The following is a 57,671-nucleotide window of genomic DNA, read 5'->3' on the forward strand; positions in this document are numbered from 1 at the left end:
AAAGGCCAAAAATACTACCTTTGTACACTATTAATTAAGTAAACCATATTTAGAGTAAAAACATTACCATGAAGAGATTTTGGAGTATTCCACTTATGCTCATGCTATTCGCATGCCAAACTCCCAAAGAGAGTAGAGAGGAATTATCGCTTGCCGGTTGCTGGGAATTACGATTGGATTCAACAGATGTCACCGAGCAAGTTCAATTACCGGGTACCACGGACACCAACCAAAAAGGATACCCTAACAATGATAAGGAGGAGACAACTCATTTGTCTAGGCCCTTCCGCTATCAAGGTAAGGCTTGGTATCAGAAAGAGATCACGATTCCAGAGAATTGGGAAGGCAAGAGCATTTGGTTAATCTTGGAGCGAACAAAACCGACCCAAATATGGGTAGATAGCATATATGTCGGTTCATCCGACCATATTTCCACCCCTCAAGAATACGATCTGTCCGCATATCTCCGGGCTGGGAAGCATCACTTGACTATTCTAGTCGATAACGGTTTGAGCGTTCCGCCCCAATTATTGGACAATTCACACGCTTATACGGAATCCACGCAGACAAACTGGAACGGTATTATCGGAGACCTGAAATTGGAAGCCCGTCCACAATTCCATATCCGCCGGATACAAGTATATCCACATGCGGATCAAAAAACGGTGGACGTAAAAATAAAGCTTTCAAATCCATTCGAGCAAATGATCGTAGCCGCCGTTCAAATAGAGATGGAGGCTTTCAACACAGGCTTAGAGCACCATATCAAATTCAATAAGAATATCGTAGTTCAACAAGACGAGATCGTATTCCAAATACCGATGGGTGATGACGCCTTGGAATGGAGCGAGTTCTCCCCTACCCTGTATCGCTTGACCGCGAACATCCAAGGAGAGAATATCCAAGATAGCCAAAGTACTACTTTCGGATTAAGAGATTTCAAAGCAGAAGGAACACAATTCAACATCAACGGATTGACCACCTTCCTTCGTGGAAAACACGATGCTTGCGTATTTCCGCTTACAGGCCATGTACCGATGGATACCGCAGCATGGAGACGCTATTTCCGCATCGCCAAGGAATACGGTATCAATCATTGCCGTTTCCATTCATGGTGTCCTCCTAAAGCTTGTTTCGAGGCGGCCGATATCGAAGGTTTTTACCTCCAACCGGAACTACCTTTCTGGGGAAAGATGGAAAAGGGCGATACCACTTTGATCCATTTCCTCACCAAAGAAGGATTACAAATACAGGAGGCTTACGGGAATCACGCCTCTTTCGTCATGATGGCGATCGGCAACGAGCTTTCCGGGGATCAAGAAGCGATGGTAGACATGATCGCCCGTTTCCGTAGTGAGGACGGACGGCATTTATACGCATCTGGATCGAATGACTATCTAGGCTTCAACGGCCCTGCGGCGGGTGACGATTACTTCACGACCTGTCGAGTCCCCGGCGCTAACGTATTCAGCAACCATACCCGGGGTTCCTTCTCTTTCGCAGATGCGGAGGATGGCGGTTATATCAACCATACCTATCCAAACTCGGTCATGAATTTCGAATCCGCTATCGAACAATGTTCATTGCCTATCATCGGACATGAGACCGGGCAATTCCAATGTTATCCGAATTATGAGGAAATCAAGAAATATACCGGGGCACTAAAACCTTGGAATCTGGAGATATTCCGCAAACGACTGGGCGAGTCCGGTATGGCCGGACAAGCGGATGATTTCTTCAAGGCTTCCGGTAAATGGATGGCGCAACTTTACCGGGCCGAGATGGAAATGGCGTTCCGTACTCCGGGAATGGCCGGCTTCCAATTATTGGATTTACAGGATTATCCGGGACAGGGCACGGCGTTAGTCGGTATCTTGGACGCTTTTATGGATAATAAGGGCTTGATAACCGCCAAGGAATGGAAAGAGTCTTGCGATGATGTCGTATTACTGGCTCTCCTACCTAAATTCTGTTACTCTGGGAATGAGGCGCTCAAAGGCTCCATCAAGGTAGCGAACTATACACCTACCACTTTAAAAGGGAAACATCTAACTTGGACCTTGACGAATAGTCAAGATCAAGTAATCGCCCAAAACAACATACCGCTGCAAATCAATCAAGGTACGTTGGCCGAGGTAGGCCCATTAAATATCGCTTTACCTGCCATTCAAGAGGCTGAGACCTATACTTTACGGCTGGCGATCGAGGGCACGGATTATCACAATCATTATCCGTTATGGATTTATCCGGAACATAATAACGTGCAAATCCCTACGGATATCAATGTTATTAAGAAATGGGATAAACAGGCCGAGAACTTATTGGCGAACGGGGCGAAAGTATTGTGGTTCCCGGATGCCAAGACTTACAAGAACGTGACGGTAGAAGGATTATTCCAGACAGATTACTGGAATTACCGGATGTTTAAGTCCATCTGCGAATGGGTAAAGAAACCGGTCTCTCCGGGTACCCTCGGATTATTAATGAATCCCTCTCATCCGGTTTTCGCTCATTTCCCGACGGATTTCCATACAAACTGGCAATGGTTCACGATGATAAAGAATAGCCATCCGTTGATACTAGACCAGCTTCCGAATAATTACAGGCCGATCGTACAAGTGATCGATAACGTGGAGCGTAACCATAAATTAGGGATGATCCAAGAATTCAATGTCGGCCCGGGCAAGTTATTAATCTGTATGACAGACTTGGAAACCCAACAAGAATACCCGGAGGCCCGTCAATTATACCATAGCTTATTAAGTTATATGGATTCCTCCGAGTTCTCGCCTCAGATGACATTAACGCCCGCTCAATTGATCGAGTTATTCACGCATCAAGTCGGAGATTCGAAGATTAAGGAATTAGGGAATATCTCGTATGACGAGTAAGCGAGATGACAAATATACGATCTAATCCTGTCTTTTTAATAGATATAAGGCGTATCTTGTAACACAACCTTTTGAGAGAGATTGCCAAGTAGAGGAAAGAGGATAGCTATATATGGCGCTTTTTACTCAAAAAGGCCGCTTTTTATACACGATAGGTCATGAAAGCCTACGCAACTAGTCGTGTTAGGCAACGCCAATAGTCACGTTGGGCATCGAAAGCAGTCATGAATAGGGTTATGAACTGTCATGAATAGGCATCATAACCCTATCATTTCCCCAGCGTAACCCTATGAGATAGCCCAAACAACCCATAAGATATGAATTACGATGAACTAATTTCGCTAGAATGAAAGGCTGTTTTTTGACATCTATCTATTTAACAAACGATTACTGATTTTTTCTTGCGTATTTAGGAGCGAGCCGTACTTTGTCCCGGAAAAATCGATTCTCCGGGACTTAACTTTACAATTTGTCAATTTGATTATTCTGTCGAAAGACACCATCTTATTAAGGCATTTAATTCGTCGCATGGAAAGGAGCCTTGAATTCCGGACGGAGCGTACAGGTATCTTCCAATGGGAAATCCCGAGGGGCCTCTTGCGTCACTTCCCCGGTGGCCGCCCATTCAGCCCCTCTTAGTAAGGTTACCTGAAAACCCGTACACTCCATCGAGTAAATCATATTCGGGTCATTGCCGCAATGCCCCAACAGATCGACAAAGACACGCCCCTTCCCCCACTTCACCGTCCACATCAACGGTTCATGGCGTCCACGCTCATAAGCGGTAGCCAATATCTCCACATTCCGTACCGGACCACGCAAGCGGGTATAAATCTCGTCCTTAAAATGTTTCCATCTTATAGGCAGACCTTTCAAAATAGGGTGCTCCGGCGCACGATGCTCTAGGATCGTCTCATGCTGCAAGCCATGATAACCCGCATAACCGGGTGTATAATCGTATACATATTTGCCCTCTTTCCAATACAGGTAAGGACCGTCTTTCTCGTTTCGCCCCTCCCAAGCTCCCATGCCGATTATCTCGTTGTACGCTTTCCAACCGGCCATAGGTACCACGGAGGAATGGATAATCACGACCCCACCACCATCCGCTACATAGTTCTCGAAAGCTTTTTGGACAGGCTCGGGCCAGACTTCACCTCCGTAATTAACAACAACCAAGTTATATTTAGCGAAATCGGGCTTAAAGGTATTTATATCTCCTCCGAAATCCGGGGTAAAGACGAAATCCACCTTAAACATTCCACTGTTCTCTAAGATCTGCTTCATGGCCTCGCAAGCACCTCGCCAATAATGACTGCCATCTTGCCCAGCGATCATCATCGTTTTTATCACCTTTTTCTGGGCGTAAGAGGTTGAGGCTGATAAGGCGCAACAGATAAGCGCTATAAAATAGATATACTTTCTCATGGTTGTTGGGGGTTAAATTTTTCACTCTCGGGGCTCCATTCGATACGGTCGTAGCAACGGGTGGTTCGCAAATTATATCCTCGCTCATCAACCGTAAACTTCCCATCCTTGAAATAATCGATATATAACTCGGAGATCCCGTCATTATTACGATCCTCCACCGTAAGCGCATATTTATCTGTCACATAGATCTCATCCGATATATATTGGATCTCTCTCGTATAATTATCCACGATCACGTAATAAAACTTAAACAGGTCAAAAGTAGGGTAATGCCCATTATCCCGCCCGAAAAGCATGACCTCCTCCATAGCGGCATCATCATCCATATTCGCTAAAACGGATTGTTGAAACCAAAAGCCGTCTTTTTGCGCTTGCGGAGGAATCCGGTCCCAACCCTCTTGATGGGCTGTCACCCGGAATTGGGCATGGGCACCCATACAAACAAAAAGCAGGAGAACCCAATAAATCAATCGTCTTATCATGTCTATCATTTTTAATTATTATTCATATTTATAAGGCACAAATGTAATGATATGTCTCTTATTGATTATATTTGTCTTGTATTAAATTCACCTTTAGTCTAAATATATTATGAGCGATCAACCAATAGATTTTACGCAACGTAACATAGCCATCGACATCCTCCGGGCCGTCACGATATGCGTGATGATCTTCGAAAGCGTACATCAAATTAAAAATTTAAACATTAAAACATATCACTATATGAAAAAGATTATCGGACTATTCTTGCTTATATGGGCTATAGGTTCGGCCCAAGTTTCCGCCCAATCAGAGACAAACCGTTTAGATAGTATCATGCCCGTACGAGGCTTGGCCATCGCCGCTCCATCCGCACAGAAGTTGGATCTATTCTTGAAGTTCGTCCAAGAGGAACTGGCTCCCAGTCATTTCAACTTGTTGATTCTACGGGTAGACTGGAATTATGCCTATGAGTCCCATCCAGAACTGAGGGATCCGACCCCACTCACACGAGAGGATGTGAAAAAGATCGTAAAGGTTTGCCGGGATAACGGAATACGTATCGCTCCCCAGATCAATCTCTTGGGGCATCAATCATGGGCTGAGACTACCTACGCTTTATTACGTGAGTATCCGGAGTTCGACGAGACGCCACACGTGGATACCAAGAACTATACGGGTTGGCCCAACTCAGACGGGCTTTATTGTAAAAGTTACTGCCCACTTCATCCGGAAGTACATAAAATCGTATTCGCTTTAGTAGACGAGTTGACGGATGTTTTCGAGACTCAATTATTCCATGCAGGGATGGACGAGGTCTTTTATATCGGACATGATAGTTGCGCCCGTTGTGGCGGACATGACAAGGCTGAGTTATATGCCGGTGAGGTCACTAAAATACAAAACCACTTAGCCTCACAAGGCAAACGATTGATGATATGGGGAGACCGCCTGATCGATGGCAAGACTACCGGGATCGGCGCTTGGGAAGCTAGCATGAACAATACCTACCGTGCGATCGACTTGATCCCGAAAGATGTCTTTATCTGCGACTGGCATTATGAGCGTGCCGAGCAGACCGCTGTTTACTTTGCCATGAAAGGCTTCGACGTTGCTACATGCCCTTGGCGTAAACCTCAGATAGCGCTTCAACAGGTAGATGATATGATCCATTTCCGCCAGCATTCAAATCCGGAAATGTCTCGCCATTTCCAAGGAATTATCGAGACAGTCTGGTCCGGTGCAGACAGTTTCCTCGAGGCCTATTATAACCCGACTACCTATAAGCAAGAGGTCTCGGACGCTGTCACGGTCAAGAAACTGATTGAGAAATATAAGGCCTTGGAGAATCGGTGAATGTAATTTAGGTCATAATTCCTGTAATCCATCTACAAAAGTTTCTCTGGATTTCATCGATCTTTGCCGTTGCAATCGAAAAGGGATAAACAAACCAAGAAGTAGAACTTATTAAAATAGCAATTATGACACTAAACGAATTCTTGAAGTACGTAGAAACAGGAAAGCCTCTTAAAGGAGACGAGATCCATCAGTTTATGAACGAGATGAGCGATGAGGCCAGACGCATGACATTCGAGTTAAACGGCTCATATCACGATCCCGAGGAAATCCGTGAGCTGTTATCCCGCTTGTTTAATAAGCCGGTCGATCCGTCTTTTCGTGTATTCCCCCCGTTCTATACGGATTTTGGGAAGAATATCACGGTAGGCAAGAACGTTTTCATCAACGCTTGCTGTCATTTTCAAGATCATGGCGGGGTGACACTGGACGACGGTTGCCAGATCGGGCATAACGTGGTCTTTGCCACCCTCAACCACGGCTTCGCCCCCGAAGACCGGGGCACTACCTACCCTGCCCCGATCGTTTTGAAAAAGAATGTCTGGGTAGGCTCGAACGCAACGATCCTATCCGGCGTAACCATTGGCGAGAACGCTATAGTCGGAGCCGGCTCGGTAGTTACTAAAGATGTACCGGACAATGCCATCGTGGGAGGTGTTCCCGCCAAGGTCATAAAATACATCCAATAACCCGTAACACCGATTACGACATCTGGGATTTCCGATATTCATTCGGGGTACACCCCACGGTCTTCTTGAATATGCGGCTGAAGTGCTGGGAATATTGGAATCCTAGGTCGTAAGCGATTTGGCTGACGGTCTTGTTTGTCCCTAATATCCATTCTTTCGCTAAGGAAATAATCCGGTCTTGTATATTTTCTTGGGCAGTTTTCCCTGTTTCTTTCTTGATCAGATCACCGAAATAGTTCGGGGACAAACAAATCTTCTCGGCGAAATACCGTACAGTAGGTAGCCCTTCCTGTCTTAACAGATCACTTTGCAGGTATTCATCCAGTAATCGTTCGAACCTCACCAACACATCCTTATTCGTCTCCGCACGGGTCGTAAACTGACGGTCATAAAAACGCAGGCAATAATCGAGCAGCAACTCGATATTCATCGCGATCAGCCGTTTGCTATGCTTGTCGATGGAGTGCTCCAACTCGATCTGGATTTTCCTCAGGCAATCCACGAAGATCCCCTTCTCTTCCTCAGAGAGATGTAACGCCTCGTTTGATTCATAGGAGAAGAAAGAATAACGCTTGATGTCCCGTCCCAAAGCCGTACCACGGATCAAGTCCGGATGGAAAAGCAACCCATGCGCCAAAGGCCGGGTCCCATCCTTAAGCTCAATACCCGTCACCTGCCCGGGAGCGAATCCTATTACGGTTCCTTCTTGATAATCATAATATTGCCTCCCATACCGAATATCCCCGCATTTCGTATCTTTCAGGAAAAGTCCGTATATACCATAATTAACCCGGAAATTAGTAGGCCATGTCTCGGACTTGGATAAATCTACCACGCTCACCAATGGGTGCAACGTCTCCAAGCCAAACATCTTGTTGTATTGATCAACGGTATCGATCTTTATTAGATTCTCCATAAGGCTATCTGTTTTATTGGTCTCAAAGATAAACATTCCCAATATAACAACCTCATGCCATCAGGCAAAATCCATCGAACCGGATGATATCGTACTAAAATATGTATTAAAGGAAAATTTAAAAAGAGGAAGGAGAAATAAAAAGCGGTCTGGACGGGACTCGAACCCGCGACCCCATGCGTGACAGGCATGTATTCTAACCAGCTGAACTACCAGACCAAAATGTTATTCTTTATCGCTATTCCGTTGAATTGCGGTGCAAAGATAGGTGCTTTTTTTGAATTCGCAATAGTTTAGGATGAAAAAATTAGAACAAATCGATAAATTTCATACTTTTGTCCCCCATATATAATTAACACTAGCATGAAAAATACTCCTGTAGACTATCAGACAGCCAGACGGATTATCGATGGCTTTGGACTTCCCGATTTTGGGAAAGCGACTATCCGGGAGGTAGTTGCCATATCCACGCAATTGGAACAAGAAACGGGAACCGAGTTCATCCATATGGAAATGGGCGTACCGGGCTTGAAAGCCGCTCAAGTAGGCGTAGACGCTGAGATCGAAGCCCTTCGTAACGGTATAGCGTCTATCTACCCGAACATCAACGGAACTCCCGAAGTGAAAAAGCAAGCTTCCCGCTTTATCAAGGCGTTTATAAATATAGATATAGACCCGGAGTGTTGCGTACCCGTAACCGGTTCCATGCAGGGCACATACGCCTCTTTCCTTACGGCCGGACAATGTACGCCGGGAAAAGACACCATCTTGTTTATCGACCCCGGATTCCCCGTGCAGAAACAGCAAATAGCCGTTATGGGCTATAAATATGAGTCGTTCGACGTATACGAATACCGTGGCGAGCGATTGCGTGAGGCCTTGGAAACGCATCTTTCCAAAGGCAATATTGCCGCGATGATCTATTCCAACCCGAACAATCCGGCTTGGTTCTGCCTCACCGACGAGGAGTTGAAGATCATCGGCGAGATGGCCAACAAATACGACGTGATTGTCATAGAGGACCTCGCCTATTTCGCCATGGATTTCCGCAAGGACCTCGGATGTCCTTTCGAGCCTCCTTACCAAGCGAGCGTAGCCCGTTATACCGATAATTATATCATGCAGATATCCGGTTCCAAAGCGTTCAGCTATGCCGGACAGCGTATCGGCGTGACAGCGATCTCCAATAAACTTTACCATCGCTCCTATCCGGGATTGACTCAGCGTTATGGAGGCGGTACGTTCGGTACGGTATATATCCACCGTGTCTTATACGCCCTATCTTCCGGAACCAGCCACTCGGCCCAATTCGCCTTAGCCGCCATGTTCAAGGCCGCCGCAGACGGTACGTTCGACTTTGTCTCGCAAGTGAAAGAATACGGACGTCGAGCGGAGAAACTAAAGAAGATTTTTACGGATCATGGTTTCACAATCGTTTATGATCACGATCTGGACCAACCGATAGCCGACGGTTTCTATTTCACGATCGGTTACCCGGGAATGACCGGCGGACAATTGATGGAAGAGCTGGTTTATTACGGAGTAAGCGCCATATCATTAAGCACCACAGGCAGTAACCAACAAGGACTACGGGCTTGTACCTCTTTCATAAAAGATCACCAATATGATTTGCTGGACGAAAGACTGAGATTATTCGAGGAAAATCATCAAGCATAAATTAACAATAAGCCCGGTCGGTTCACGTTTATTAACTTGAATCCCGGGCTTTTCATTTGCTTCTTATTAAAAAACGCCTTATATTGTCGGTGAATTAGTAACAACCTAACATTCACGATCATGGCATCTTATAAAAATATATTTAAAATAACACATAACGATGTCCTTCCTATTCAAGGAAGTATTCTGATTGCCGAGCCTTTTTTACAAGATGCCTATTTCCAACGTTCCGTCGTATTATTAATAGAGCATACGGAACACGGATCGATGGGATTTGTCTTGAATAAAAAAACGGATCTTATCGTAAACTCTTTTTTCAAGGAGTTTGCCGAATTTCCGGAGATACCGATTTATCTGGGGGGGCCGGTCAGCCCCAACCGTTTGTTCTTTATTCATTCCTTAGGGGATAATATCATTCCGGACGCATTAAAGATCAATGATTATTTATATTTCGACGGGGATTTCAACGCATTGAAACGATACATCCTCAACGGGCACCCAATCGATGGGAAAGTGAAGTTTTTCTTGGGATACTCCGGATGGACCGAAGGGCAATTAAACCATGAAATCAAACGGAACTCGTGGGCCGTAAGCCATATCACCACCGATAATATCCTGTCTGCCGATGGGGAGGGCTATTGGAAAGATTCCGTAGAATTATTAGGCAATGATTATAAAACTTGGACAAAATATCCGAAGGACCCGTATTTAAATTAACTGCATTATGCAGACATCGGAATAACCATCCGGTGTCCTGATCCAGTCCTTAAGCGTCCCCGCCTCGACAAATCCCAGACGGGTAAATAATTTCTTGCTAGGCTCGTTCGCCACGGGAATATGCACATAAAGTTGATGAAGCTTCAAAAACGTATAAGCGTATTCCATCAATAGTCTTAACGCTTCCGTAGCGAAACCACGTCCTTGATACTTACGATCCAGCATAATACCGCAAGCCGCCCGGTTCGGATGCGGCTCAAAATCGAATAAGTCCACGATCCCCACGGAAGTCCCCGTATCGCAATCCTCGATCATGAAGCGAAGTTGGCGAGACTCATAGATACTCCGGTCGCTACCCGCTATATATTCCTTCAATAGATAACGGGAATAGGGCGCCAAGGTATTCCCTACTTCCCATAACTCCGGATCATTCTCCCAACGATACAACAACTCCAGATCCTCTGGTTCCAATGCCCTCAAACGGACTCTATCATTCGACAATAACATATTTACCCAAGGATTACTTAAACAAGCCGACCACTCTTCTTCGTATATATATGGTAAACCGCTTTCTTGTTCACGAGCTTGTCCATAAACAAGAGCATCTGCTCGTAACGGGCATCGGGGAAGCAGAAAGCGTAGTCCGTAAAGCCTTTCATCTGGTTCTTGCGACAGATAGCATCCATCACACGCTCCACGTCCAAATCCCAGAGATTCACGAATTCCAGATCCGGCATAGCTTTCAGGCAAACGGCCTTTACCTCCTCAAAATGATCCTCCCTACACAAGATCAAAAGGCGGCGATGCTTAACCGCTTTAGCCTTCTTGCGTAGAGGGGCTGAAATCGTCGCCCAGCAAGCTTTCAGCAGGACAGCCAACCGGATCAGTATCCGCATCAACCAACCGGACCCCGGATAATATTTCTTATAGAAAATCAACATGGCACCGTAAAAAGCCCTTATGTACCTCAAGTCACCATGCTTCGTACTCTCCCCCTTATAATGCAGGATCCGTTCCGGCACGTACAAGTTCTTATAGCCTCCCAACACGATCCGATAAGACAAATCGATATCCTCCCCATACATGAAGAACGACTCATCCAACAAGCCAACCTTATCCAACGCCTCATGACGAAGCAACATGAACGCACCCGCCAGCACCTCCACCTTATGCGTCTGCTCTTTATCCAGATACGGCAGGCTATAACGTGCGAATGCCGGAGAGTTAGGAAACAGCTTTGAAAGGCCGAATATCTTGCAGAACGACACCCAAGGCGAAGGGAAAGCCCGTTTGCTCTCCGGCAAGAATACCCCATGCCCATTCAACATCTTCACGCCGATAGCTCCGATCTCCGGGTCCTCATCCATCTGGAAGCACAGGCTGCGGAGGCTCTCCTCTCCCACCACGGTATCGGGATTCAGCAATAATACGTATTCCCCGGCGCACTGGCGAATCGCCTGATTATTGGCCTTGGCGAAACCGGGATTATCTTTATTCTCAATGAAAACCACCTCTGGGAACTTAGGCCGGAGATATTCGACAGATCCATCCGTCGAGTTATTATCCACCACGAACACCTCGGCGTCCATCCCCGTTACGGCGGCACGGACAGAATAGAGGCATTGCTCCAGAAAATACTTCACGTTATAGTTAACGATGATAACGGACAACTTGGTTTCTTCGTAGGTCATTCCGGATATTAATTATGAGTTATGATTTATGAATTAGAAGAGGTGAGATTGAACTCGGTACGATTGATAATGGATCGTCCTAAGGTGATCTCGTCGGCATACTCGATCTCATCACCGATAGATACGCCACGTGCGATGACACTGATCCTCACATCGTAACCGGATAGCTTCCGGTAAATAAAAAAGTTAGTCGTATCGCCTTCCATGGTAGTGCTCAACGCTAAGATGATCTCTTTCACCTCACCTTCGGCCACACGTCGCACCAGACTGTCGATACGCAAGTCTCCCGGTCCGATACCATCCATCGGCGAGATGATCCCGCCCAACACATGGTATACGCCACGGAATTGCCCGGTATTCTCTATCGCCATCACCTCCTTGATATTCTCTACCACGCAAACCAAGGAATGGTCACGGCTGGGGTTGGCGCAAATAGAGCAAACCTCATCATCACATATATTATGGCAGACCTTGCAGTACTTCACGTCTCGACGGAGGGCGACCAAGGCCGCAGCGAAGTTTTCCGTATAGCCGACGTCCCGGCGCAACATATAAAGCGCTAGCCGGAGCGCTGTCTTCCTCCCCACCCCCGGCAAGGAAGCCAATTCATTCACGGCATTTTCCAACAAGGCTGAAGGATATCTTTGATTCATCTACTTTCTGTATTTGACTACAAAAATAGAAAGAATTTACGAATTAACGATAAACCTCAAATTATTTACTCGGCTTCTCCCCCATCCCATTCAAGTCGCACATCTCTTGCTTGATATGTACAACTATAACTGCTCTAGGTATAATTGTTCATGTCCTCAAGTAATAAACATTCTTTTTGCCATATACAAACATACTTACTACTTGATCTATTTCCAAATGATCGCCGTGGGATGTACAGACCACGACGTGATTTGTATATTCCACGACTTGGTCTGTACAGATCACGCCGTGGTTTGTAGAATTATACAGCATGCGAACAAGAATTCATACGCTACTGGGCAAGAATTCATATAGATAATTTGGGTACGGTTGCCCTAACTATTCTAAAGAATCCTTGCATGTCTCAGCCAGAAAACATAAATTTGTCACCCAACACCCGTTTGGTGGAGCTATTACGAACTTATAATCTAACATTTTAATATCGTGAAACCAGAAAATGAAGAAAAGGTAACCGGGCTGCCAGAAAACGCCTACCGAGAATTAAAAGAAGGGGAAAGCTACAAGCCTCTTATGTCTCCCAACAAACACTATCCGGAGGTTACGCCTTGGTCCGTCCTTTGGGGATTGGTCATGGCGGTGATATTCAGCGCGGCGGCCGCTTATCTGGGTCTGAAGGTCGGTCAGGTATTCGAGGCCGCCATCCCGATCGCTATCATCGCCGTAGGGTTGTCCAGCGGATTCAAGCGGAAGAACGCCTTGGGAGAGAACGTCATCATCCAGTCTATCGGGGCCAGTAGCGGCGTGATCGTGGCGGGGGCCATTTTCACCTTGCCCGCCCTTTATATCCTGCAAGACAAATATCCGGAGATCACGGTCAATTTCTTCGAGGTTTTCATGAGTTCCTTGTTAGGAGGTATCATCGGGATCTTGCTATTAATCCCGTTCCGTAAATATTTCGTATCCGATATGCACGGTAAGTATCCTTTCCCGGAGGCTACGGCAACCACGCAAGTACTCGTCTCCGGCGAGAAAGGCGGAAGCCAAGCGAAGCCCTTGATCTTCGCCGGATTAATCGGTGGTTTGTACGACTTCATCATCGCCACCTTCGGTTGGTGGGGCGAGACGATCAGTACCCGTATCGTCGGAGCCGGTGAGATGCTGGCAGAGAAGGCCAAGATCGTATTGAAAGTCAATACGGGCGCTGCCGTACTAGGTCTGGGTTACATCATCGGATTAAAATACTCCTTGATCATCTGCGCCGGTTCATTCTTGGTATGGTTGGTGATCATCCCCGCCATGTCCGCCATTTTCAGCGCCGACGTACTTACGTTCGGAAATGACGCTATCACGGCGACCGTCGGGAGCATGAGCGCCGAGCAAATCTTCACCACCTACGCCCGCCACATCGGTATCGGAGGTATCGCTACCGCCGGGGTGATCGGCATCATCAACTCTTGGGGAATCATCAAGGGAGCCGTAGGCTTGGCGGCGAACGAGTTGAAAGGAAAAGGAGACGCTGTGGAGAGTAATACTATACGTACGCAAAAGGATTTGTCGATGAAGGTGATAACGATCGGTATCATCGTATCGCTGATCGTCACCTTCCTGTTCTTCCAGTTCGGCGTACTTCATAATTGGTTCCATGCCGCCATCGGCTTATTGTTGGTCGGGGTGATCGCCTTCCTTTTTACGACCGTAGCGGCAAACGCTATCGCTATCGTAGGGACGAACCCGGTATCGGGCATGACGCTCATGACGTTGATCCTCGCCTCCATCATCTTGGTCGCCGTAGGGTTGAAAGGGCCGGCCGGCATGGTATCCGCCCTGATTATCGGAGGCGTGGTTTGTACGGCGCTTTCCATGGCGGGAGGTTTCATTACCGACTTAAAGATCGGCTATTGGCTGGGGAGCACACCCGCCAAGCAAGAGACTTGGAAATTCCTAGGCACACTAGTTTCCGCCGCTACGGTAGGAGGTGTGATCTTGATATTGAACCAGACGTACGGTTTCACGACCGGACAATTGGCCGCTCCGCAAGCGAACGCCATGGCCGCCGTTATCGAGCCATTGATGAGTGGTTCGGGGGCACCTTGGGCTTTATACGCAATCGGAGCCGTCCTCGCCATCGTATTGAACTTCTGCAAGATACCGGCGTTGGCATTCGCCTTGGGTATGTTTATCCCTTTGGACCTGAATACGCCGCTTTTGATCGGTGGAGCGATCAGTTGGTACGTAGGAAGCCGTAGCAAAGACCAAAGCTTGAACTCAGCCCGTTTGGAGAAAGGTACGTTACTGGCTTCCGGCTTTATCGCCGGCGGCGCCTTGATGGGCGTGGTCAGCGCAGCCTTACGTTTCGGCGGAATCAACTTGATGAACGAGGAATGGGCATCTAGCAATGCCGCCGAGATACTGGCGGTTGTCATGTACCTTGTCATGATCGCTTACCTCACATTTAATTCCCTGAACGCGAAAAAAGAATAGAATAAAGGAATAAGGATATGGAAGCACCTGTAATCAACGTGGGAATCATGACCCACAAAGCAATCTCATTTGTTTTTAACGAGGAGTATGTACATACGGAAACCGGCACGTTCACCATAGGCGAGCAACGTGCCCTCTGGGTAAACGGCAAGATCGTGTACAATGGGAAGCTTTATCAGGAGCTATTCTTCGAGCCGACCAGCCCGCAATCCTCTTTCGACTTGAAGGCGGTCACGATCGGCGTGGATTTTCACTGGCAACGACAGGAGGATCAACGCTTCAAGGGAGCGTTGAACCTCGTGGCGACCGATAAAGGTATCGTCACGATCAACCAAGTGGACGTGGAGGAATACCTTACCAGCGTAATCTCCTCGGAGATGAGCGCCAACGCCTCCAAAGAGTTGCTGAAAGCCCATGCCGTGATCTCGCGAAGCTGGCTCTTGGCACAGGTCGAGAAGAATTTCAACTTGAACGGATCGGTTACGCCCTATAAAAGTTGTTACCGCGACAACGACACCTTGATCCGCTGGTACGACCGGGAGGACCATGATCTGTTCGATGTCTGTGCCGACGACCATTGCCAGCGTTACCAAGGTATTACCCGGGCATCGAACCCGATAGTCAGGGAGGTGATCAAAGAGACACGTGGAGAGGTATTGATGGATAACGATACGATCTGCGACGCCCGCTTCTCGAAATGCTGCGGAGGCGTGACCGAGAAATTCGAGAATTGCTGGGAACCGGTTCCCCACTCCTATCTTACCGCATTGAGGGACGGCGAGACTCCCGCCTATCCCGACTTGACGGACGAGCGGGAAGCGGAACAATGGATACGTACCTCACCCGAAGCCTTCTGTAATACGACGGACAAGGAGATCCTTAGCCAAGTGCTAAACAACTACGATCAAGAGACCACGGATTTCTACCGTTGGAAAGTAGAATACACGCAAGAGGAACTATCGGGGTTGATCCACCGGAAAACGGGTATGGATTTCGGGCCGATCATCGATCTCGTACCGTTGGAAAGAGGTTCGTCCGGACGTATCACGAAACTCAAGATCGTAGGGGTACGCCGTTCGTTCACCATCGGCAAAGAGCTTGAGATACGCCGGACATTGTCCGAGACGCATCTATACAGCTCGGCCTTTGTTGTCGATAAGAAGGATATCCGCCTCGATATCCCCTCCCGCTTCATCTTAACGGGAGCCGGATGGGGACATGGCGTGGGGCTTTGCCAGATCGGAGCCGCCGTGATGGGAGCCAAAGGGTATTCGTACCGGAAAATCCTCACGCATTATTTCCCCGGAGCCTCTATTGAGAAAAGGTATTAAACAAAGGTGTCCAAAATCTGGACACCCTTGTCCAATTATTGGACACTCATAAATAATCATACGCTACTCACCCCTCTGTTTTTCAACCACATAAACACAATGGCACGGTATTTGATTTTATCTTACCGGAAAATAATACAATAACAATATGAAAAACATCGGGATCGCAATTCGCTCCCTTTTTAAGAGAGGGCAACACAATGTAATGAAGATTATCTCCTTGGGTATAGGACTGACCATCGGCTTGGTGCTGATCGCTAAAGTCCACTTCGAGAACACCTACGATAACTTCTATCCGGACGGAGACCGGATCTATCGAGTATATGAGAAATTTTTCATGAACGGGGAAGTGGGCGACCACGGGCAAACGCCCGCCGGAGTAATCCCCCTCTTGAAACAAGAGACACCGGAGATCGAGGCCGCCACACGCTATACGTACTTCCGGGGAAACTCCCCTTTTACGATGTCCGACAACAAGCATCGGCTCAAAGCGACCTTCATCCTAGCGGACAGTTGTCTTTTCGACGTATTGCCCCGCCCCATGCTCATCGGAGACCCTAAGCAAGTTCTCTCCCAACCCATGTACGTGCTCGTATCCGACGAGATCGCCGAACGTATCGGCGGTAACGTGATGGGAAAACGCTTCGAGATTGACGACGCGCCGGGACAAGCCCTCACGATAGGCGGCGTATTCAAGAAACTACCGGACAACACCGAACAGAGTTATGACATTATCGTATCCCTTTCTTCCATCAGCAAGTTCATGTGGGACGGAACCCATATGTTAACCGGAAACGACCGCTACCAAAGTTATGTCAAGGTATCGCCGGGTACGACAGAGGCCCAGTTGGAAGCGGGAATGAGACAGATGATCGACAAGCATTTCCCCGTAAACGACCTTAAGAAAGCCGGCGTGGAACTGACCTTCACCTTCCACAAACTACTCAACGTACATATGGAGGACGATATGGCCAAACGTATGGCCTTGATCCTCTCGTTCATCGCCTTCGTATTGATCTTCACCGCCGTAATGAACTATATATTGATCGTGATCTCCTCCATCGTGAACCGCACGAAAGAGATGGCCGTACGCAAATGTTACGGGGCGAGCGGTAAGGATATCCAAGGTATGGCGTTGTCCGAGGTAGGGACCCACGTCACCGTCGCGCTAGCGCTGGTCGTACTTCTGATCCTAGGATTTCAAGGAACTATAAAGGAGCTGATCGGCACGGGAGTCCGATCGTTATTCCTATCCACAGGTATGTGGGCGATATGTCTCACGGTCATAGTCGTACTGATCTCTACGGGCATAGCTACCGGCTGGTTCTTAGGACGCATTCCTGTAGCGGCTGTTTTCCGGAGTATTCGTGAAGCACGCCGCCTTTGGAAGCTGGGACTCTTGTTCTTCCAGTTCACGGCAATCAGCTTCCTCGCCTCCTTATTGCTAGTGGTAGGCAAGCAATACGACCATATGGTGAATGATCATCCGGGATACAATCCCGAGAACCTCGCCTATGTGTATATCGGCGCCGTAGACTCCACGGGGCGTGCCAAACTGATCGAGGAAACCCAGAGATTGCCCGAGGTAGACGCCATCACGACTTGCTATAACCTTCCTTTCTGGGGAGCCTCGGGCAATAACGTCTATCTTCCGGGAGACGACCGGGAACTATTCAACATCGCCGACCTCTACGACGTAGGAAACGATTACCTGAACGTATTGGAAATCCCGATCGTAGAAGGACAATACTTCACAGAGAATACCACCTCCTCGCAAGAGATACTGGTGAGCCGCAATTTCATTGAATACATGAAACCTTTCGCCGACTGGAAGGATGGAGCCGTGGGCAAGACGGTACAAATAACCGGACACGATACCAAGTCCGAGTCGATGCCTCTCTTCACGATCCGGGGCGTGTTCGAGGATTTCCGCCTAGGCTCCATAGCGGGAGAAGATCCGCGAGCCAAGATCATGTTCTATACGAAAGGGGCGGCCCAACATATGGTCATTCGGTACCATAGCCTTTCTTCCGAGGCCCTACGCAAGACGCAGGATCTAATTGGGCAACTCATCCCGGATAAAGAACTCAACGTGATCTCCTTCAAGAGCGAGATGCTGGAAGGATACACCTCCTCCCGGAAATTCCGTGACTCCGTCATGATCGGTGGCATCGTCACCTTGCTGATCGTCTTTATCGGATTGATCGGATACACGAACGACGAGGTGAACCGTCGCCGGAAAGAAATGGCGATCCGCAAGATTAACGGAGCCACGGTAAAAGACATACTCCATATTTTCTTGAAAGATATCATCACCATGGCATTGCCGGCCATCTTACTTGGTTGCGGTATCGCTTTCTATATCTCCCAAAAATGGCAAGAGCAATTCTCGGAAAAGATCCAGCTATCCTGGTATCTATTCGTGGGAGGAGGCGTATTGGTACTCACCGTCATACTGGCGGTTTCCGGATATAACGTATTCCGTACCACCCACGACAATCCCGTAAACAACCTCAAGTCCGAATAAATCAAAAGGGCCGCATCTTATCCGGACGGCGGCCCTTTGACTTAATGTTTACCTATTTCCCGGTTATGATGAACAACCGGTTCGCTTTCACTCTCACGAGCTATTACTATGACACAAAGGTAGGCCGAAGGTTTAAAACGATCAAAAAGAATTCGACGAATCGGGCGTTTTCCTCGGTGAATCTCGTTATTTTTCCTACTTTTGTCCCTATTAATACATACAACCATGGGACTGAAAAAACAATTCGTATCAGCGATTTTGCTAGGCAGCGCACTAACCGCTCCCCTATTCGCGCAAGATATCGCCACCCCGTCCAGCTCGATAGACACTTTAGCCATTTTCTCATTCAACGATTTCCATGGGGCTTTCGCCTCCGACGGGATCACGCCGGGAGCCGCCCGGTTGGTACAAATGACACAAAACGAGAAACAACGCTATCCGCATTCCATCGTTGTCTCAGGCGGAGATAATTTCAGCGGAAGCTATTTCTCCAAGATCACGAAAGGCGAGCCTATCAAAGAGATGTACGAGGCGATGGACGTGGAAATGTCCGCCATCGGTAACCACGAGTTCGACTGGGGGCTTCCTTACCTAGTGGACACCGCCGCTTTGAATATCCCCCATGTGGCCGCCAATATCACCGAAGAGAAGAGATATACTCACCCCGACTGGTTGAGTCCCTACCGTATCGTAGAGCGTAAGTTGAAAGATGGCTCCTCCCTGCGCATAGCCTTCATCGGACTGACCACGACGGACACCTACGTCAAGACCAAGCCGGAGAACCTGAAAGGGCTTCAGTTCACGCATCCGCTGGGAGCGGCCTGCATACAAACCGTCTACCAGTTAAAGAAAGAGGGCCAGATCGATATGATTATCCTCTTGATGCACATCGGCACGGATATGAAAATGCCTTACCGCATCACCGAGGAGAACGCCCAAGGACTGCCGTTCATCGATAAGGTAGACGCCATCATATCCGCCCACTCACATGAGCTGGTGCTCGATAAGATCAATAACATCCCCATCATCCAAGCCGGCGTAAACGGTACCCATATCGGGAAACTGCTGTTCCAGATACAGGATTTCAACGGACACCGGGATATCTCTTTCATCCAAGGGGATACCGTGCGTGTAGCCTGCGAGGAGAACCCGGAGATGCGAGAGGCCGTGGAGAAGATCATGGATAAATACCGGCTGAACGAGAAACTTGCCACGGCAAAAGAGGCCTTGATCCACGACCGTACCATCAATAAGTTCGACTATACGCCTATCGGGGCGTTGGTCACGGCCGCTTACGCCAAGCGTTTCCAAAAAGAGATGCCCGCTTACAAGGATCAGCCGGTGATCGGCGTAAACCATTACGGAGGTATCCGTGCGGCCCTCCCGAAAGGGGATATCACCCGACTGCGTGCCGGCAACATCCTGCCTTTCGGCTCCGCTATCGTTGCCTATCGTTTCGACGGCAAGCGGTTGAAGAAGCTATTGGAGGATGGACGGAAGAATCCGAACGGTTTCCTTCAATCCTCCGACCTCACGCTTACCCTAAGCGGAAATAAGATCGAGAAAATAGTCTATACAAGAGACGGGCAAAAGACCGAGATCGAGGACAATACCCCTTGCGTGGTGACCCTAGACGCTTTCATCACCGATGGCGGAGACGGGTACGACGCCTCTTTATTCAAGGGCTACGAGATCCCGGAATTCGATAATTTAGGTATCATATCGACCGACGCTTTCATGGACTACCTAAAGGGCTTCAAGAAACCCATCACGGTAGAATCCACGCATATGCCGGTTATTTCAAAGTAAAGCCGTATCTTTGCGCAGAAGAAGACAGAAGTTAGCAATACATGAACAGCTATATCATCCTTTTTATTATCGCTGCCTATTTCGCCGTCTTGCTGCTGATAGCATGGATCACGGGACGTAATAACAGCAACGAGGCATTCTTCCTCGGGAACAGGAAATCACCTTGGTATATCGTTTCTATCGGTATGGTAGGGACATCCTTATCGGGGGTGACGTTCGTATCGGTACCCGGCATGGTGCGGGCGATCGATATGACGTATATGCAGACTGTATTAGGCTTCTTCGTGGGATATATCATTATAGCCAAGGTATTGCTACCGCTATACTATAAGTTGCAACTTACCTCCATCTACTCGTATCTGGATGACCGGATCGGGAGAAGGGGGTACAAGACAGGGGCCTCATTCTTCCTGCTCTCGAAGATCGTAGGGGCGGCCGCACGCTTATATCTAGTGGTCTTGATCTTGCAAACCTACGTGTTCAACGCTTGGAACATCCCATTCGCCGTGACCGCTATCCTCAGTATCCTGCTGGTATGGCTATATACGTTCCGGAGCGGTATCAAGACGATCATCTGGACAGATACGTTGCAGGCCCTTTGTCTCGTGGCAATGTTGATCGTGATCATCTGGCAGGTGAAAGACAAGATGGGACTGGATTTCGGGGGTATGGCGCAGACCTTGGTGGAAAGCCCTCATTTCCGGATCTTCGAGTTCGGCGATTGGCATAGTACGCAGAACTTCTTCAAGCAGTTCTTCAGTGGTATCTTTATCACGATCGTCATGACCGGGCTAGATCAGGACATGATGCAAAAGAACCTCTCCTGCAAGAGCTTGAAGGATGCCCAGAAGAATATGTACACATATGGATTCGCCTTCACGCCGGTCAACTTCTTGTTTCTTGCGCTGGGGGTACTGCTACTGACATTGGCGGCACAGCGGAACATCCAGTTGCCAACCCTCAACGACGATATCCTCCCGATGTTTTGTACCTCGGGGATCTTGGGCGGGAGTATCTTGATCTTCTTTACGATCGGTATCATAGCGGCGGCTTTCAGTAGCGCCGACTCGGCGTTGACAGCGCTCACCACCTCTTTTTGCGTGGATATCCTCGGCGTGCAGAGAGAGGAAGCGAAAAGGGCGAAACGTACCCGCCTAAAGGTACACGTGATGATATCCGTCTTGTTCGTCTTGATCATCTTGGCGTTCAAGGCCGTAAATAACCGGAGCGTTATCGACGCGATCTACATGATAGCGTCGTACACGTATGGTCCTCTATTGGGGCTGTTTGTTTTCGGGCTTTTCACGAAGCGGAAACCCCGTGACAAATACGTGCCCTATATCTGTATAGCCTCCCCGTTGGTTTGCCTCGCCACGGATTTCTTGGTGAAACAATACGCAGGCTATACGTTCGGCTACGAGATGCTTATGGTAAACGGAGGCATCACGTTCGCCGGGCTGTGGCTTTCGGCAATTGAAAATGGAAAATTGAAAATTGAGAATTAGGCCTCGCCATTATTCATTTACTCATTATTCATTAATTTATATTTTATGGAAATTAAAAGCGCAGAATTTGTTATCAGCAACACAGACGTAAGGAAATGCCCCGAGGGTAATAAGCCGGAGTATGCCTTCATCGGACGAAGCAATGTAGGCAAATCCTCTTTGATCAATATGCTTACCAACAAGAAGGGCTTGGCGATGACTTCGCAAACACCGGGTAAGACTTTACTTATCAATCATTTTCTTATCAATAACGAGTGGTATCTGGTAGATCTTCCGGGGTATGGCTTCGCCCAACGAGGCAAGGAGAACCGGGAACAATTGAAACGTATCATCGAGAACTATATCCTCGATCGAGAGCAACTGACCAACCTATTTGTCCTTTTGGACTGCCGTCACGAGGCGCAAAAGATCGATCTGGAGTTTATGGAATGGCTGGGTGAGAGCGGGGTTCCTTTCTCTATCATCTTCACGAAGATCGACAAGATCAGCAAGGGACGCTTGAAAGAGAACCTAAAAGCCTACACGGATAAATTACTGGAGACTTGGGAAGAGCTTCCTCCGATCTTCGTCTCTTCCTCGGAGAAGAAAGAGGGACGGGATGAGATCCTTGACTATATCGAGTCTATCAACAATAGCTTGAATAATTGAAAATTAGTTGAGTTGATATGGGATTAGCTTCGGTTCTTCTGGTTTTATCTCCGTTTACGCAGATCAATACGCCTTATCCTTCCACGGCTTACCTAAAAGGTTATTTGGAGGCAAAGGGTGTACGTGCCGGGCAGACCGATCTGGGTATCGAGACAATCTTGGCTTTGTTTTCCACGCAGGGTCTCGGGGAGTTATTCGCCGAGATCGAGCGACGGAAAGGTAAATATCCGGCTAAAGTCCGGGGGATGCTGGCTAATAAGCAACGGTATATCGACACGATAACCGCCGTTGTCGCTTTCCTTCAAGGAAAGAACGATCCTCTCGCTTATCGCATCTGTAATCAAGATTACCTTCCAGAAAGCGATCGCGGGAGCCAAAACGAGGAGGAGCTGGAATGGGCGTTCGGTACTTCGGGATTACGGGATAAAGCCCGTTATCTGGCAACCTTGTATCTGGAGGATCTCTGCGACTTGATCCGGGAAACGATCGACCCGGATTTCGGTTTCAGCCGATATGCCGAGCATCTAGGCCGCTGCGCCTCCTCCTTCGACGAGATCGAGGAAGCCCTCCAAAAGCCTTTCAGCTTTATCGATCGCATGACGCAGCCGCTATTAGAAAAGCACATAGCCGAGAGCAAGCCCAAGGTGATCGCATTCAGCGTACCTTTCCCGGGGAATTTATTCAGTTCCCTCCGGCTCGCCCAGTGGCTGCGGCAGGCACATCCCGATATCCCGATCCTTATGGGAGGTGGTTTCGTGAATACGGAACTTCGCTCCATCACGGATACACGCTTCTTCAAATACATCGATTACCTCTTGCTAGATGATGGAGAGGACCCACTCTTCCAAGTGTTACGCTATCTAGACGGGGCGATCCCAAAAGAGGAACTGGTACGCACCTTCTCCTTGGACGAGAACGGTAGCCGGGTCGTTTATCAAGATAATCCCACTTACCCCGCTTGCCGGCAAAGCGAGACCGGATTCCCGGATTACGAGGGCTTGCCGCTGAACAAATACATCTCCGTCATGGAAATGGCCAACCCGATGCACAAGCTTTGGAGCGATGGTCGCTGGAATAAACTGACCTTGGCGCACGGTTGCTACTGGGGGAAATGCGCCTTCTGCGACGGCTCATTGGATTACATCAAACGATATGAGCCGAATACAGCCAAGACTTTGGTAGACCGTATGGAGCGCCTGATCGAGCAAACCGGCGAGATCGGCTTCCATTTCGTGGACGAGGCCGCTCCACCCGCCTTGCTACGGGAAATGGCGCAGGAGATTATCCGCCGTGGGATAACCGTCGTGTGGTGGGGAAATATTCGTTTTGAGAAAAGCTATACTGAGGAACTATGCGACCTTCTTCAACGAAGTGGCTGCATCGCCGTATCGGGAGGCCTGGAAGTAGCCTCTCCCCGGCTCCTCAAACTGATAAATAAAGGGGTGACAGTGGCTCAGGTGGCACGGGTCGCCAACAACTTTACCGGGGCTGGTATCATGGTCCATGCCTATTTGATGTATGGTTTCCCGACCCAAACCGCTCAAGAAACCATAGATTCCTTGGAAACAGTCCGGCAAATGTTTGAGCTAGGGCTGATCCAATCCGGATTTTGGCATCGTTTTGCCATGACAGCACATAGTCCTGTGGGGTTGCACCCCGCCGAGTACAGTTGCCGTGTCACGGAGCCTCCCTTTGGGGGATTCGCCCGTAATGACGTACAGTTCGAGGCGCTTTCCGGCTGCGATCCGGAGCTTTTCAGCGAGGGGCTTCGCATTTCCCTCTACAATTACATGAATGGAACTGGTTTCGATTTGCCTTTGCATAAATGGTTTGGCGGCATGAAAGTGCCACGCACCACCCTGCCGCCAAATTATATAGAGAGAATAGTGGAGGAATAGCCCCGCAGAGGCTCGCCGAGTATTTAATAACTGATCTTACACCCCACGAAATAACTTCTGGGAATCCCCGGGCCATAGATATACCCGGCATCCCGGTGCGCTCCCTTGTCGAAATCATCTTGATAGGCATCGAAGATATTCTGGATTCCAGCATTTACCTGTAAAGTCACGGACTTGAAGATCGGGAAGTCATAAGCCAGCTTAAGATTCAAGTCGAAGAAATCACGAGTCTTCTCCTCACGATCTTCCGGGATATAACCCGCCAAGTGCTGCACCAACATACTTCCCGTATATGTACCTGTCAAGGAAGCGGAGAAACGCTTGACCGGCGTGAAGGTAGAAGTGAAATAACCATATACGTCCGGAGAGCGGAACATCTTCTTCTGCGGGGTGATATTCGGGTTCTCGCTCCATTGCTCTGCCTCCTTGTAGCCGCTCCGTTGCAAAGTAGCGCCCGCCTGTATCTGCATCCAAGAATAGGCCATCTTACCCTCCAGATTGATACCCATCACACGGGCACCCTTTCCATTACGGCGTTCCATCAGCAGGTTATTGTCCTCGTCACGGCCGATCTCCTCCAAGATAAACACGTTCCGTAAATCCGTATAGAAACCTTCCACCAAGAAATTCACTTGAACCGGGCCGAAGCGATGATAAAAATCTACGGAAGCACTCACGCTCTGCGAATTCTCCTCCTTCAAGTCCGGGGAGATCTGGATGATCGCCACGTCGCCACCCACGGCGGTGATATGCAAATCCTCGTCGAACGCTTGAGGAGCCCGGAAACCGCTGGAGTACGACATACGCAGGTTGATATCCTTCGTCGGATTGAAACGCACGTTCGCACGAGGGCTAAAGATCACGTGATCCATCATATTATGCTTATCCAAACGGCCACCGATCAAGAAACTCCAACGATCATTCTTCCACTCGTTCTGGGCAAAAGCACTACCGATATGCACGGTCTGGGCGATCGTACGGTTATAACCAAGCATCTCGTCCCGCAAATCATCGTAGCTATATTCAGCACCTCCCGTAAAGGTAGCGGGCATAAAAAGGCATTTGTCCCATTCGTAGGAGTATTGGGCGCCACCGATAAAGGTCATGTCCGTCGTGTTACCATAGGCGTTCGGATCTTTTCCGGCACCGTAATAACTCTGGCGTTTCGTATGCTGGGCGGAGGTATACACATTCAGCCGATGATGGTAGTCGCGAGAGAAAAGATCGAATTTCAGGCCTCCCCCGTTGATCTGGTGGTCGGTCTGCTCGGTGATATCCGTCTCATGAGGCGGAAGATCCAATAAATTACCGCCCCGGCGGAACTCGCTGATGTTATGGTACTCGAAAGTCAGCTTGGAGTAATTGCTGGTCTTCAAGTAAGAACGAAATCCTAGGGTCTTCCCCTCCAGCTTACCAAGCTCTGAGTAGCCGTCGCCATCATGGTCGTAAGAGGCACGGTGGCGGCCCTGCCCGAAGAGGTAGATACCCGCCTTATGATCGTCCGTCACCAACGAGGCGTTCACGGTGGTATTGTTATCCGGGCGGCTTCCCCCGATCATCGTCAACGAATGGGCGATCTGGGCGGAGTTGCGCATCGGCTCCTTCGTGATGATATTGATCGTACCGGCGATAGCGGACGAACCGAACAAGGCCGAGCCTCCTCCGCGCATCACCTCCACCCGCTCGATCATATTCGCCGGGATCTGCTCTAAGCCATATACGCCGGTCAGGGCGCTGAAGATCGGCCGGCTATCCACCAAGATCTGGGTATAAGGGCCCTCCAGACCATTGATACGTACTTGTTGGAAACCGCAATTCTAGCAGTTGTTCTCCACACGCACGCCGGGCTGGAAATTCAAGCCGTCGGCCAAGGAAGTCGCGTGTGTGGTCTCGAACACCTTGGAGTCGAGCACGTTTACCAAGGAAGGAGCCAGACGGCGGGTCGTCTCGTTACGGTTTGCCGATACGACAACACCGTCCAAGGAGACAGCGTCTTCCTCGGCATTGAAATTAATCTCCAATGTCTTCCCTTTCTTAAGGTTCACCGTCTTCTCCTCGGTTTTATATCCAATAGACTTCATGACCAAGGTATATTTCCCCTCAGGAAGATTTTTCATATAATAATGACCGGTCGCGTCGGTAGTCGTACCGATTGTCGTACCGTGGAGATAGACATTGATAAAAGAGAGATGCTCTCCTGTTTTCTTATCGAGGATATGACCTACGATATTAGCGTCGGAAGGATTCAGGGAAACATGATCGTCTCCCTCTGCCCACGCTGACGTAAAGATACAGCACAGGCATAGTATAAGTGTAATAAACTTATTCATTGCTTGATTAATAGTTGTTTGAATATTAATGATTACGAATTGCCGAGGAGACGGGGCATGCCCCGTCTCTACAAACGGATATTGATTTCTGGATATGTAATCAAACAACTGGGGGAGCCCGCAGGTATCGCAGTCCCTCAACGGAAGTGACATGATCCGGATAGACCGGAGACTCGGAAAGATTAGATACTTCTAAAGAATAGAATTGTAAACGTAACGGGTGAATCGCCCCGTCCATCACGTGAATAGACGAGAGCATATGAAACAACTGTATCTCCGCCAGAGAGGCATGATGATGGCAAGTACCGTCCGCCGTCTTCTTGAAAGGGTGCGCATGCACGATGGTCGTACCATGCTCCACATGGACGTGCGTAAAAAGCGAGACGCTGCTATAATACGCGATAAAAAGTACCGGCAGCAACCACTTTATATATTTAACCATCGTTTCCCTCACCCTGTATCATCGTTATTTCGTGGGCAAAGATACTACAATTTTTTTAATTGCTTTGTTTTATGTATTTTCGCGCTTCTAAAGCAAAAAAGAAACTCTTATGAATTGGTTACTTGAGACGCTTGCAGAACCCTCGATGATACAGGCCGTGGCTGTCATTTCTATCGTGGCGGCGGTTGGTGTGTATTTAGGGCGGCTAAAGATATTCGGCATTTCATTAGGCATTACTTTTGTATTCTTCGCCGGTATTATGGCAGGGCATCTGGGCATTACCGTAAATAAGGACATGCTGAACTTCGCCCAAAATTTCGGGCTTATCGTTTTCGTATATACCTTGGGATTGCAGGTAGGTCCCGGTTTCTTCTCTTCCCTAAAAAAAGGCGGGGTGGAAATGAATACGATGGGATTAGGGGTGATCGCTTTAGGACTGATTTTGACGTTGGTGTTTCATTGGATAACAGGAATCTCCGTCCCCGTTATGGTAGGGTTGCTATCCGGTGCCGTAACGAATACCCCGGCCCTAGGTGCCGCCCAGCAAGCGCTCTTACAGATGGATCCGGAAAATACGAGGAACGTAACGGATATGGCTCTGGCCTGTGCCGTAGCTTATCCATTAGGTGTCGTAGGCGTAATTCTCGCTATTATCATCTTGAGGTCCTTATTCGCTAAAAAGACACAGGACACGCATAAGGAGCAAGACACGACAACAAACGTAGCGGAATTTCAGGTATTAAACCCCTCTATTTACAATAAGAGCATCCAGCAAGTCATGAAATTGACAGAGAAACATTTCGTGATCTCCCGCCTCTGGAGGAACGGAAAGGTGACGATCCCTACCTCTGAAACCATCTTAAAGGAAAAAGACCATTTGCTTATCATATCCGTAAAGGCGGATGTCGAATCCATCAAGGTACTTTTCGGAGAACAAGAGACTACGGACTGGAATAAGGAAGATATTGACTGGAACGCTATCGACAGCCAATTGATCTCCCGCCGTATCGTCGTAACCCGCAACCGGGTAAACGGGGTAAAGCTAGGCTCGCTCCGGCTCCGCAACCTATACGGGATCAACATCACCCGGGTAAACCGTGCGGGTATCGATCTGGTGGCCTCCCGTGACCTCCGTCTACAGATCGGGGATAAACTAACGATCGTAGGCGAGGCCAATTCCGTGAATAACGTGGGTAAGATATTGGGAGACGAGCTGAAACGGCTGGATAACCCCAACCTGCTTGCCATATTCGTAGGACTTACGCTGGGCGTATTAATCGGGGCGATCCCAATTGCCATACCGGGAATGAGTACCCCCATCAAGCTGGGTATCGCCGGAGGACCGATCATCGTTGGAATCTTGATGGGTGCGTTCGGCCCCCGTTTCCACCTAACGACTTATACCACCCAGAGCGCAAACCTGATGATGCGGCAGTTCGGTATAGTGATCTATCTGGCGGGACTGGGAATCGACTCCGGAGCTCATTTCTTCGAGACCGTCTTCCGTGCCGAAGGATTGTTATGGATCGGTCTCGGTTTCCTATTGACGATCGTACCGGTCTTGATCGTCGGGTTCATCGCCTCGCAATTCTTCAAGCTAGATTACGCCCACAACATAGGTATGCTATGCGGAAGCATGGCCAATCCGATGGCCTTGAGTTATGCCAATACGACCGTCGAGGGTGACGAGCCTTCCGTATCTTACGCTACGGTTTACCCGTTATCCATGTTCATCCGGGTGATTTCTGCCCAATTATTGATCATGTTATTCACTTGACTGCTTAAAAAGTCTAACATTCGACCTGTTTTTTGTTTCACTTACCTTATCTTTGCAAGACATTTGAAACAATACTTTGATGAATGAATGAAACTATACTCAATGGGCTACTGAACTTGTTCGCTATATTTGCTTCGTTGGCAAAAATAGAAAGTGACCAAGCGCGTCAGGCCGTCAATTCTTACTTAACCAGTCACTTTGGTATCCGCTCCCATAAAGAATATATGGAGCTATTTGATGAGATACAAAGTGTTTACGATGATCCGGACTTCGATATCGATAGAGAGAGTGTTATTATCAACGTATGCAACCAGCTCAAGCCCAAATTGATTGCGGAAGACCAGCTATTGCTTCTTCTCCGTTTCATGGAGTTCGCCCATGGCAACAATGAAGGATTGAACGAGAACTTAGCCATTTTCCATAAGATCGCTACGATATTTAATATCGACACGGATACCTTTGACAATCTATACGCCTTTGTTGTCGGTAAAAAATCCCCCTCCATACTTACGATCAACGCTGATGATAGCGATAAAGACGTCAACCATATCTACAGAAGGGGGTTGGAGGGCGAGATACGGGTGTTAAGACTGACCCGGTTCGACCGAATGGTCTTTATCTACCAAGGCTGCGGACGGGTATTCATGAACGATATCCCGCTTACTTCCGGTATCTTCTATGGCTGGCAACGCAGCGGCGTAATCAAAAGCCCGCTATTCTTGCCGGTTTATTATAGTGATGTCCTCGATGTATTCAATCAGAATGAGCATAAGGAACGTATTTTATTAACCGGGAGGGATATCGAGTTCAGCTTCAAGAATAGCGAGAACGGTATGCACAATTTCTCTTTCAACCTTGAATCCGGCCAGTTGGTAGCCATCATGGGAGGAAGCGGCGTTGGTAAGTCTACCTTGTTAAGCATCTTAAATGGGAATATTATCCCCGGTGAGGGAAGTGTATGCTTGAACGGACATCCGCTGAGTGATCCGGAATGCAAGCAATTGATCGGTTTCGTGCCTCAGGATGACTTGCTGATCGAGGAACTGACCGTATTCCAAAATCTATGGTATACCGCCCGCCTTTGTTTCGCGAACCTGACCGAAAAGGAGATCGAGGATCGTGTCAATACGATACTGGAGGATTTGGATCTGAGCAAGATCCGGGATTTGGCCGTCGGGTCTCCAATCCGGAAAACGATCAGCGGAGGGCAGCGTAAACGTTTAAATATAGCACTGGAACTTATCCGTGAGCCGGCGATCCTTTATTTGGACGAGCCAACCTCCGGCCTCTCGTCCACCGACTCCGAGAAGGTCATCATGCTGTTAAAGGAACAAACGCACCGGGGACGGCTCGTGGTTGTCAATATCCATCAACCTTCGTCCGAGATCTATAAGTTGTTCGACCGCCTGTGGTTATTAGATACCGGCGGTTACCCGATTTACGACGGTAACCCGATCGAGGCGATCACCTATTTCAAACGGATCGCCAATTATACAGATCAAGACATCAGTGTTTGCGGCACCTGTGGAAATATCAATCCGGAACTAATCCTAACTATTATCGACGCAAAAAAGATAGACGATAGCGGAAACCAGACAAACATCCGGAAGATAACTTCAAAAGAATGGCATGAGTTATATGTAGCTTCCCGCCCGAAGTTCCAAGAGGTTAAGCCTACCCCCCTGCCCCCGAATCATCAGCAGAAGCCCTCGATCTGGAAGCAATTCTGTATCTTCTTGGAAAGAAACATAAAAACCAAGCTGACCAATAAGCAGTATTTGTGTATCGCCTTACTGGAGGCACCTTTATTGGCGGTGATCGTGGCCCTGCTCACCCGCTTCGTACCCGATGACGGGTATTCTTTGCTGGCGAACAAAAATCTGGTATCCTACATTTTCATGGCGGTGATTGTCGCTACTTTCACAGGATTAAGCATCAGTGCCGAAGAGATCATCAAGGACCGGACGCTCCTAAAGCGAGAACGATTCTTGCGATTGAGCCGAGGCAGTTATCTCTCGTCAAAGATGTTCTACCTGCTTTGTATCTCTGCGATCCAAAGTTTGCTATTCATAGTGGTAGGAAATTTATTGATAGGCATCGGAAGCGAGATGTTCCTTACTTGGTGGATCACGCTATGGGCAACCTCATTCCTCGCCAACCTGACAGGTTTGGTACTATCGCAATCCTTAAACTCGATCGTAGCGATCTATATAACGATACCGCTGCTTTTAATCCCGCAGATCTTACTTTGCGGCTTAGTTGTCAAGTTCGACGATCTGAGCAGGAGCGCATCCAGCCGGAACATAGTGCCCCTTATCGGTGAGGTTATCCCCTCACGTTGGGCATTCGAGGCGTTGGTTACGGAACAATTCCGAAACAACAGCTACAACCGCCTATTTTTCACGGTCGAGAAAGAAAAGTTCCTAGCGCAATATTACCGGAATGTCCATGCCGACGAGGTGCGCAGCCTCATAAACAGCCTCAACCTGATCCCGGAGAAACGGGAAGAGAACACCCGGACGATCCACAACGAACTGGCCGTACTATCCCGTGCCGCCCGTATCGCCCCCTATACGTCCAAAGAGAGTTACGAGAGCTATATGGATAAAGTGGAAAAAGCCCTGCATACCCGTAGCGATAATTTCACGGCGTTATTAGAGAAAAAACGGAAAGAGGTCATTCAAGAACATGGCTCCGAATGGTTGAACACCTTGAAAAAAGAGCACCATAACTCGGCCATTGAGGAACTGGTACTTAACTCAACCAGTACCCAATTCTATAAGGAGGCTCACAACCGGATCTATCCTAAAATCGGGCAGATTTATCTGGAACCGGACAATAATTGGGGACGTGCGCCTTTCTATAGTCATGAGAAAAAATTCGCCGGTTATACATTTTCTACTTTTACATTTAATTTATTAATGTTAGGAATCTTTGCTTTATTGGTAATTATATCTATCTTCGCAGAGTTTCCCGGCAAGTATTTAAACAAAGGGAGCGATTAATGACAAAATATATAATCTAAAAATAAAGAATAACATGAAAAAGAGTTTTGTTAGCCTGCTAACCATAGCAGCGATTACATTTGGAATGGTATCTTGCAACAGCAGTAAAAAACAAGACGCCGCTGAGCAAAAAGTAGAGGAAGAAGCAGCTATCGCAGGAGAAGTATCTAAAGGTCTGCTTACTGCCGAGTTGAAAGACGAGGTTACTCGTTTCTTGAAAGATATGCCGGATTCGGAGTTGCCTTACAAAGTATCTACCGGCGAGGTTACGATCTCTGTCGCTAATACTGATTTTATGTTGCCGGTCAGCAAGGTTTCCGAATTGAACACACAAGCCCAGAAAGCACGTGCTTGCGGTATCTACTTCGCAGACTTGAACGTATTGAAGGCTATGAAAAAGCCGACTACAGATATCGAGAACGTATTGGTTAAATTGACTACGGATCTGGATATTCCATTCGCTATCGACATCATGAAACAATCTGCTCCCGCTAACGCCAGCAAAGAGGAGTTAAGCAAATTCATGAAAGATCAAGAAAATAAGTTGATCGACGCCATGATGGAAAATGATAAGGCAGACGTTGAGCTTGAGTTGTTGGGTGGTATGGCCGTAGAATACGCGATCGTATACGCAAACCCGGGCTTGGTTGTTAAAGGCGACGCTATTTCCGCCGGTTTGAGCGAGAATATGGAAAAACGTATCGGTATCATCCAGCAGATCACAGCCGACTTAGCTAAATATTATCCTGACTTGGAGCAATTAGGAACTACAATCGCTCCGTTAAGCGGAATGGTAGCAACCATAAATATGGCTCGTGAGTCAAAAGCTAAGATTGAGGAAATGCGTGCGAATCTATTGAAGTAATATAAACCTCATATCATAAAAAGTGTATGGTGATAACATCATACACTTTTTTTATATCCCTTCGGATATCACTGCAACAGGCTTTGCAGTAGTACTGCAACAAGCCTTACAGTAGTACTGCAACAGGCCTAGCAGTAGTACTGCAACCCTTATGCAGTAATGCTGCAGCACCTATGCGGTAACACTGCAACGCCCATGCAGTATCCTATATCTTATGAGTTTTGATAAGTACCTTATCCCCATTTTCCAGAGTAGTAGCGAAAAGATAGATAGTTCCTCCATCCGCAATTTTAGTTCGCTTACGTAACTCATCCACCGAGAGGGGGAAATTGCGGACTGTGATATTCGCTTGGGGAATCTGCCTCGACAGGGTCTTACATTGTTTATTCGTAAAGGGGATCACTTCGTCTACCACAAAAGAACGTCCCGGAAAACTAGGGACAACCTCATCCGACGTATATAAATGACTGCTGACATGCAATTTATTCAATCCAAAACGAGTGGCGACCGCTTTAAACGCACCCGCCTTCAAGATGGAAGCGTTCGGTTCGTATAAATAACGCTTGACTTCTCCACGGATGGAAGCGACAGCTTCCCGTTCTTCCACCAATGAGAACACAAACAATTCCGGCTCTTCCTCCGAAGTGAAATTCACGCAACAGATCTGAGGACTCCCGCCTTTCGAGCCTCGCTCCAACACAAACAAAAGCTCCTTACATTCATTTTTCACCGAAAGCACCTGTATAGCTGTCACATCCGGAAGCAAATCCAACGTCATATGAATATCCGCCATCGGAGACAATTTAGCGATCACCTTAGGGGCATGGCCAAACAAGACAGGAACCAACTTTGTCAAATCCGGCTCGCAATCTTGCAGCGCAAAAACCCGCTTATTCCCCTCTCCCCTACGAGCCGGATCAATATAAAACACATCTATTCCATCGATCTTATCTATCAACTCCGTGGAATCACCATTCAATACCGTTATATTACCAGCATCTAAGACCTTGAAATTATGAATAGCTGCCTCGCAATAAGCAGGAAAGCGTTCGATATAGGTAACCTGTCGTACTTTCCGGGAGAAAAAATAGCTATCAATCCCTAACCCTCCGGTCAAATCACAAACATGTACCTGTGGCTCTACCAACCTCTGTTTGTACAAGGCAGTCTGTTCCGAGGAACATTGCTCCGCCGCTATCTTCGCCGGAAAAACCAGTCGATCGTTTTGATACCATGAAGGTAGTTTATCCTTGATCTGCCGCCGAGATTTTAATTGATCCACCACGAAAGGGATATCGATCCCCGGATAACGAGAGGCGGAAAGCAACAGACGATTCAAATCATCCGACGCATGTTCCTTGATAAATCGTGAAAGTTCCTCTATTTGTTCCATGCTTTGTCAACCTATACGTTCTTTAGGCAAAGTTAGCGTAAAACGGCTACCTTTACCATATTCTGACTTCAATTGTATCTCACCGCCGAAACGCTGCGCTATCACTTGGCAAATCGCCAGTCCGAGTCCAGTGCCTTGCGCAAACTCATCCAATTTGCAAAAACGATCAAAGACTTGCTTCTGTTTCTCCTCAGGGATGCCGATACCAGTGTCTTCTACATAGATATGAAGGCAGTCGCCTTTCGTACAGAAATAGTATCCAACTTCTATATAGCCCGAAGTCGTGAACTTGATGGCATTATTGATAAAATTAGACAATACTTGTTTCAGCCGATAAGGATCTACCGCCACAACCACCGGGATCTCGGGGACACGCATGCGTAGCTCTACCCCCTCGGGCATCATCAACTGGAAAGTACAATAGATTTCATTGATCAAGACATTCAAATCATGGCGATCGAAAACAAAACTCATCTTTCCGGATTCCATACGGGAAAGATCTAAAATATCATTGATCAGTTTCAATAGTAAGTCGGAGTTCGTATTAATCAACTTCACGAACTGCTCACGCTCTTCCGGCTCCAAGACCTCTTCCGAGTTCATTAAATTCGAGAAACCGACAATCGCATTCAGCGGCGTACGGATCTCATGGCTCATATTCGCCAAGAAAGCCGACTTCATCCGATCCGACTCCTCGGCTTTTTCCCTCGCAGAGATCAATACCTCCTCCGTATCCTTGATATTTTGGATATTCAAACATAAGCCATTGATTACATACCCATCATTCGCATCCTCTAAGCTTCCGTAACGAAATTCCCACCATTGGTAACCTTTCCCGTTAAAATCGCAACGATATTGAAGGATATGATGAGAGATTGTACCCGTACAAATGAAATCAATTAAGGATCGCAAACTCTGCCTGTCGTCCGGATGAGTCATCTCGTACAGCTCATCCAAAGGAATTTCCCGGGGAGAAATATTCACATAACTAAAGAACTCATTGTCAAATCGGAAAGTTCCAGACTGTAATTTCCAAGCGAATATATTACCCCCTTCCAACGCTAAAGAAAGATGCTCTTTCTCCTGCTTTAAATTAGCGAGCACCTCTTTCCTTCGTCTTGCTTCCCGCCAATAGAGATAAAACAAATAACCGATCAATGCCAACAATAAGATCACACCCAAGGAAGAGGCGATAAAAACCTCTATCTTATACCGTTCGGAAATAGGCATATTTATGACATGAACATTAGTAGGGACCTCTTCCTTTGAAATACCTAAACGTTGCATCTCTACCCAATCATACAGATACTCTTTGGGACTCTCTACGATCGGAACGGAAGAGACAGGCGTACCGGAAAGAATTTTAGCCGCCAACCTAGCCTGTTCCGCCGCTTGTATGCGGTTCGAGCAAAAATAGCCTCCCAGAACTTCCACGTTTATATTAAAGATTTCCCGCACTGCCGTAAATGAAGGAGTCACGAACATCTTAGACAAGCCTGCGGATGTATAGTCATAACGGATATTGAAAAATACGCAATAAGGATAGGTACCATTAATATTACTCAATAAAAACTCCCCATTGGCTTTACGAAAAGGCATGAAATGGATTATATTTTTCGAAGGACGTATCGCCTTCATTCTCATCTCGGTTCTAAACATCATGGAATCCACCTTAAAGTCCGGATCATTTAATTGGAAAGCCAATTGATTATAATCCAACACATACCGGCTCGTATCGACCGCTTTTATCAACTCCCGGAAAGCCAACTGCCCTAAGGAGGTCTTATCATAATTGATATAAATGCGAGACTTTCCCATTTGCCGATCGATCAAACGAAGGTTCTCCTCATAATCAATCTTATCCCAGCTACCTGTTACATTCGGATATTCTTCCAGCAAATCCCAATTAGGGAAATTGACGCCAGAGAAAACAACCGGAACTTTCTTTACAAAAGGATGGCCGCATTTCATCAACGTATAGGTAGCCTGATCATCATTCACCAATATGATGTCGGGCTTCCAAAGACGGATCGTATCGATAAAGTTATACATCCGTTCCTCTTCCTCCTCAGCCATATAACACTCGCAGTCGAGATAAAACGTACGGATGTCCGCATTCACCCGATTTTTTCCCAGCTCTTTCCGGATATCTGAGTTTAATTCCAGATAGTTCTTATCATCCCACCGAAAAGATTGGATCACAAGCACACGGCTCCGCTTCGCCTCAGGTTTACACCCCAACGCTAATAAAAGCAGAAAAAAAACACCCCCGACATTATTTAAGAATCTCATGTCCAAACTTTAAACAGTAAATGTGACAAAAGTACGACTATTTTCATTATTCACATTCATTAGCTGTATCTTTCTTTTCCCTCTTCCGTTCTAAAATGAATAAATATATAGGGATTGTCAAGGAAAAGCCGTATATTTGTCCATTGGTTGAAAACCTTGTAAACTGTATATTAACAAGATTAATTCTATTAGTAAATGGGAAGAGTATTAGTTATTGGTGCAGGGGGCGTAAGTACCGTTGCTGTTAAGAAAATAGCGATGAATGCGGATGTCTTCACGGATATCATGGTAGCTAGCCGTACGAAAAGTAAATGCGACAAGATCGCCGCCGATATCAAGAACGTGAAAGTGCAAACCGCACAGGTAGACGCAGACAACGTGCAAGAGCTTGTTGCCTTGTTTAACGCCTTCAAACCGGATTTGGTGGTAAATCTGGCCTTACCTTATCAAGATTTGCATATCATGGATGCTTGTCTGGAATACGGTGTTAGCTATTTAGATACGGCCAACTACGAACCGCTTGATGAAGCCAAATATCAATACAGCTGGCAATGGGCCTATAAAGATCGTTTCGAGAAAGCCGGTCTTACCGCTATCTTGGGATGTGGTTTCGATCCGGGGGTTACCGGCGTATATACAGCCTATGCGGCAAAGCATCATTTCGACGAGATACACTATCTGGATATCGTAGACTGCAACGCAGGAGATCACCATAAGGCATTCGCTACCAATTTCAATCCGGAAATCAATATCCGTGAGATTACTCAACGTGGCAAATATTTCGAGGATGGGGAATGGAAGGAGACCGATCCGTTAAGCGTACATAAAGCCTTGAATTATCCGAATGTAGGACCGAAAGAATCGTATTTGATGTATCACGAGGAATTGGAAAGTTTGACCAAAAACTTCCCGACCCTCAAACGGGCTCGTTTCTGGATGACTTTCGGACAGGAATACTTGACTCATCTACGTGTCATCCAAAATATCGGTATGGCTCGTATCGACCCGATCCTTTACAACGGGCAGGAAATCGTTCCGATCCAATTCTTAAAAGCCGTACTGCCGAACCCGGGTGATCTGGGAGAGAATTATACTGGCGAGACTTCCATCGGTTGCCGCATCCGTGGTATCAAGGACGGTAAGGAATTAACTTATTACGTATACAACAACTGTAGCCACCATGCCGCTTATCTAGAGACAGGAGCGCAAGGTGTTAGTTATACCACCGGTGTTCCCGCCATGATCGGCGCCAAATTATTTATGCAAGGCATTTGGAAGAAACCGGGTGTATGGAATGTGGAGGAATTCAATCCGGACCCATTCATGAAAGAGCTAAATGAGCAAGGTTTGCCTTGGCATGAATTGTTTAACATTGACTTAGAATTGTAATATGGCAATACAAATAGGCGATAAGGTTCCCGAGTTTTTGGGAACCGATCAAGACGGTAAAGAGGTAAAGATGAGTGACTATAAAGGGAAAAAAGTAGCGCTCTATTTTTATCCGAAAGATAATACGAGCGGTTGCACGGCGGAAGCATGCAGCTTACGTGACGGCTATCAAGCCTTACAAGCGAAAGGCTTCGAGATCATCGGAGTAAGTAAAGATAGCGCCAAATCGCATCAAGGCTTTATACAAAAGCAAAACTTACCTTTCCGTTTAATAGCGGACACAGACACGGCCTTACAAGAACAGTTTGGTGTGTGGACTGAGAAAAAAATGTACGGACGTTCATACATGGGGACTCTCCGGACCACCTTTATCATTAACGAGGAAGGTATTGTTACCAATATCATCGGGCCGAAAGAGGTGAAGACAAAAGACCATGCAAATCAAATCCTTAATTTATAAGGGACACATATGGCAAAAGAAGAAAATTTGTTCGAAGAAAAAGCGAAAGAAGAAGGTGGTAAACCAGCCGCTAACACGGATAAGCTAAAAGCTTTACGTGCGGCAATGGATAAAATCGAGAAGAACTACGGAAAAGGTTCGATCATGAAACTGGGCGATGAAAGCATCGAGGATATCGAGGTGATACCGACAGGCTCTATCGCTTTAAACGCAGCGCTGGGCGTAGGTGGATATCCGAAAGGACGTATCGTCGAGATCTATGGTCCGGAATCTTCCGGTAAGACAACGATAGCGATCCATGCGATCGCCGAGGCGCAGAAAAAAGGAGGTATCGCCGCATTTATCGATGCGGAGCATGCTTTTGACCGTTTCTATGCCGAGAAGCTAGGCGTTGATGTAGAGAACCTATGGATCTCCCAGCCGGATAACGGTGAGCAGGCCTTGGAAATAGCCGAGCAATTGATCCGTTCATCCGCCGTAGATATCATTGTTATCGACTCCGTAGCCGCATTGACTCCTAAAGCCGAGATTGAGGGCGATATGGGAGACAGCAAGATGGGTCTGCAAGCTCGTCTAATGTCGCAAGCCCTTCGTAAGTTGACGGCCGCGATCAATAAGACGAATACGACCTGTATCTTCATCAACCAATTGCGTGATAAGATCGGTGTAATGTTCGGAAACCCTGAAACGACGACAGGTGGTAACGCATTGAAATTCTATGCTTCTGTCCGTTTGGATATCCGTAGTATTGGAAAGCTGAAAGATGGTGACGAGATCAAGGGAAACCAAGTGCGTGTGAAAGTTATAAAAAACAAGGTGGCTCCTCCATTCCGCAAGGCAGAGTTCGATATCATGTTCGGTCAAGGTATCTCCCGTTCCGGAGAGATCATCGATCTTGGTTCTGAACTGAATATCATCAAGAAGAGCGGTTCATGGTACAGCTACAATGATACCAAATTGGGACAGGGTCGTGATGCGGCAAAACAATGTGTCGAGGACAATCCCGAATTGGCAGACGAATTATCCGAATTAATATTTGACGCATTAAAAGCCAACAAGTAATTTGCGGGGGCGGGCAAACCCCGCCCCTATACAAAATTGTAATGAGTAATAAAGACAAATATCGTTTACTTTGCAATACTGAAAAAAATATACCGATCTTCTCACATGACTGGTGGTTGGATACGGTTTGCGGAGAAAAAAAATGGGATGTCTTGCTTATAGAACAAAAGGGAAGGATACAGGCAACCCTCCCCCTTTACGTCCCCCATTCCGATATTGTCTCAATGCCTTCTTACACCCAAACGATGGGCCCTTGGTTCGCCGCAAGTTCCTCCGACACGAAATATACGACCGAGTTAGGACGACGTCAAGAACTATGCAAACAATTCACGGAAGAACTAAAACGCTATCCGCACTTCCTGCAAAATTTCAATTATGACATTACGGATTGGCTTCCGTTTTATTGGGCGGGATATAACCAAACGACACGTTATACCTATTTATTAAAAAATATCCGGGATCATCAAGCGGTATGGGAGAATATGAGCCCCAATATCCGGCGAAATATTGCGAAAGCGCAGAATAAATACCATATATCCGTAAAAAAAGGGATTCCTTTGAATGAGTTCCTAGCTGTACAAGCCCAAACATTTGATCGCCAGCATGTACGAATCAAGGAAGACACGAATGTACTGAAAGACTTGATCGCCACTTGCCGGCAAAGAGGACAAGGTGATTTATGGGGAGGTTATGACGAGCAAGGCCATTTACATGCGGCCGCTTTCATCGTATGGCAAGATCGATCGGCTTACTATCTCGCAGGAGGAGGAAATCCGGCCTATAGAGGTTCCGGAGCGCAAAGCTACGTCCTGTGGGAATGTCTTCATTTCGTTTCTCAATTTACGACGGTCTTTGATTTCGAAGGGTCTATGCTACCCGGAGTAGAACGTTTCTTCCGCGAGTTCGGAGCTATCCAAACCCCATTTTTCACAATATCTAGGGGGAAATTGAGTTTATTAGACAGAGCACGCATTAAACTAAGCAAATGGGTATGAAAAATCGCACTTTACATTATATAATACGCTTTCTTGTAGGAGATGATGTCCCTAGCGAACTGGTGGAAACGATCGGGTACACGGCTGATCCCAATAAATTCGACCGATATAACGTCGTTATCATTCCATCCGGCTTCTTTGATGGACAAACATACGGGACTCCCGCTTCCTTACCAGAACTCCCCTTGCGAGAGGTTCAAGGTATCCCCTTGTTATTCGGCTCGCCGAAAGAGGAATGGATAAGAGATACATGGGTGGTTCATGCCGATATCATCGCAAGTACTTATTTTCTCATTTCCAGATACGAGGAGATGGTACGGCGTGGACTTCGGGATGAGCATGGAAGATTTCCCGGTAAAGAGTCCTTGCCCTACCGGGCCGGTTTCCTGCATCGTCCGATCGTGGATGAATATCGCATGCTGCTTCATCGTTGGCTGCGCCAATCCCGGTTACGTGTACCCGAGGTAAAAAAGCAAATCCGGAAGATCTACCTCACGCACGACGTAGATTCTCCGACTCTATATCGTTCGTGGAAAGGTTTGATACGGTCTATTAGAGATAGAAGAGGTTTATATAAATCCTTTCAAGGTAAATTCGGTTCCCTTGAGAAAGACCCGTTTTATACCTTCCCTTGGTTTTTCCGCCAGAATAGTATCCTTCAGGACTTGATAGGGAAGGAACAATGTCACCCTATCCTATTTATCCGGAACGGGGGGAAAGCCAAGCACGACAAACCTCATTACGATTTGAGGAATAAAGATATTCGTAAATTGATAAAAAGTGCTTTAGAGCATAATGTAACTATTGGTTTGCATAGTAGCTACCAAGCGGGTACGACTCCCAGCCTTATCCGGAAAGAGAAAACCGGTCTGGAAGATCATATCGGTAAAAATGTTCGGTTCAACCGTCATCATTTCTTGGCAATCCGGGAACCGGAAGATATGGACCAAATAGAGGCTGCTGGGGTTACGGACGATTTCACCATGGGGTACGCCGATGTCTCCGGATTCCGGTTAGGGACTTGCTACCCGGTTCGTTGGATCAATCCGATCACCCGCCGGCTATCTCCTCTCCGACTACATCCGCTTATTATAATGGATTGTACCCTAGAGGAGGAGAAATATATGGGACTGGATTTTGACAGGGCTTTAACCTATTGCCGGAATTTAGTGGAACAAGTAAATAATGTAGGAGGTGAATTGGTTTTACTATGGCATAATGACTCCGTACAAGAAGGGTCCGGAAGTTATTTACGTAAATTATACGCCCAGCTATTAAAAGAATTAGCGAAGCAGTGAAAACAATAAAATCCCTGTATTCAAATAAATCAGAAAGAATGATTACTAATTGTAAAAATATTTTAGTCCTCGCCCCTCATACGGATGATGGGGAACTTGGGTTGGGGGGAACTATCTCACGCCTGATAGAAGATGGTAAAAAAGTGACCTATGTGGCTTTCTCCACCGCACAGCAATCGGTTCCCGAGGGTTTTCCGAAAGATATCTTGAAGACAGAGGTCAAGCAAGCGACCCAGACCTTAGGTATAGAACCGGAAAACCTAATCATATACAATTACGAAGTAAGAAAACTGGGATACGCAAGACAAGAGATATTAGAGGAGTTAATACGCCTGAAAAAAGTATCCGATTTTGACCTAGTCTTCATCCCTAGCTTGCACGACATCCACCAAGATCATACGACGATCGCCCAAGAGGGTCTACGGGCGTTCAAAAACACGAATATATTAGGTTATGAGTTAATCTGGAACAACCTGACATTCAATACACAATGTTTTGTAAGGCTGGAAGAGCGCCATATCGACGCAAAGGTAGAATCATTGAAAGCCTATAAATCGCAAGGAGCGAGAGATTATCTATCCAAGGACTTTATCTATTCATTAGCGAGAGCACGGGGTGTCCAAGCGGGATGTACCTATGCGGAAGCGTTTGAAGTCGTTCGTCTATTCTTATAACACTGATTGAATCCATGAATAAACTTCTTATCATATGTGATATGTTCCCACCCGCTTTCGCCCCCAGAATGGGATATCTATGCAAATATTTGACACGCATGGGATGGGAAGTTACCGTAGTGACAGAATACATAGAAGACAATACATTCGAATTCCTTACGGGGTATGCGGACGTGTATTGCGTCCGCTACTACAAAGCATCAGGAAAGATCTCAAAGCATATCGAATGGATGTGGGTCATGTTTCTAGACATCTTGTTTGGTTATAAAGACATGAGAATAATCAACGCATGCATCCCCTTAATAAAGACCAACCAATACAAGGGGATATTGTGTAGCACATACCGCACCTTTCCTTTAACCGCCGCCAAGACGTTAGCGATCCATACCAACCTCCCTTTCGTCGTGGATTTACGAGATATTATCGAGCAATACGCCTCCAACGAATATATATCGCATAAATTCCATACATTTTCATGGTTAGACGCATTCATCACAAAGCGATTTCGCAAACGGTTACTTAGAAAGCGAAATAACGCTTTGGAGGTAGCGGATTGTGTCACGACCGTATCGCCTTGGCATGTGGAGGTACTCAAACAATATAATCCCAACGTAAGACTGATTTATAATGGATTCGATCCTGAGTTGTTCTATCCGCAACAAATCAAGACCTCCCGGTTTATCATTACCTATACCGGACGGTTGTTAAGTTTAGCGATCCGAAATCCGGAGTTATTATTTGCAGCCATCGCCCGTCTTACGGAGGACAAGGTCATTATCCCCGAAACTTTTCGAGTTGTATGGTATACCGATCAAGAGTCCCGCTCCATCATCCGCCAAGAGGCCGAACGACATGGGGTGCAATCTTTCATGGATTACCATGAGTATGTACCGGCATCCGATATTCCCCTCATCTTGAACAAAAGCTCGGTGCTGCTTTCCTTGACGAATAAGTTTGACACGTCTGGTCCAAAAGGCTTCATGACAACTAAGTTCTTTGAATCGCTTGCGGTAGAAAAACCCATCTTATGCGTACAAAGTGACGAGGCCTACCTCGCCGAAGCCATCAAGGAGACCCATTCCGGACTGGCCGCAACCCGGGTAGACGAGGTGTACGATTTCTTGAAACATTACTATGAGGAATGGCAGGAAAAAGGATATACGACCTCGCCCGTCAATCGGGATAAGCTATCGAATTATTCCCGGAAAGAACAAGCTAGCCAATTTGTGCGTATATTTGAGGAAATTTAAGCAGATGGATAAATACCTCAACATAGTATCGTTCAATATACCTTATCCCGCCAATTACGGAGGGGTTATTGATGTGTATTATAAACTGGAAGCCTTGCGTGCTTGCGGCGTGAAACTCATATTACATTGTTTCGAATATGAACGTCCGCATGCACCGGAATTAGAAAGCATTTGCGACAAGGTTTTCTATTATAAACGCCGTACCGGGGTAATCGCTAATTTAACATGGCTCCCTTACAATGTATATAGCCGTAAAGATCATCGCTTGATCGAGAATCTTTTACAAAATGATTACCCGATCTTATTTGAGGGCCTCCACTCCTGCTATTATATGGACGATCCCCGTTTAAGAAACCGGATGAAGATATTCCGGGAGTGCAATATCGAGCACGATTATTATCGCCACTTGGCAAAGTCTGGCAAAGGATTGGTTCGCAATGCCTTTTTCAAGATCGAGGCCATGCGCTTCCAAGCCTATCAGAAAGTAGCACGGTACGCAAATCTGATAATCGCCGTATCCACGACAGACGCAGACTATTTACGAAAACAATTTCCCAATCAAAGGATCGAGTTCGTTCCTTGTTTCCACGAGAATAACCGGATTACGGCCGAACCGGGAAAATCCGATTATATTTTATATCATGGCAAGTTATCCGTTATCGAGAATGAACGAGCCGTGTTATTTCTCACCAAGCATGTTTTCAGCCAATTAAAACATACCTGCATAATAGCGGGCATGAACCCGACCCGTTTGATACGAGAGGCAGCCGCTCCTTACCCACATATAAAAGTAGAAGCAAATCCCAGTAAGGAACGTATGGACGCATTGATCCACAACGCACAAATTCATATGCTAATCACATTTCAAGATACCGGCCTAAAACTAAAGCTTTTGAACAGCTTATTCGCCGGAAGGCATACGATTGTCAATCATCTCATGCTAGCGGGTAGCGGATTAGATCCTTTATGCCATATCGCCGATACGCCGGATGAGATGATACGGGCTTGCGAACAATTAATGGCCCTACCTATAGATAAAGAGGTGATAGATAAACGAAAACAATTATTGTTCCCTGCTTTTTCTAATGAAGATCAGGGGATACGTTTATACAAGATGATATATGATGAAAGAGAATAGAAGTGATTTATTACATACATTAACCGAACGTTTGAAAGCGATCGACTATAATAAATTACCGATCAGCGATTATAATAAGCGATACATCGGCAACTTAAAGCCGGCGTTAAGCTATTTCATGCATATATACGCAGATTGCCTACAAAGAGGACTTCAAGCGATACAAACCCCTATCTCCGATGTCACGCTAATCGATTATGGAGGAGGAACCGGCTTCCTTAGTATTCTGGCGAAATCCATAGGAATAGGACAAGTTATTTATATTGATCTTAACCCATCTTCCGTGGAGACGATCCAGCTATTGAAACAAATAATAGGAATAGGCCCCGATATCATACTCCATGGAGATTCAGATGTTCTTGCGGACTGGTGCGCAAGGAACAAAGTCTACCCCCAACTTTTAATCGCTACGGACCTGATAGAGCATGTCTATGATTTATCTTTGTTCTTCAAGGATTTAATCCATATAAACGATTCCATGTATCTACTATTCACGACAGCCTCTACACCATTCAACCCGTATGTCCAACAACGGTTACATAAGATGATGGTCGGATGCGAAAGTGGATCTTTGGAATCCCCCAACTATTATACATTACGAGAGCAATTCATAACGAAACTTTGCCCGGCTTTCTCCCCAAAAGAAGTAGAGACATGGGCCCGGAAGACTAGAGGCTTGACCTATCCCGATATCCAAAAAGCGATCGAGAAAAAGAGTTTACCAAGCCCGGAAGACCCATACAATACTTGCGACCCGGCTACAGGTAATTGGGCCGAACGAATCCTTCCCATACAGACTTATGAAGACTTATTGGCACCCTACCAGTTCAAGCTTAAAGTAGAGAAAGGATTTTATAACGCAGACCGAAACAACCCAGTTCTTTCCTTGATATGCAAAGGTATCAACGCATTGATCCGCAACAGCGGCTCCTTTGGTTTTCTATTGGCACCATTCATCATTCTCTCCTGCGGCAAGGAGCGAGCAGATGCCATCTAGAACATATTCACGGGTCAAGTCCTCAGCTTTCAAGATTTGGTCGTTCCACTGCAATAAATCAATATCTATCGGCACATGCCCACAAGATTTATCTTCCGGCTTACGGCCGATGCAGCATTCTATATCTTTCAAGACATCCTTTATTCGCGCCGGACTCTCCTCGCTATACAAAACAGCCACTCGATTCAAAAATGTAGTTGATAATGGACAATCGATCGGTTCCGTATAAACTGGCTGAGAAAACTGTATAAAAACAAAATGAGCACGCAGCATCTCCGCCGCGCGCTCCATATTTTTCTCTTTATCCCAATTAGAGCCTAAGCACAATAGAACCCGGTTTCGTTTATTCTCCATCTCCGGCTAAAAGCGTTTAGTCATTCTTATGATTATTCAAGAATGTATTGATAAAACCGATCAACTTCACGAAAGAAGCGGAAAATTGTCCGGTATCGCTATTACGGATAGAGATAAATTTCTCCTTACCTTCCGTGGTAAATGAAACCTGATACATGATATCCCCTAAATCCCGGTTCGTCTCCTCCTCAAAGCCATAAGAGTCTTTCATCTTAAAGAAATTACATTTTTGCAGAATCGGTTTTAAAGAAGCGAACTCCTCGTCAGTCAATGTCCCCTCCATAATTTTAGGATCTCGTTTCTTGGCGAAATTATCCATATAATAATTATACTCCTCGATACGGAATGTCTTGTCACTATCAAACAGAACCATTAGTTTGTAGTTATCTACACTTTCCATACTATAACTAAAAGAGAAATCCTTCAATTCTTTTTTACAGCCTGTAAAACAAGCAGACAGAAGAACCAATAAGGTGGCGAACAAAGTAATTCGTAGTTTCATTTGTCTAAAGTTGAAATTTGTGGCACAAACATACATAAAATACTCGAAAAACAACCCATGGAAATAAAAAAATACCTATTAGTTGGTATTGGTGGTACGAAGTTTTCAAGCTACCTTCGCGTAACATTTAATAGGACATGAGATTATCAGAACTTCGCACAGGCGATAAAGGTGTTATAGTAAAGGTAATGGGTCGCGGAGCTTTCCGCAAACGCATTATCGAGATGGGATTTATCAGAGGGAAAGAAGTGATCGTTATACAAAACGCTCCGCTCAAAGACCCTATTCACTATCGTGTGATGGGATATGATGTCTCATTGCGACGCTCGGACGCCGCATTGATCGAAGTCGTTAGCGCGGCGGATTTCGAGAAGGAACAAGCTACCTCGGTACAAGATACGAACAGGAGTGCAGACTCTTTTATCCTGCCTTCCGGCAATGAATTGCAAGCCATCGCATTACATAAAGGAAAAACAATTAACGTTGCCTTGGTTGGTAATCCGAACTGCGGAAAGACCTCTCTTTTCAATTTCGCATCCGGAGCACATGAGCATGTGGGTAACTATAGCGGCGTGACCGTAGATGCCAAGGAAGGAACCTTCCAACAGAATGGCTATACATTCCGCATCGTAGATTTACCGGGTACTTACTCCCTATCCGCTTACACGCCGGAAGAATTATACGTGCGTAAGCATTTGAATGAAGAGCAACCGGACGTGGTGATCAATGTTATCGACGCATCCAATCTGGAGCGAAACCTATATTTGACCGCCCAACTGATCGATATGGACGTTCGCATGGTAATCGCCTTAAACATGTATGATGAGCTGGAACGCCATGGTAATAAATTCGATCATGAGTCCTTAGCGAAAATGATCGGGGCACCGATTATCCCGACCGTAAGTAAAACAGGATTTGGCATAGAGGATTTGTTTAACCGTGTAATCAAGGTATACGAAGAAGAAGATCCTGTCATCCGTCATATCCATATTAATTACGGAGAGTCTTTAGAGAAAGGGATCAGCAACGTTAGGAAGACCTTGAAAAATAGCGTGGATATACCCAAAAGCTTGTCAAAGCGGTATCTATCTATCAAGCTATTAGAGGGAGATCGGGAGATAGAGACATTTATAAAAACGCTGCCCGGTGCCGAAACGATCTTCCAAGAAAGAGACCGTAATACAGCCCTAATAGAAAAGTTATTGCAAGAGGATTGTGAGACCGCATTCACGAACGCACGCTATGGCTTTATTTCCGGAGCGTTGCGTGAGACTTACGAACAAAATACGATCAAAGAGGCAACGAGTACGCAGATCATCGATCTATTCGTCACGCATAAAGTCTTAGGCTTCCCTATCTTTATCCTATTCATGTGGATCATGTTCGAGGCCACTTTCCGTTTGGGAGGCTATCCGATGGAATGGATAGAGGCATTGGTCGAGGTGATCGGTAATTTCGTGCGCAGCCATATGTCGGAAGGACCTTTGAAGGATCTTCTCGTGGATGGTATCATCGGTGGCGTGGGAGGTGTTATCGTGTTCCTGCCGAATATCTTGATTCTGTATATGTTCATATCGTTCATGGAAGACTCCGGATATATGGCACGTGCGGCTTTTATCATGGATAAGATCATGCATAAGATGGGACTGCATGGAAAGTCATTCATCCCTTTAGTGATGGGATTCGGTTGTAATGTTCCTGCTATCATGGCCTCCCGTACGATAGAGAGCCGTAATAGCCGGATGATAACGATGTTGGTAAATCCGTTGATGAGCTGTAGCGCCCGCCTGCCGGTTTATGTATTGCTGACCGGGGCGTTTTTCCCGAAGAACGCCAGCTTTGTGTTATTAGCTTTATATGTATCCGGAATCTTGCTGGCAGTTATCATGGCCCGTCTTTTCAAACGCTTCCTGTTTAACGAGGAGGATGTTCCTTTCGTAATGGAACTCCCCCCCTATCGGATGCCTACCGGCAAATCCATCATGATCCATATGTGGGAGAAAGCGAAACAATACTTGCACAAGATGGGAGGTATCATCTTGGTCGCTTCTATCATCATCTGGTTCCTTGGGTATTTCCCCAGACATTCGGAGAGCGGAGATCAGTTTGATCGCCAGATAGCGGAGATCGAAAATACGGAGTTGGATTCTCAAGAAAAAACAGATACGATAGAGGAGTTAGAACGCTTGAAGGCAATCGACCACCAACAAAATTCGTATATCGGGCGTATCGGCCAGACGATTCAACCGGTCTTGGCTCCCTTAGGATTCGACTGGAAAATGAGTGTAAGCTTACTTACCGGTATGGCGGCGAAAGAAGTTGTTGTCAGCACGTTAAGCGTATTATACACGGGGAATGCCGATGATGACAGCCAAGCCCTGTCGGAGCGTTTGAAGCAAGACCGTAACGCAGAAGGTAATTTGGTATTCACACCGCTCATAGCGATTAGCTTAATGCTTTTCGTCTTGATTTATTTTCCGTGCATAGCAACTATATCGGCTATTGTCAACGAGTCTGGCTCATGGAAATGGGGTATATTCGTTATCATTTATACTTGTGTCCTAGCATGGATCGTTTCTTTCATTGTTTATCAAACGGGGAATTTCTTTGTGGGTTTATTCAGCTAAGAACTTTCCTATGTTTTATTTAGTTATATATAGGAGGTAAATTTATAGGTATGTGGCAAGATATAGCAGTTTGCGTTATTGGTATCTCGGTTATCGGATATATCGCATATAAGGTTTATCGAATGCTTACGAAACCGAAATCCAGTGATCCTTGCTGTGGGTGTAGTGGGTGTTCGTTAAAGAAAGAATTGATGAAATAGACAATTGGGTTGTGTCAAGCAAAGAATTGCAACACAGCCCCATAACTTATTTCCAACCAAAAGGTCTTTACCGACCTATGCAATGATAAATAAAACCGGCCTCCTCCAATTCTGCCTTATCATAGATATTACGTCCATCCAAGATTAAAGGCGTAGCCATTAATTTCTTAATAACAGACCAAGAAGGCATACGGAATTCTTTCCATTCAGTAACCAACAATAGTGCATCCGCATCTATCACAGCCTCATATATATCTTTAACATAAGAAATCACATCTTCAGGCAAACGTCTTTGAGCCTCAGGTATAGCCACTGGATCATAAGCCGAAACCAGACATCCGGCGTTTCTTAACTTTTCGATCAAAACCAATGAAGGAGCCTCTCGCATATCATCTGTCTCCGGCTTAAACGCCAACCCCCATAAAGCGATACGCTTACCTTTGATATCCCCGTTAAAATGCTTCACTAACTTACGAAACAATATTGACTTCTGCTCTTCATTTACAGCCTCTACCGCTTCCAATATACGCATCTGATAACCACTATCGGCAGCGGTCTTCACAAGCGCTTTGACATCTTTCGGGAAACAAGAACCTCCGTATCCACAACCCGCATACAGAAAACGACTACCGATACGAGCATCCGTCCCAATCCCTTTACGCACCATATTTACGTCAGCACCGACAATCTCACACAAATTAGCGATATCATTCATAAAACTGATACGAGTCGCCAACATAGCGTTTGCCGCATATTTAGTCATTTCAGCAGAAGGGACATCCATAAAAATCACCCGGAAATTATTCAGTAAAAACGGACGATATAACTTTGACATCAATTTCTCGGCACGCTCGGATTCCACTCCTACAACTACACGGTCCGGACTCATAAAATCCTTTACCGCAGCCCCTTCCTTCAAGAACTCTGGGTTAGAAGCAATATCGAACTCTATATTTACATTCCGCTTAGCTTGCTCATCCTTAATAGCTCGCTTTACCTTCTGGGCAGTACCTACTGGAACCGTACTTTTAGTAACAACCAAGATATATTTATTCATGTATCTTCCCACGGTCCGAGCAACCTCCAACACATATTTCAAATCCGCGCTTCCATCCTCATCTGGAGGCGTCCCCACTGCGGAAAACAAGACTTCCACCTCATCCAGACATTCTTTTAACTCGGTAGTAAAATGCAAACGCCCCGCCTGCATATTACGAGCCACCAATTCATCCAAACCCGGCTCATAAATGGGAACGATGCCTTTCTTCAGATTATCGATCTTATTTTTATCCACATCTACACAAAACACCTCTGTACCCATTTCCGCAAAACACGTACCTGTTACCAAGCCTACATAGCCTGTTCCAACTATTGCTATTTTCATAATTCCCTTTGTTTCTCAAAATATCTTAAAAACGTATGCAAATGTACAATAATTCATAGAAATCCGCTATCATAAATATACAAATTGAAAAAAATCATATGTTCGTCTGTTTTTAAAGAAATAACTGTTAACTTTGTATTCGGTTTCCCTTTAATAGAGGGAAATCTTACATTGTTAAACAAACGGAGAAATCAACAATAATAGATTCACCCGTCCGTTATTATTGCAGGTACAGTTTGACAGTAAAGAAAAATAAGGAAGAGAGCATGACTAAAGTTTGTTTCTTGGTATCATCATTATGCAACGAAGGCCCGGTTAATGTTATGTATAACATTATCCAATATATGGACTTCTCCAAGTTCAAGGTATCTATCATTACTTTCATACCAGAGAAAAAAACTACCCGAATTAAGGATTTCCAGAAGTATCCGCTTTCGATTCATCAATTGGCACCAGAAACGCCTCTTAATCCATTCGCTTTATTCACGGCACTAAAACAAGAGGTAAAATTGATCAATCCGGATATGCTTCATGCGCATTGTCCGCGTTCATTATATTTAATGTGCTTTTTACCTCGAAAGTATAAACGAATCTATACGATTCATATCTATCCGGGACTGCAGCAGCAGATATTATATGGAAAATTTAAAGGAGATATCGTCAATCAACTGAACCATTTCTTCACCCGAAAAGTAGATCTCCCCATAGGTTGCTCTGAAAGTGTAGGAAAACTCTATAAAGAAAATAAAGGTTGGGACATCTCTTGCATACCCAATGGATCTTCGTTACCCATCTGGAATTGCGATCCGATTTATCGGCAAAAGCTAAGAAAAGATTTAGGACTAAAAGACGATATCCGATATTTTATTTTTATCGGGCGCTTCTCAGGAGAGAAGAATCCTGAACTATTAATACGTGCCTTTAAACAAATAGGGGCCAAGCAAGTGGGATTGATCATGCTCGGTGAGGGACCCTTATGGGAAGATTTAAAAAAAGAAGGTGATGACCGGATTCTTTTACCCGGTTTTAAAACGAATGTTTATGATTACTTAATCGCTTCCGATTATTATATTTCAGCCTCAGATGTCGAAGGATTGGCAAACACGCTGTTGGAGAGTATGACAGTAGGATTACCTATGTTACTTTCTGATATACCTTCACACCAAGAGGTGCTATCGAAGATGAGCGTCACGACAGGATATATTTTCAACAATAAAGACAGTAATAGTTTATTCGACAAAATAGAAAAAGTGCTCCTGTTAGATCGTACAGAAGTCGCACGAGAAGTACAAGACATATTCCAAAAGCATTATACAGCGAAGAAAATGTCTTTGTCTTATCAAAACGCATATACTAGTTTATGACACCTTATGTATCTATTATAACCATAACAAGGAATCATTTCAAATATATCATGGAGATACTAAATTCGTTGTTCACGACAGGAAGACCATCAGTCCCGCTCGAAGTCATCATCGTAGATAATTGCTCATCTGATGGTACGATTTACTTTTTAAAGAAGAATCGGTTTAAGGTAATAACCCGACCAACAAACTTAATAATGTTATAATAGGTGAAAAATACAATCTATCATCAACAAATAGAACATAAATTGCATCTATAAAATTAAAAACATAATAGGACAAAATGATAATGAAACCAGAAATATCGATTATAACAGTTGGCATGAATCACCTTTCATACGTGAAAGAGATGCTTGCGTCTTTGTATTCAGTAGGAAGTCCATCCGTTTCATTCGAGGTTATTTTTGTTGATAATTGTTCTACTGACGGAACCGCCGATTATATCCGGAACAATTATCCTACCATAAAACTCATTGAGAATCAAAAGAAATATGGTTTTGCCCGAAATAATAATATTGGAGCAAAACATGCTATAGGGAATTATATACTTATATTAAACCCAGACATCATATTAACGCAAGGAGCAATCGACAAATTATACAACTATGCGATAAAACATCCTTCATGTGGAATTGTCGCACCCAAGTTACAAAACCGGGACTGCTCATTGCAATATTCTGCACGTAGATTTCCTTCAATTAAGATTTTGCTAAATCGGGCTCTTACCAAAGGAAATGATAAGTCCGGCAATAAAAATGTTCAAACCTATTTACTGAAGAACCTTCCTATGGACACTCCTACAGAGGTCGATTGGTGTATGGGAGCAGCGTTTTTGATCTCTCACACATTCTACAATGAACTAAAAGGATTTGACGAGAAATTCTTCTTGTATGTAGAAGATATGGATATTTGCTATCGTTGTTGGAAAAAGAATAAGAAGGTAGTCTATTACCCTTTATCCAAAATGACGCATGTTCACCAAAGAAGTAGTCAGCGTCTTAATAAGAAAACGTTAATTCATTTGAAAAGTTTCTTTTATTTCTTTAGGAAAAACAGATTTAAGATCAAATCTGAGGCTCAGCACCTCACAAGTGCACCTCAAAGAGAAAAAGAAACATTTCAGTTACAACCAAAGGTCGTTCCTAGCAAATAAAAAAGATGATACAAGAATTCATAAACAAGCAATTTTATAACTTATTTATTTTCACGTTCATATTTGGATTGGTCCTTTATGGAACGATCGGATTTGATAGTATAGATGAGATATGTGCTTGCATCTTGCTTATCTTATTTATTTTCGCAACATTCAAGACGCCGGATTGGGCTATAAATAAGTCATTTCTAGCGGTAAGCTCTGTTTTCATATTTTATACGATTTATTCGTTTTATATACATAGTAACTCTGCGAAAGGAATCATCTCAGACATGATTATCCAATTTAAACCCTATTTAGCTTTTTTCGCAGTTTATTATCTCTGTCCTGTATTTAGTTCGAAACAGAAAGATTTGATAAAGAAAATCATTCTTATTATATCCTTTTTCATGTTTCTTATAGGATGTGCGTCTCTAGTCTATCCACTCGCCTTCAGAGTAACTGTTGGGCATGTCGCTTATTTCGCCGCTATCATAACCGCATCCTCCCTGCTTTATTATTATTGTAGCGAAGGTGCTAAAATTGATAAGATGATCTTTATCCTTATTTTAGCGATTGGATTATTCTCGGCTCGTTCAAAGTTCTATGGATTTTTTATCATATCTCTGGTCACCGTGATATTCTTCGGGAACATAAGTCGTCTGAAGCTCAATTTCAAGACAATAGCGATAGCCGTATTAAGTCTTGCCGCAATGGTTTTAGCTAGCTGGAAAAAAATGGTCATGTACTTTGGTGTGGGTAAATCCTTGGACAGTGTTCCCGAGGAATTCATGGCCCGTGCCATGCTATACGTCACATCTTTCGAGATTTTCAAGGACTTTTTCCCATTTGGGTCGGGCTTCGCTAGTTTTGCCTCCCACTCCTCTGGCGTTTATTATTCGCCTCTATACGCAAAATACGGTATCGAGAATGTAAAAGGGATCAGTAAAAACAATTATAGTTATATAGCGGACACCTATTATCCCTGTTTAGCTCAATTTGGGATAATAGGCGTATTCTTATATATACTATTTTTCGCCTATATCATACGGAAAGCCTACAAACTATTTCTCTCTACGCAAAAGGAGAAATATTTTATTATACCTTTTCTTATCATCGGGTATCTATTGATTGAGAATATCGCAGATGCCACGTTTACCGGACATCGGGGTTTCTTTATAATGATGTTGTTAGGGCTTGTAATGTCTGAGCAAAAGCACCAATTGTTGGCTAATAAATCAACCTCTCAAAAACAACCCGAATAATACATGGCAAGCAAAACAGTAAACGGTCTTTTTTGGAGTAGCATGGAAAGGATTTCGGTACAGGGAGCTCAATTCGTGTTAAGTCTTTTCATCGCTCGTATCTTGTCGCCTTCCGACTATGGGCTTGTCGCCATGCTTGGTATTTTCATGGCGGTAGCTCAAACGTTCGTTGATAGTGGCTTCTCGAACGCTCTTATCCAGAAACAGGGAAGAACAGATGTAGACTATTCGACGGTTTTCTTTTTCAATATATTTATCGGGATAGCCATGTACCTTCTCCTTTTCTCCACCGCTCCATTCATAGCCTCATTCTACAGCCAGCCTCAACTAGAAACCATCATAAAATTCGTAGGATTAAACTTAATCTTGACCTCATTCTGCGCCGTACAACGAGCACAACTGACCATTTCCCTCGATTTCAAAAAGCAAGCTATCATCTCATTCAGCACAGTAGCTATAAGTGGAGGAATAGGTATATGGCTGGCTTATCATGGTTATGGTGTATGGACACTGGTCATCCAAAGTTTACTCACGAATTTATTAGCTTTGATATTACTTTGGGGAAGTACCCGGTGGATTCCTCGCCTATGTTTCTCCAAAGAGTCTTTCAAGGAATTGTTCGGATTCGGATCTAAATTACTTGCCGGAGGATTGCTTCATACGATATATCTGAATCTATACTCATTGGTAATTGGTAAATATTTTTCATCCGCTGATCTGGGAAACTTCAACAGGGCTACTTCTCTTGCCCAATACGTTTCCGTTAATATAACAAGCATCATCACACGGGTCACTTATCCGATAGAATGCCAAATACAGCATGATAACGAGGAACTGCAACGAAAGTTCTTCATGTTCATCCGTATGACAGCCTTCATCATATTCCCGTTGATGATCGGCTTATGTGTACTGGCTGATCCATTAATTCGTGTTATCTTGACAGATAAGTGGGTACATACCATACCATATTTACAAATATTAAGTATCGCTTATATGTGGGACCCGATCTCACGCCTGAACTGGGATCTGCTCAACGTAAAACGGAGAAGTGATTATTCCCTGCGATCCGAGATCATAAAAAAGCTCATTGCGGTTACTATCTTAGTCATTACCATTCCATTTGGGATCACCATCATGTGCGCCGGTATCGCTGCTTATGCCTTATGTGACATCTATGTATTGACAAGATTCACTAAAAGACTTTTACCCGATGTTTACCTGCGAAAAGAGCTTAAGGCTTTATGTCCTATACTCTTGTTATCCATATCGATGGGACTAATCATATACATTTGCATAAGTTTTATCCCTATCTTATTATTTAAACTCATTGTCGGTATAATTATAGGTATCTGCTATTATCTAACTCTATCCTATTTGCTTAAATGGGAAGAGATAGATTTCATTCTCTCGTTGATCCTAAAAAAACATAGACAGTAGAAACACAGTATTAACTTGAATAAAAAACACATCCTATGGATATTGTATGTTGCACAGACAATAATTATGTCATACCCTGTGGTGTATTAGTAACCTCTATTTGTGTGAATAACCCGAAAGAGGAGATTACGGTACATATCTTGACAGAGGGAATATCCCCTGAAAACCAAGAGGTATTGAAAAAGGTCGTAGCCAAATATGGCCAGCAAATCCAGTTCTATACTGTAGATAAAAAGGTTTTCGCCAACTGCCCGATAAGTAGACATATCACGTTAGCGACCTATTTTAGACTTATCATGACGGATATACTTCCCAAAAGCGTTGAGAAGGTCCTTTATCTCGACTGTGATGTTGTCGTCCGCCACTCACTACGCTCATTATGGGATACGGATATAAAAAGCTATGCCGCCGGAGTAATCCCCGACATGTCAATAGATGACATACGTATTTACAACCGGCTCCAATATTCCCCATCTCTTGGCTATTTCAACGCTGGGGTATTGTTGGTCAACCTAAGATATTGGCGAGAAAATAATCTTTCAGAAAGCTTTTTCGAGATAATCAACAAATACCCAGAGAGACTTAGATACCATGATCAAGATGTATTGAATATAGTATTAAAAGAGATCAAGCTAACCCTCCCCTTGAAATACAATGTACAACACGGATATTTTTTCAAGGACCCGTTGATTAGCCGAGCCTATTGGGATGAAAAAGAGCAAGCCATCAATGACCCTGTTATCTTGCATTATAGCGGAAGCAAACCTTGGTTTATTGAGTTTGAGCCTCCTTTCAAAAAAGATTTCGCTTTCTATTTAAACATATCCGGCTTAGATAAAAGCTTTATTAGGCATATCCCCATGAAGGCACGCATTAAGGCAAGATTCCGTTCGTTACTAGAAAAATTGGGGCTTATCGCTCCCAAGGATAGCCTATTCTAACTTACTTTTATCCACGTTTCACGTTTGTGATAATCCTAAAATAAACAGATTCCCGTGAAACGTGGATTATTATGAAGTGAGAATATATGAATAAACTATTATTTTCGTTCACCCGGTATTAAAAAAATATCGGCCCGATTGTTATCCATCAAGCCCCATTAAAGTGAATAACTTACGGTTTGTCGAGCCGTAAACTTATGGCTATACCTAGTGCTAGACTTACGGCCTAAATAATGGGTAACGAATTGCTAAAGCTCTCATCTGAGCAGCACCGAGCTCCACCAACATATAAAATTGGTAGGATCAACAAGCACATTTTACCTCAATACAGGGAACATCCCCCTTCATACGACGAAGGTGAGATTAAATTAGTGAAGCTAGCTTCATCAACAAAGTT

At 45.5% G+C, this 57,671-nt stretch carries 44 protein-coding genes, 1 tRNA gene and 1 pseudogene; 32 read left to right on the top strand and 14 right to left on the bottom strand.

What is annotated here, in order from left to right:
- Positions 1-68: 68 nt before the first annotated feature.
- Positions 69-2,891, top strand: a complete 2,823-nt coding sequence (locus DWX84_RS18440) for a sugar-binding domain-containing protein (RefSeq protein WP_122377588.1) — start codon at positions 69-71, stop codon at positions 2,889-2,891.
- 516 nt (positions 2,892-3,407) lie between these two features.
- On the opposite strand, the gene DWX84_RS18445 is transcribed toward DWX84_RS18440, so the two are convergent.
- Together DWX84_RS18445 and DWX84_RS18450 are read right to left on the bottom strand one after the other, a co-directional pair.
- Entirely contained in the window at positions 3,408-4,319 is a 912-nt protein-coding gene (locus DWX84_RS18445; protein ID WP_005856231.1) for a ThuA domain-containing protein, read from the bottom strand.
- Positions 4,316-4,813 (bottom strand): hypothetical protein, encoded by a 498-nt coding sequence (locus DWX84_RS18450; protein WP_121961278.1) that lies wholly within the window; start codon positions 4,811-4,813, stop codon positions 4,316-4,318. Before DWX84_RS18450 ends, DWX84_RS18445 begins: the two co-directional genes overlap by 4 nt.
- Positions 4,814-4,913: 100 nt before the next feature.
- On the opposite strand from DWX84_RS18450, the gene DWX84_RS18455 reads away from it, so the two are divergent.
- Both DWX84_RS18455 and DWX84_RS18460 read left to right on the top strand, forming a co-directional pair.
- On the top strand, positions 4,914-6,158 hold the full coding sequence (locus tag DWX84_RS18455; protein ID WP_229103430.1) for a family 20 glycosylhydrolase: 1,245 nt from the start codon (positions 4,914-4,916) through the stop codon (positions 6,156-6,158).
- Positions 6,159-6,283: 125 nt separating this feature from the next.
- Positions 6,284-6,847, top strand: a complete 564-nt coding sequence (locus tag DWX84_RS18460; RefSeq protein ID WP_121961279.1) for a sugar O-acetyltransferase — start codon at positions 6,284-6,286, stop codon at positions 6,845-6,847.
- Between the two features lie 13 nt (positions 6,848-6,860).
- Here the strand turns inward: DWX84_RS18460 and DWX84_RS18465 are convergent, their stop codons facing one another.
- Positions 6,861-7,763 (bottom strand): AraC family transcriptional regulator, encoded by a 903-nt coding sequence (locus DWX84_RS18465; protein WP_005868179.1) that lies wholly within the window; start codon positions 7,761-7,763, stop codon positions 6,861-6,863.
- Between the two features lie 145 nt (positions 7,764-7,908).
- Positions 7,909-7,982, bottom strand: a tRNA-Asp gene (locus tag DWX84_RS18470).
- Between the two features lie 144 nt (positions 7,983-8,126).
- Here DWX84_RS18470 and DWX84_RS18475 point away from each other — a divergent pair.
- Positions 8,127-9,440, top strand: a complete 1,314-nt coding sequence (locus DWX84_RS18475) for a pyridoxal phosphate-dependent aminotransferase (RefSeq protein ID WP_008771858.1) — start codon at positions 8,127-8,129, stop codon at positions 9,438-9,440.
- A gap of 120 nt (positions 9,441-9,560) precedes the next feature.
- A complete protein-coding gene (locus DWX84_RS18480) occupies positions 9,561-10,157 on the top strand; it encodes a YqgE/AlgH family protein (RefSeq protein WP_005856219.1) in 597 nt (198 codons plus the stop codon).
- Here DWX84_RS18480 and DWX84_RS18485 read toward each other — a convergent pair.
- Genes DWX84_RS18485 through recR form a run of 3 tightly spaced genes read right to left on the bottom strand, consistent with a single transcriptional unit; the run spans position 10,149 to position 12,501 of the window.
- Positions 10,149-10,664, bottom strand: a complete 516-nt coding sequence (locus tag DWX84_RS18485) for a GNAT family N-acetyltransferase (protein ID WP_121961280.1) — start codon at positions 10,662-10,664, stop codon at positions 10,149-10,151. The genes DWX84_RS18480 and DWX84_RS18485 overlap by 9 nt on opposite strands.
- A gap of 17 nt (positions 10,665-10,681) precedes the next feature.
- Complete coding sequence (locus DWX84_RS18490) at positions 10,682-11,848, bottom strand: glycosyltransferase family 2 protein (protein WP_121961281.1); 1,167 nt, start codon at positions 11,846-11,848, stop codon at positions 10,682-10,684.
- Between the two features lie 26 nt (positions 11,849-11,874).
- Positions 11,875-12,501 carry a recombination mediator RecR gene (gene recR / locus DWX84_RS18495; RefSeq protein WP_005868175.1) on the bottom strand — a complete coding sequence of 209 codons (627 nt, stop codon included), beginning with the start codon at positions 12,499-12,501 and terminating at the stop codon, positions 11,875-11,877.
- A gap of 484 nt (positions 12,502-12,985) precedes the next feature.
- Here recR and DWX84_RS18500 point away from each other — a divergent pair, with 484 nt between their 5' ends.
- The 7 genes from DWX84_RS18500 (at position 12,986) to DWX84_RS18530 (ending at position 24,701) form a co-directional block, all read left to right on the top strand.
- Entirely contained in the window at positions 12,986-14,983 is a 1,998-nt protein-coding gene (locus DWX84_RS18500) for an OPT family oligopeptide transporter (RefSeq protein ID WP_121961282.1), read from the top strand.
- 17 nt (positions 14,984-15,000) lie between these two features.
- Positions 15,001-16,314, top strand: a complete 1,314-nt coding sequence (locus DWX84_RS18505; protein WP_121961283.1) for a SpoIID/LytB domain-containing protein — start codon at positions 15,001-15,003, stop codon at positions 16,312-16,314.
- A gap of 148 nt (positions 16,315-16,462) precedes the next feature.
- Positions 16,463-18,841, top strand: coding sequence for an FtsX-like permease family protein (locus tag DWX84_RS18510; protein WP_121961284.1), 2,379 nt, complete (start codon positions 16,463-16,465; stop codon positions 18,839-18,841).
- Positions 18,842-19,066: 225 nt separating this feature from the next.
- On the top strand, positions 19,067-20,650 hold the full coding sequence (locus DWX84_RS18515) for a bifunctional UDP-sugar hydrolase/5'-nucleotidase (RefSeq protein ID WP_121961285.1): 1,584 nt from the start codon (positions 19,067-19,069) through the stop codon (positions 20,648-20,650).
- A 41-nt stretch (positions 20,651-20,691) separates the two neighbouring features.
- Complete coding sequence (locus DWX84_RS18520; RefSeq protein ID WP_121961286.1) at positions 20,692-22,155, top strand: sodium:solute symporter; 1,464 nt, start codon at positions 20,692-20,694, stop codon at positions 22,153-22,155.
- 45 nt (positions 22,156-22,200) lie between these two features.
- On the top strand, positions 22,201-22,803 hold the full coding sequence (gene yihA, locus DWX84_RS18525) for a ribosome biogenesis GTP-binding protein YihA/YsxC (protein WP_121772524.1): 603 nt from the start codon (positions 22,201-22,203) through the stop codon (positions 22,801-22,803).
- Between the two features lie 17 nt (positions 22,804-22,820).
- Positions 22,821-24,701, top strand: a complete 1,881-nt coding sequence (locus tag DWX84_RS18530) for a radical SAM protein (RefSeq protein ID WP_121961287.1) — start codon at positions 22,821-22,823, stop codon at positions 24,699-24,701.
- A gap of 23 nt (positions 24,702-24,724) precedes the next feature.
- On the opposite strand, the pseudogene DWX84_RS18535 reads toward DWX84_RS18530, so the two are convergent.
- Both DWX84_RS18535 and DWX84_RS18540 read right to left on the bottom strand, forming a co-directional pair.
- Positions 24,725-27,031, bottom strand: a pseudogene (locus DWX84_RS18535) (TonB-dependent receptor domain-containing protein).
- 100 nt (positions 27,032-27,131) lie between these two features.
- Complete coding sequence (locus tag DWX84_RS18540) at positions 27,132-27,485, bottom strand: hypothetical protein (RefSeq protein WP_005868159.1); 354 nt, start codon at positions 27,483-27,485, stop codon at positions 27,132-27,134.
- Between the two features lie 97 nt (positions 27,486-27,582).
- On the opposite strand from DWX84_RS18540, the gene DWX84_RS18545 reads away from it, so the two are divergent.
- From DWX84_RS18545 to DWX84_RS18555, 3 genes are all read left to right on the top strand, one after another.
- Complete coding sequence (locus tag DWX84_RS18545; protein WP_005868157.1) at positions 27,583-29,250, top strand: putative transporter; 1,668 nt, start codon at positions 27,583-27,585, stop codon at positions 29,248-29,250.
- Between the two features lie 83 nt (positions 29,251-29,333).
- Complete coding sequence (locus tag DWX84_RS18550) at positions 29,334-32,255, top strand: ATP-binding cassette domain-containing protein (protein ID WP_048927450.1); 2,922 nt, start codon at positions 29,334-29,336, stop codon at positions 32,253-32,255.
- 34 nt (positions 32,256-32,289) lie between these two features.
- Positions 32,290-33,120, top strand: coding sequence for a hypothetical protein (locus DWX84_RS18555; protein WP_048927451.1), 831 nt, complete (start codon positions 32,290-32,292; stop codon positions 33,118-33,120).
- A 205-nt stretch (positions 33,121-33,325) separates the two neighbouring features.
- Here the strand turns inward: DWX84_RS18555 and DWX84_RS18560 are convergent, their stop codons facing one another.
- Positions 33,326-34,513, bottom strand: coding sequence for a class I SAM-dependent methyltransferase (locus tag DWX84_RS18560; protein ID WP_048927452.1), 1,188 nt, complete (start codon positions 34,511-34,513; stop codon positions 33,326-33,328).
- A gap of 6 nt (positions 34,514-34,519) precedes the next feature.
- The gene (locus DWX84_RS18565; RefSeq protein ID WP_048927486.1) at positions 34,520-36,805 is read right to left on the bottom strand and encodes a HAMP domain-containing sensor histidine kinase; all 2,286 of its coding nucleotides are present in this window, start codon (positions 36,803-36,805) and stop codon (positions 34,520-34,522) included.
- A 195-nt stretch (positions 36,806-37,000) separates the two neighbouring features.
- Here DWX84_RS18565 and DWX84_RS18570 point away from each other — a divergent pair, with 195 nt between their 5' ends.
- The 9 genes from DWX84_RS18570 to DWX84_RS18610 are packed head-to-tail and all read left to right on the top strand — an operon-like array spanning position 37,001 to position 46,068.
- A complete protein-coding gene (locus tag DWX84_RS18570; RefSeq protein WP_005856184.1) occupies positions 37,001-38,194 on the top strand; it encodes a saccharopine dehydrogenase family protein in 1,194 nt (397 codons plus the stop codon).
- Position 38,195: 1 nt separating this feature from the next.
- Entirely contained in the window at positions 38,196-38,654 is a 459-nt protein-coding gene (bcp, locus tag DWX84_RS18575) for a thioredoxin-dependent thiol peroxidase (protein WP_122377589.1), read from the top strand.
- Positions 38,655-38,663: 9 nt separating this feature from the next.
- Positions 38,664-39,716, top strand: a complete 1,053-nt coding sequence (recA, locus tag DWX84_RS18580; protein WP_087343863.1) for a recombinase RecA — start codon at positions 38,664-38,666, stop codon at positions 39,714-39,716.
- Between the two features lie 41 nt (positions 39,717-39,757).
- Positions 39,758-40,711: a GNAT family N-acetyltransferase gene (locus DWX84_RS18585; protein WP_005868142.1), complete on the top strand. Its 954-nt coding sequence runs from the start codon at positions 39,758-39,760 to the stop codon at positions 40,709-40,711.
- Positions 40,702-42,009 carry a polysaccharide deacetylase family protein gene (locus DWX84_RS18590; protein WP_172618154.1) on the top strand — a complete coding sequence of 436 codons (1,308 nt, stop codon included), beginning with the start codon at positions 40,702-40,704 and terminating at the stop codon, positions 42,007-42,009. The genes DWX84_RS18585 and DWX84_RS18590 overlap by 10 nt, the downstream gene beginning before the upstream one ends.
- A gap of 38 nt (positions 42,010-42,047) precedes the next feature.
- Positions 42,048-42,683 (top strand): PIG-L deacetylase family protein, encoded by a 636-nt coding sequence (locus DWX84_RS18595; RefSeq protein WP_005868139.1) that lies wholly within the window; start codon positions 42,048-42,050, stop codon positions 42,681-42,683.
- A 14-nt stretch (positions 42,684-42,697) separates the two neighbouring features.
- A complete protein-coding gene (locus DWX84_RS18600) occupies positions 42,698-43,933 on the top strand; it encodes a glycosyltransferase (protein ID WP_121961289.1) in 1,236 nt (411 codons plus the stop codon).
- Positions 43,934-43,937: 4 nt separating this feature from the next.
- Positions 43,938-45,071 (top strand): hypothetical protein, encoded by a 1,134-nt coding sequence (locus tag DWX84_RS18605; RefSeq protein ID WP_005868137.1) that lies wholly within the window; start codon positions 43,938-43,940, stop codon positions 45,069-45,071.
- The gene (locus DWX84_RS18610; RefSeq protein WP_121961290.1) at positions 45,055-46,068 is read left to right on the top strand and encodes a class I SAM-dependent methyltransferase; all 1,014 of its coding nucleotides are present in this window, start codon (positions 45,055-45,057) and stop codon (positions 46,066-46,068) included. Before DWX84_RS18605 ends, DWX84_RS18610 begins: the two co-directional genes overlap by 17 nt.
- On the opposite strand, the gene DWX84_RS18615 is transcribed toward DWX84_RS18610, so the two are convergent.
- On the bottom strand, positions 46,012-46,422 hold the full coding sequence (locus tag DWX84_RS18615) for a 2-amino-4-hydroxy-6-hydroxymethyldihydropteridine diphosphokinase (protein WP_121961291.1): 411 nt from the start codon (positions 46,420-46,422) through the stop codon (positions 46,012-46,014). The two genes, DWX84_RS18610 and DWX84_RS18615, sit on opposite strands and share 57 nt — an antisense overlap.
- Before the next feature lie 16 nt (positions 46,423-46,438).
- Positions 46,439-46,924, bottom strand: a complete 486-nt coding sequence (locus tag DWX84_RS18620; protein ID WP_008771835.1) for a hypothetical protein — start codon at positions 46,922-46,924, stop codon at positions 46,439-46,441.
- Between the two features lie 137 nt (positions 46,925-47,061).
- Here DWX84_RS18620 and feoB point away from each other — a divergent pair, with 137 nt between their 5' ends.
- Together feoB and DWX84_RS22115 are read left to right on the top strand one after the other, a co-directional pair.
- The gene (gene feoB / locus DWX84_RS18625; RefSeq protein ID WP_087343854.1) at positions 47,062-49,551 is read left to right on the top strand and encodes a ferrous iron transport protein B; all 2,490 of its coding nucleotides are present in this window, start codon (positions 47,062-47,064) and stop codon (positions 49,549-49,551) included.
- A 50-nt stretch (positions 49,552-49,601) separates the two neighbouring features.
- Complete coding sequence (locus DWX84_RS22115) at positions 49,602-49,751, top strand: FeoB-associated Cys-rich membrane protein (protein WP_085931208.1); 150 nt, start codon at positions 49,602-49,604, stop codon at positions 49,749-49,751.
- A 67-nt stretch (positions 49,752-49,818) separates the two neighbouring features.
- On the opposite strand, the gene DWX84_RS18635 is transcribed toward DWX84_RS22115, so the two are convergent.
- Entirely contained in the window at positions 49,819-51,135 is a 1,317-nt protein-coding gene (locus DWX84_RS18635) for a UDP-glucose/GDP-mannose dehydrogenase family protein (protein ID WP_057327173.1), read from the bottom strand.
- A gap of 266 nt (positions 51,136-51,401) precedes the next feature.
- Here DWX84_RS18635 and DWX84_RS18640 point away from each other — a divergent pair, with 266 nt between their 5' ends.
- The 6 genes from DWX84_RS18640 (at position 51,402) to DWX84_RS18665 (ending at position 57,274) form a co-directional block, all read left to right on the top strand.
- Positions 51,402-52,499, top strand: coding sequence for a glycosyltransferase (locus DWX84_RS18640; RefSeq protein ID WP_005856146.1), 1,098 nt, complete (start codon positions 51,402-51,404; stop codon positions 52,497-52,499).
- Positions 52,496-52,705, top strand: a complete 210-nt coding sequence (locus tag DWX84_RS18645; protein ID WP_005856144.1) for a glycosyltransferase family 2 protein — start codon at positions 52,496-52,498, stop codon at positions 52,703-52,705. The genes DWX84_RS18640 and DWX84_RS18645 overlap by 4 nt, the downstream gene beginning before the upstream one ends.
- 83 nt (positions 52,706-52,788) lie before the next feature.
- Entirely contained in the window at positions 52,789-53,652 is an 864-nt protein-coding gene (locus DWX84_RS18650; RefSeq protein ID WP_008778269.1) for a glycosyltransferase family 2 protein, read from the top strand.
- Between the two features lie 389 nt (positions 53,653-54,041).
- A complete protein-coding gene (locus DWX84_RS18655) occupies positions 54,042-54,896 on the top strand; it encodes an O-antigen ligase (protein WP_224202488.1) in 855 nt (284 codons plus the stop codon).
- Positions 54,897-54,899: 3 nt separating this feature from the next.
- Positions 54,900-56,333, top strand: a complete 1,434-nt coding sequence (locus DWX84_RS18660) for a lipopolysaccharide biosynthesis protein (protein WP_121961292.1) — start codon at positions 54,900-54,902, stop codon at positions 56,331-56,333.
- 35 nt (positions 56,334-56,368) lie between these two features.
- Positions 56,369-57,274, top strand: a complete 906-nt coding sequence (locus DWX84_RS18665; protein WP_005868129.1) for a glycosyltransferase family 8 protein — start codon at positions 56,369-56,371, stop codon at positions 57,272-57,274.
- Positions 57,275-57,671 lie beyond the last annotated feature (397 nt).

This window comes from Parabacteroides sp. AF21-43 (assembly GCF_003635435.1).
Classification (GTDB): Bacteria; Bacteroidota; Bacteroidia; order Bacteroidales; family Tannerellaceae; genus Parabacteroides; species Parabacteroides distasonis.

Excerpts from the sequence above, each read along its gene's own strand:
- DWX84_RS18440 (WP_122377588.1), top strand. The coding sequence starts at position 69 with ATGAAGAGATTTTGGAGTATTCCACTTATGCTCATGCTATTCGCATGC.
- DWX84_RS18445 (WP_005856231.1), bottom strand. The coding sequence starts at position 4,319 with ATGAGAAAGTATATCTATTTTATAGCGCTTATCTGTTGCGCCTTATCA.
- DWX84_RS18450 (WP_121961278.1), bottom strand. The coding sequence starts at position 4,813 with ATGATAGACATGATAAGACGATTGATTTATTGGGTTCTCCTGCTTTTT.
- DWX84_RS18455 (WP_229103430.1), top strand. The coding sequence starts at position 4,914 with ATGAGCGATCAACCAATAGATTTTACGCAACGTAACATAGCCATCGAC.
- DWX84_RS18460 (WP_121961279.1), top strand. The coding sequence starts at position 6,284 with ATGACACTAAACGAATTCTTGAAGTACGTAGAAACAGGAAAGCCTCTT.
- DWX84_RS18465 (WP_005868179.1), bottom strand. The coding sequence starts at position 7,763 with ATGGAGAATCTAATAAAGATCGATACCGTTGATCAATACAACAAGATG.
- DWX84_RS18475 (WP_008771858.1), top strand. The coding sequence starts at position 8,127 with ATGAAAAATACTCCTGTAGACTATCAGACAGCCAGACGGATTATCGAT.
- DWX84_RS18480 (WP_005856219.1), top strand. The coding sequence starts at position 9,561 with ATGGCATCTTATAAAAATATATTTAAAATAACACATAACGATGTCCTT.
- DWX84_RS18485 (WP_121961280.1), bottom strand. The coding sequence starts at position 10,664 with ATGTTATTGTCGAATGATAGAGTCCGTTTGAGGGCATTGGAACCAGAG.
- DWX84_RS18490 (WP_121961281.1), bottom strand. The coding sequence starts at position 11,848 with ATGACCTACGAAGAAACCAAGTTGTCCGTTATCATCGTTAACTATAAC.
- recR (WP_005868175.1), bottom strand. The coding sequence starts at position 12,501 with ATGAATCAAAGATATCCTTCAGCCTTGTTGGAAAATGCCGTGAATGAA.
- DWX84_RS18505 (WP_121961283.1), top strand. The coding sequence starts at position 15,001 with ATGGAAGCACCTGTAATCAACGTGGGAATCATGACCCACAAAGCAATC.
- DWX84_RS18510 (WP_121961284.1), top strand. The coding sequence starts at position 16,463 with ATGAAAAACATCGGGATCGCAATTCGCTCCCTTTTTAAGAGAGGGCAA.
- DWX84_RS18515 (WP_121961285.1), top strand. The coding sequence starts at position 19,067 with ATGGGACTGAAAAAACAATTCGTATCAGCGATTTTGCTAGGCAGCGCA.
- DWX84_RS18520 (WP_121961286.1), top strand. The coding sequence starts at position 20,692 with ATGAACAGCTATATCATCCTTTTTATTATCGCTGCCTATTTCGCCGTC.
- yihA (WP_121772524.1), top strand. The coding sequence starts at position 22,201 with ATGGAAATTAAAAGCGCAGAATTTGTTATCAGCAACACAGACGTAAGG.
- DWX84_RS18530 (WP_121961287.1), top strand. The coding sequence starts at position 22,821 with ATGGGATTAGCTTCGGTTCTTCTGGTTTTATCTCCGTTTACGCAGATC.
- DWX84_RS18545 (WP_005868157.1), top strand. The coding sequence starts at position 27,583 with ATGAATTGGTTACTTGAGACGCTTGCAGAACCCTCGATGATACAGGCC.
- DWX84_RS18550 (WP_048927450.1), top strand. The coding sequence starts at position 29,334 with ATGAATGAAACTATACTCAATGGGCTACTGAACTTGTTCGCTATATTT.
- DWX84_RS18555 (WP_048927451.1), top strand. The coding sequence starts at position 32,290 with ATGAAAAAGAGTTTTGTTAGCCTGCTAACCATAGCAGCGATTACATTT.
- DWX84_RS18560 (WP_048927452.1), bottom strand. The coding sequence starts at position 34,513 with ATGGAACAAATAGAGGAACTTTCACGATTTATCAAGGAACATGCGTCG.
- DWX84_RS18565 (WP_048927486.1), bottom strand. The coding sequence starts at position 36,805 with ATGAGATTCTTAAATAATGTCGGGGGTGTTTTTTTTCTGCTTTTATTA.
- DWX84_RS18570 (WP_005856184.1), top strand. The coding sequence starts at position 37,001 with ATGGGAAGAGTATTAGTTATTGGTGCAGGGGGCGTAAGTACCGTTGCT.
- bcp (WP_122377589.1), top strand. The coding sequence starts at position 38,196 with ATGGCAATACAAATAGGCGATAAGGTTCCCGAGTTTTTGGGAACCGAT.
- recA (WP_087343863.1), top strand. The coding sequence starts at position 38,664 with ATGGCAAAAGAAGAAAATTTGTTCGAAGAAAAAGCGAAAGAAGAAGGT.
- DWX84_RS18585 (WP_005868142.1), top strand. The coding sequence starts at position 39,758 with ATGAGTAATAAAGACAAATATCGTTTACTTTGCAATACTGAAAAAAAT.
- DWX84_RS18590 (WP_172618154.1), top strand. The coding sequence starts at position 40,702 with ATGGGTATGAAAAATCGCACTTTACATTATATAATACGCTTTCTTGTA.
- DWX84_RS18595 (WP_005868139.1), top strand. The coding sequence starts at position 42,048 with ATGATTACTAATTGTAAAAATATTTTAGTCCTCGCCCCTCATACGGAT.
- DWX84_RS18600 (WP_121961289.1), top strand. The coding sequence starts at position 42,698 with ATGAATAAACTTCTTATCATATGTGATATGTTCCCACCCGCTTTCGCC.
- DWX84_RS18605 (WP_005868137.1), top strand. The coding sequence starts at position 43,938 with ATGGATAAATACCTCAACATAGTATCGTTCAATATACCTTATCCCGCC.
- DWX84_RS18610 (WP_121961290.1), top strand. The coding sequence starts at position 45,055 with ATGATGAAAGAGAATAGAAGTGATTTATTACATACATTAACCGAACGT.
- DWX84_RS18615 (WP_121961291.1), bottom strand. The coding sequence starts at position 46,422 with ATGGAGAATAAACGAAACCGGGTTCTATTGTGCTTAGGCTCTAATTGG.
- DWX84_RS18620 (WP_008771835.1), bottom strand. The coding sequence starts at position 46,924 with ATGAAACTACGAATTACTTTGTTCGCCACCTTATTGGTTCTTCTGTCT.
- feoB (WP_087343854.1), top strand. The coding sequence starts at position 47,062 with ATGAGATTATCAGAACTTCGCACAGGCGATAAAGGTGTTATAGTAAAG.
- DWX84_RS22115 (WP_085931208.1), top strand. The coding sequence starts at position 49,602 with ATGTGGCAAGATATAGCAGTTTGCGTTATTGGTATCTCGGTTATCGGA.
- DWX84_RS18635 (WP_057327173.1), bottom strand. The coding sequence starts at position 51,135 with ATGAAAATAGCAATAGTTGGAACAGGCTATGTAGGCTTGGTAACAGGT.
- DWX84_RS18640 (WP_005856146.1), top strand. The coding sequence starts at position 51,402 with ATGACTAAAGTTTGTTTCTTGGTATCATCATTATGCAACGAAGGCCCG.
- DWX84_RS18645 (WP_005856144.1), top strand. The coding sequence starts at position 52,496 with ATGACACCTTATGTATCTATTATAACCATAACAAGGAATCATTTCAAA.
- DWX84_RS18650 (WP_008778269.1), top strand. The coding sequence starts at position 52,789 with ATGAAACCAGAAATATCGATTATAACAGTTGGCATGAATCACCTTTCA.
- DWX84_RS18655 (WP_224202488.1), top strand. The coding sequence starts at position 54,042 with ATGTTTCTTATAGGATGTGCGTCTCTAGTCTATCCACTCGCCTTCAGA.
- DWX84_RS18660 (WP_121961292.1), top strand. The coding sequence starts at position 54,900 with ATGGCAAGCAAAACAGTAAACGGTCTTTTTTGGAGTAGCATGGAAAGG.
- DWX84_RS18665 (WP_005868129.1), top strand. The coding sequence starts at position 56,369 with ATGGATATTGTATGTTGCACAGACAATAATTATGTCATACCCTGTGGT.